Below are 54,100 nucleotides of genomic sequence, written 5' to 3' on the forward strand. Positions count from 1 at the left end.
CATCCAAATCCGCGCTGGAAGCGAGGCACCCCCACCAATCTTCTCCCCCCCCCACCCCCCCCCCCCCCCCCCCCCCCCCCCCCCCCCCCCCCCCCCCCCCCCCCCCCCCCCCCCCGGGCCCGGGGGAGCGGTGCTGTCGGCGGAGGCCCTAGCGGGCCGGCGAGGCGGCGTCCACGGCCTCGACCGCCCTGACCAGCGAGGTCAGCTCGGGGTTGCGGGCGGCCTCGTCGAGCGCCTCGCGCAGGGCGGCGTCGTTGGTCGGCCGGGCCCGCTCCAGGAGCTTCAGGCCGTCCTCGCTCACGTTGGTGTAGATGCCTCGGCGGTCGGTCGGGCACAGGTAGCGCGACAGCAGGCCACGGTCCTCCAGTCGGGTGACCAGGCGGGTGGTGGCGCTCTGGCTGAGGACGACCGCGTCGGCGACCTGCTTCATCTGCAGGTGCCCGCCCACGCCGTCGTGCTGGCGGCTGAGGACGTCGAGCAGCGAGTACTCCCGCACGCTCAGGTCGTGCTCGGCCTGCAGGGCACGTTCGATGTGCGACTCGATCCTGCCGTGCAGGAGGGACAGGGCGCCCCAGCCGTTGGCGAGGGCGGTGAGCGCGGGGTCCGTGGCGGTCATGGGGCCCGGCCTCCTTCCAGGTGTGGCTGGGTACAGGATAAGCCATGATTTGAAATATCGGCTAGAGCCTGTATAGCGCTTGTGCAAATAATTCTCGCGCCGGACCCGCGCCGCACCCGTACCGGTCCGGGCCGGGTGTCGAGTGTGGGATGCCGCTCGGCGCCCGGTATCCACGGGGCTTTGGCGCAAATGGTTCAGACCATTGACGCGCGGGGAAGGCAGCTCCTACGGTGTCGGGCAACCGGTCTGGCGCGGGCATGCCATATCTCGGCGGGCCGCCGTGCGCACCCCCACGCGCACGCGCACGCCCCGCGCCGGGCGCACACTCCATCCACCCCCACGGAGGAGCACCATGCGCAAGCGCCACCTGATCGCCGCCGCCGCGGCCGCGATCACCCTGCCGATCGCGGCGGCCCTGCCGGCCCAGTCGCACGGCTTCATCAACCTGCCGCCGAGCCGTTCCGCGCTCTGCGGCGCCAACGCCGTCCCGTGGGACTGCGGCGACATCCAGTGGGAGCCGCAGAGCGTCGAGGGCCCCAAGGGCTTCCCGAGCCGCGGCCCGGCGGACGGCACCATCTGCGCCGGCGGCGACGCCCGCTGGGCCCCGCTGGACAACCCCCGGGGCGGCGCCTGGCCGACCACCAGGGTGACGGCGGGCCAGCAGCTCACCTTCACCTGGGAGATCGAGGCCCGGCACTCCACCACGAACTTCAAGTACTACCTGACCAAGCCCGGCTACGACGCGAGCCAGCCGATCACCCGCTCCGCCCTGGACCTGACCCCGTTCCTGACCGTCCCCTACAACGGCCGCCAGCCCGCCGCCACCACCACCCACACCGCGACCCTGCCCACCGGCCGCACCGGCCACCAGGTGATCGTCGCCGTCTGGGAGATCGCCGACACCGCCAACGCCTTCTACTCCTGCACCGACGTCCAGTTCTGACGGCCCCGACCGTCGCGTCCCGTCGCGCCCCGCCGACGCCGCCGCCCGACCCCGGACGGCGCCGGCGGGCCGCCGCCCGCGGTCGCAGGCCCCGGGGCGCCCGGCCCAGGTCGTGCGCGCGCCGCAGAAGCCGTAAATGGGTACATTGACGACATTTGGCAGCAGTGCCCAGCGCCCAGTGCCCAGGCTTCGCGCGTCCACGAAAGAAGGCCGACCGCCTTCGGAAAGGGTCTCCATGCGCCCCGACCTCAGCCCCGCCGTCCTCGCCGAGCTGCGCCGGCCGCGGCCCTACCCGGCGGTGTCGATCCTGATGCCCACGCACCGCCGGGAGCCGGACAACGCCCAGGACCCGGTCCGGCTGCGCAACCTGCTGGCCGAGGCGAAGGAGCGCGTCCAGGCCGACCCGAAGGTCTCCCGCGCCGAGCGGATCGACGTGCTGGAGCAGCTCGACCGGGCCCTCGCGGAGGTCGACCTGGTGCACGCCGAGGACGGCCTGGCCATCTTCGCCGCGCCCGGCGAGCACCAGGTCTGGTCACTCGGTCGCACCGCCCCCGCCCGGGTGGTCCTGTCCGACACCTACCTCACCCGCAACCTGGTCGCCGCGCACGCCGCCGAGCGCCCGTTCTGGGTGCTCGCGGTCGCCGCCGACAAGGTGGTGCTGTGGGGCGGCACCGAGGAGCGGGTCGCCGAGCACAAGGGCAACGGCTTCCCGCTGGTGCGCGTCTTCGACAACCCCGACCCCGAACGGCAGGAGCAGATCGGCGACACCCCCAGCACCTTCCGCGACGAGGCGACCAAGACCTTCCTGCGCCAGGCCGACACCGAGGTCGGCAAGCTGCTGGCCGCCGCTCCCCGCCCGCTGTACGTGGTCGGCGAGGCCGCCGCGCTCGCCCTGCTGGACGCCGTCGGCCCGATCGCCAAGGAGTCCACCGCGCAGCTCCCGCACGGCGGCCTGGCCCAGGCCGACGCCGAGACCGTCCGCAAGGTCGTCGAGCCCGCCGTGCGCGCCCAGGCCGAGCGCGAGGTCACCGAACACTTCGCCCAGCTCGACAAGGCCCGCGGCGCCCAGCAGTTCGCGGCCGGCCTGGACGAGGTCTGGCAGACCGTCGGCGAGGGCCGGATCGCCCGCCTGGTGGTCGAGGAGAACTACCGCGCCACCGTGCGCGACGACGGCGAGCACCTGGTGCCCGCCGAGGCCGACCAGGAAGGCGCCCGCGAGGACATCGTCGACGAGGTGATCGAGCGCACCCTGGACACCGGCGGCGAGATCGGCTTCGTCCCCGACGGCACCCTCGCCGACTCCGGCCGGATCGCCGCCGTCCTGCGCTACTGACCCCGCTGACCCGCCCTCAACCCACCCGCGCCGCGGCCGCCCCTCCCCGGTGCGCAGCCGCACCGTCCCCGCCGACCGGGCCGCCCCGATCGCCACCGAGGCCCGCGCCCCGGACGCCTGACCCACCCCCAGCGGACACCCCGCGGCCCCGTACCGTCCCCGGGCGGTACGGGGCCGCGGCGCGCCGCGGGGGAGCGGAAACGGCGGGTACCCAGGATCGCGGGTACCCAGCGTTCGGTACGGGATTGGGTAGCGGTACGCATTGATCCCACCCCGGCCCGGCCGGTTTCCTGGAACCCGCCCCAGCCGACGACCCTCACCCCCCAGGAGGTCGCCATGACCCGCCGCGAGCGCCTTCGCCTCTACGCCGACGAGCACTTCACCGCCCCCGACCCCGGGCTGGTCCTGCCCGCCCGCCGCAGCAGCGGCCTGCGCCGCCCGGGCCTGGCCCGACTGGCCCGGCTCTCCCGGCTGGTCGAGCGCTCCGGGCACCACCAGCACGGCTGACCCGGACCGGGTCCCGCCCCCTTGAGGGAGCGGGGCGGGACCCATTTTCCCAGGCGGCGTCAGGCAGCGTCAGGTGGTGTCGGATGGCGTCAGGTGGCGTCGTCCTCGGCCGCCAGCGCCTCACCCAGCCCCGCCCGCCCCACCCCGAGCTTGCGCAGCGCACCGGCCACATGGTGCTCGACCGTACGGGTCGACAGGAACAGCGCCCGCGCGATGTCCTGGTTCGCCGCCCCCTGCGCGGCCAGCGCCGCCACCTGCCGCTCACGCGGCGACAGCCGCTCGCCGTAGCCGCGCCGCCCCGGCGAGGCCGCCCGGCCCAGGCCCAGCTCCCGCCGCAGCCGCTGGCAGCGGGCCGCGTCCGAGGCCGCCCCCAGCGCCAGGTACGCCCGCTCCGCGGCGGCGATCCGCTCCCCGGCCGCCGCCCGGTCCACCCCCGCCGCCACGGTCGCCGCCCGCTCCGCGGCCCGCGCCGCCTCGTACGGGCGCCCGATCTCCTGCCAGAGCCCGCCCGAGCGGACGAACTGCGCGCCCGCGCCCGCCGGATCCCCGTCCGCCAGCAGCAGGCCACGGGCGAAGGCCAGCGCCGCCAGCGCGGCCGGCGCGTCCCGCCCCTCCAGGTGCGCCGCCGCCTGCCCGGCCAACTCCCCGGCCCCCGCCCGGTCGCCGTCCGCCAGCAGTACCTCCACCGCCACCGGCAGCAACTCCGCCGCCCGCGGCCACGCCCCGGCCAGCCGCAGCGCCGCCAGCGCCGGCTCCAGCGTGGCCGCCGCCCGCGCCACGTCCCCCTCCGCCAACTGCAGCGCCGCCAGCCCCGCCGCCGCCCGCAGCGCCCCGGTCACCTGGGACTCCCGCTCCCCGTACGGGCCCGCCTCCGCGAAGTGGGCGTGCGCCACCGCGAGCCGGCCGCGCGCCGCCGCCAGCCGGCCCAGCAGCAGCGCCTGCTCGACCCCGGCCATCGCGAGGTCGGGGAACTCCGCGCCCAGCGCGGCCAGCCGCTCCTCCAGCCCCTCCCACTGCCCGGCCAGGCCGTCCAACCGCACCAGCGCGATCCGGCTGTAGCACTCCAGATACGGGATCGCCGCCTGCCGGGCCAGCCGTCGGCTCTCCTCCAACAGCCGCGCCGCCCGCCGGTCGTGGCCCAGCTCGACGGCGATCTCACCCGCGTTGTACAGCGCGCGGGTGGTCTGCCGGACGATCTCCGGCCGCCGCGAACTGCGCGGCAGCTCCTCCAGCCGTTCCCACACCGACGGGTCGCCCTCGCGCGCCAGGAACGTCAGCCGGGTCGCCCGTACGGCCGCCGCGACCTCTTCGTCCGGGTGCGCGGCCAGCGTCCGCTCGGCCCGCTCCAGCCACTGCCAGGCGCGCTCCCCGGCGCCGTCGCGCTCGTTCATGGCCAGCGCCACCATCGCCCTGGCCGCCCGGCCCGGACGCTCCTCCAACTCCTCCAGGGACTCCTCCATCCGGTCGAAACCGGCCCGGTCCCCGCCGTGCACGGCCATCAGGAAGCCCAGCGAGAGCCGGATCTCGCCGCGGTCCGGCACCGGCAGCCGCGGGTCGGCGATGATCGCCGTCAGCACCGCCGCACTGGCCACCGAGTCCACGCCGTCGGCGGCGATCCGCGCCAGCGCCAGCGCCGCCCGCCCGCGCCGGTGCGGATCGAGGTCGGGCTCGTCCAGCAGCCGGCGCAGCAGCGCCCCCGCGCTGCCGCTGTCCCCGAGCGCGACCGCCTGGTCCGCGGCCGCCTCGGCCACCTCCTGCCACGCAGCCCGGTCGCCCAGCGCCAGGGTGTGGTGGGCGATCTGTACCAGCGGCCTCGGCTCGCGCGCGCCCAGCGCCGCCACCGCCCGCCGGTGCAGCGCGGTGCGCCGCGGCCCGGGCAGCCGGCGGTACGCCACCTGCTGTGCCAGCACGTGCCGGAAGCCGTAGTGGGCCAGCGGCCGCTCGTGGAGCAGCGCCGCCCGCAGCGCCTCGGTCAGGCCGTCCGCCGCGGCCTGCGCCTCCAGGCCGGCCACCGCGGCCAGCAGGTCCTCCCCGGCCGGCACGCCGAGCACCGCGGCCGCGGAGGCGATCGCGGCGGCGTCCGGGGACAGCGCCGCCAGCCGCTCGGTGACGGCGTCGTGCAGGCCGCGCGGCACCTCGGACTGCTCCAGGTCGGCGGCCAGGTCCGCGGCGTTGGTCAGCGCCCCGGCGCCGCGCCGCTCGCACAGCGTGATCAGGTCCTCCTCGGCGACCAGCGGCAGGCCCTCGCTGCGGTCGAACAGCACCCGGGCGAGCGCCGGCGTCGCGCGCGGGCCGAGCGCCGCCCGCGCCAGCTCGTCGACCTCGGCCTCGGCGAGCGGGGCCAGGCGCACCAGCGCGCCGCCCACCCCGGCCGGACGCCGGTAGGCGGCGCCGAGCACCGGGGTGTCCGGCGGCAGGTCCTCGGCCCGGTAGGTGAGCACCAGGGCCAGCCCCGCCGGCACGTCCCGTGCCAGCAGCAGGAGCAGCTCCCGGGTGGCGTCGTCCACCCAGTGCAGGTCCTCGACGACCAGCACCGTCTCGCCGAGCGCGCCCAGCAGCGCCCGTACGGCCTGCACGAGCAGCCGCAGTCCCGGCGTCCCGTCACCGGCGGCCGCGGGCAGCGGCGGCAGCCGGTCGGCGAGGTCGGGCAGCAGCGGACGCAGCGCCCCGGCACTGGCCGGGATGCGGTCGGCGGGCGGCAGGAACGGGCCGACGCCGCGCAGCGCGTCCACCACCGGGCCGAAGGCCAGCGGCTCGCGCAGCGGGTGGCAGAAGCCGGTCAGCACCCGGCGGCCCGCCGCGGCGGCGTCGGCGGCGGCCTCGGCCACCAGCCGGGACTTGCCGAGACCGGCCTCGCCCTCGACCAGGACGACGGCGGGCGGGTGGAGCATCGCCCGGGTGAGACGCTCCAGTTCGGGGCGGCGCCCGACGAACGCGAATCCGGCACCGGGCGATCCCGGCTCGACGGGCCGGCTCACGGCCGTCCGGTCGGTCCGGGTGCGCGGCGCTCGCCGAGGAGGATTGCGAAGGCCATGGGGCCCATCATGCCGTGACGGCTCCCGGCCGTGGCTGCCGGGGCGCCGTCGCGGTACGGGCGGTGCGGGGGTGTGCGGGTGGTGTGTCCGGACGGTGTGTGCGGGGGGCGTGTTCAGGCGGTTTCGCTCAGGCGCTCTCGTTCGGGCGGTCGCGTTCGGGTGGTTTCGTCCGGGTGGTCTCGTTCGGCCGGTTTCGTTCGGGCGGCTTCGTTCGGACGGTGCGGGCGGGCCGTTCGCTCAGGCGGGCCGTCCGCTCAGGCGGTGCAGGCGGGGGCCGGCCGCCGGTGCGGCCGGGCGGCGCGGTCGGGCAGTTCGAGCACCGTGCAGCCCAGCGCCTCCAGCCGGCGCACGGTCGCCCGGGCACTGCGGTCGTCCAGGGAGAAGACGAACGGGCCGGGTACCAGCACCACGTTCACCCAGCCCTGCCCGGCCCGCTCCAGCAGCCGCTCCAGGGCGGGGCACCGGTCGCCGGAGCGCACCCCGTCGTCCAGGAACGCGGCGGGCACCGGCAGGCCGCGCTGGCGGGCCAGGCGCTCCAACGCGGCGCGCTGGTACTCCAGGCCCGCCGCGTCGGCGGGGTAGCAGCGCAGGTACAGCGCGGGGCGGGACGGGCGGACGGAGTGGTCGAGCATGTCGTTCACCTGACCTGTTCGGTGAGGAGTGCGACGGGCCTGGGGGAGCCCGTCCACTCCAGCAGGCCTCGGTGAACGGTGCGGAATCAATGGCGGTCGCCACCCAATCGTGCGAGCGCCGGGCAGGCTGCGGCGCGCCCCACCGGCCCCGGGCGCCCCTGTGTTCCCGGCCGCCCCGAGTTCCTCGGGTGCCCCGGGCGCCCCCTGCGGCACGTGTCGGCGGCGCGGGACGTTGACGCGGTGTCAACCCACCGGCCCGAACGGCACATTCGCACGACGGAGGAAACGGCATGATCGACAGGCGCACCTTCACCAGGGCCGTCGGACTCGGCGCGGGCACCACCGCGCTGTCCCTGGCCGCGCTGCCCCAGGCCGCCGGGGCGGCACCGGCCGGTACCCCCGCGCCGGCCGGTGCCCCCTCCGGTGCCCCCGTCCCCGCGGCCCGGACGGGCTTCGCCCGCCTGGCCCAGGTCCGCGCCGGCCTCCTCGACGTCGGCTACGCCGAGGACGGACCGGCCGACGGCCCCGCCGTCATCTGCCTGCACGGCTGGCCGTACGACATCCACAGCTACGTCGACGCCGCCCCGCTGCTCGCCGCCCAGGGCTACCGCGTGATCGTCCCGTACCTGCGCGGCCACGGCAGCACCCGCTTCCTGTCGGACCGTACGATGCGCAACGCCCAGCAGTCCGCCGTCGCCCTGGACGTGCTCGCCCTGATGGACGCGCTGGGCATCAGGCGGGCCGTGCTGGCCGGCTTCGACTGGGGCTCGCGCACCGCCGACATCATCGCCGCGCTGTGGCCGGAGCGGGTCAAAGCCCTGGTCTCGGTCAGCGGCTACCTCATCACCGACGTCGAGATGCAGAAGCAGCCGCTGGCCCCGGCCGCCGAGCACACCTGGTGGTACCAGTTCTACTTCGCCACCGAGCGCGGGCGCGCGGCCATGGAGAACCGGGACAAGCGCCGCGAGCTGTGCCGCCTGGTGTGGCAGCAGGTCTCACCGACCTGGGCCTTCGACGACGCGCTCTTCGACCGGAGCGCCGCCGCCTTCGACAACCCGGACTACGCGGCGATCGTCATCCACAACTACCGCTGGCGCCTCGGCCTGGCCGACGGCGAGCGCCGCTACGACCGGCTGGAGCGCAGGCTCGCCGCCCGCCCGAAGATCGCCGTTCCCACCGTCACCCTCGACCCCGGCCGCGACCCCTTCACCGCGCCCGGCGACGGTTCCACCTACCGCGACTTCTTCACCGGCCCGTACCTCCACCGCGCCCTGCCCGAGGTCGGCCACAACGTCCCCCAGGAGGCCCCGGAGGCCTTCGTCCGGGCCGTCCTGGACGCCGACCGCCTCTGACGGGCGGTGGTGCGGCGGTGGTGCGGCGGTGGTGCGGGGGCGAGTCCCGCGGCTTCGTGGGGGTCCGTGGGGGAGAAGCCGCGAGACTCGGTCACCGGGAGCCGGTCACCTGGCGCCGCCGGCCGGCCGTCCGGCGAGCACGCGTCCGGCGGTCACGCGTCCGGCGGTCACGCGTCCGGCGGTCACCCGGAGGCCGTCCACCGCTGCTCGGAACCGCCCGTGCAGGGCCACTGGATGACCGGGGCGCCCGGCGTCGTGCTCGAACCGCCGACCGCGGCGCACAGGTTGCTCGCCCGGTTCCTGATCTGCGCGAAGCCCGTGTCCGGGTTCGAGCCGAAGTACCAGGTCTGCTCCGGCCCCTTGTCGCAGCCGTACTGGATCAGCTGGACGCCCGCGTTCGGCGAACTCGCCGGATCGGCCAGGCACTTGCCGCTGTTCTTGTTCACGATCTCGTAGCCGCCGCCGGAGTTCGGCATCGGGTAGAGGCCCCAGTACTGCTCGGCGCCGCCGTAGCAGGACCACTGGATGATCCCCGCCCCGCCCGCCGTGCTCCCGGCCCCGACCGACAGGCAGTGCTGGCTGTTGAGGTTCCAGAGCTCCACGATCTCCCCGTCCCTGACCGAGGGGGAGGAGGTTCCGCTGCCCTGCTGCGCCGCGCTCGGCGTCACGTTCGACGCCGACGCCGACGCCGACGCCGAGGCCGGCGTCATCCCTGCGGCGAACGCGAGCGCGGCGGCGAGCCCGACGGCCGCCGTGCCGAGCCTCGTCCGGGTGCGTGCCGCCGTGCCGTGGTGGGCGATTCCCATCGGGTGTTCCCTCCGTGTCGAGACGTCATGGCCACCGGTGTCGGCGTGGACGGCGTGGTCACCGGCCGTCCGCGCCGGGGGCGTCACGCGGTGCGGATGTCCCACCACTGCTGGGACTGGAAGTTCTTGCCCCACAGCTGGGTGCGGGCGCCGTCGCCGGCCACGTTGATGTCGCGGTCCAGCACGGTGTTGTTGCCGTTGTTGTAGCGGTAGTTGTAGATGGCCAGGTCCCCGGAGGGGTGGTACCACTTCTGCTGGGTGGTGCCGTTGCACTGCCACAGCTGCACCCGGGTGCCGTTGGCGCCGCCGCCGTTGGTGTCGGCGTCCAGGCACATGCCCGGGAACCGCACGTTCTGCAGGCTACCGTCGGTGGACAGGTACCACTCCTGCTGGGTGGTGCCGTTGCACCCCCACACCTGGACCCGGGTGCCGTTGCCGCCGGCGGTGGCGTCGGCGTCCAGGCACTGGCCCGGGGTCCCCTGGTACAGGCTGTAGATCCGGACGTAGAGGCCCGCGGTGAGGGCGCCCGCCCGGGTGCCGGGCGTCTGGCCCTGGCTCCAGGCCACGTGGCCGGCCTGGCCGGCCTGGCCGGCGGCCTCGGCGGTCTGGGTGGTCTGGGTGATCTGGGCGGACTGCGCGGCCTGGGCGGAAGCCGCGCCGGTGGCGCCGACGATGAGGGCTGCCGCGGCGGCCACGACGGCGGCCGGCTTCTTGTGAGCGATCACGGGTCCCGGATTCCTCTCGGGGCTGGGCGGTTCGGTGAATCCAGCAAACGCCACGCCGATCGACCGGTCGAATGATTCGATGGTTTTCGAAGAGGCTGGCGAAGGGGGAGCGTCTGTGATCCGCATCCGCCTGGGGGCTCGGGGGCTGGGGGGCGTCAGGTTCGCGGTCTCACCGGTGGGCGCGGCCAAGGACCTGCTCCGCCTCGTCGGCTTCAGCCCCGGCACCCTGACCCCGCAGTGGCGGACCAGGGCCACGGACGCGCTGGCCCGCCACCGGCTCGGGCTGCTCGCCGTCGTCGGCGCAGGCGGCCCCCTCGGGTACGCCCCGGACTTCATCCGGCCGGAGCCGCGAGCCACGTAGCAGACGTCCCATCCTGGACGGCCACGGCCGATCTCCTTGACGAAGCGTCATGACACCGATGTGGAGGGCTTCTTCGGCGCGCCCACTTTCGCTGGATCGGCAACAGATCTCTGGACGCAATCAGTTTGTCATGCAAACCTTGTGGGCGTGACGACTCACCCCGCCCCCTCCTCGAACCACCCCCGCGACCTCCTGACGATGAAGCGGGCCCTGGCCCGGCACATCCACCGTGAGCAGCGCGGCGCCTGGTTCGCCCTCCTCGTCTTCGCCGCCGTGCGCCTCGGCGCCGCACCGGTGGTCCGCTACGGCCAAGGCGACCACAACGGCGGCCTGCCGCCGGCCATGTGGTACTGGCCGGTGGCGTTACTCCTCGCCTACGCCGCGATCAGCTGGTTCTACGTGCGGCGCTCCGCCAGGCTCGGCCTGGGCACCCGGGTCGGACCGTACCTGGCGCTGGGCATCACCCTGGTCGTGCTCATCACCGGCTACGTGGCGTGGACGGCACTGGACCCGGGGTTCCTCGCCGACCTCCGCGGGCCGTCGCCCTTCGCCCCGATCCTCGACAACCCGGTGGTGAGCCCGGCCGGCACGATCGGCCTGGCGCTGCTGCTGCTCGCCCGGATCGAGCGCAGCTGGCTGCTCCTCGCCATCGCCTGCGGGTACCTTGGCTCCATGATCAGCACCGGCGACCTTCCCGACCCCTCGCCGTGGGGCGGCCTCCCGCACATCCTGCTGGAGGGGGGAGTGCTGCTGCTCGGCGGCGTCGGCCTCGCCCTGCTGCAGGCGGGCAGGGGGCGGTCGGCCGCATGAGCGAACACCCCACCAACGGCCTCGACGACATCGTGCACCAGCGCGTCCGCCTGGGCATCCTCGCGGTGACCAAGGAGGCCCGGCAGGTGGAGTTCACGTTCCTCCGCAGCACGCTCGGGCTCACCGCCGGGAACCTTTCCCAGCACCTCGGGGTCCTGGAGAAGGCGGGACTGGTCACGATCGACAAGGGCTACGAAGGCAAGCGGGCCCGCACCTGGATCCAGCTCACCAAGGCGGGCAAGAAGGCCCTGAGCGAGGAGATCGCGGCGCTCAAGGCCCTGATCCAGCAGCTCGAAGGCACGGGCGGCGCCGCCCCCGGCCCCGCGGCCGCCCCCGCCCCGGGCTGAGCCCCCGACCGCACGAGCCGCCGTACGCGACTGCGACTGCGCCCCGCCGGGCAGCGACTCGGCGGGGCGCAGCGATCAGGAAGTCGGCCCGGCCGACTTCCCACTCCGATCAGTGCGGCGCCGGCACGGGGTTGTCCGGGCTGTCCAGCCACACCGTCTGCCCGTCGGGCGTGACGGTGAGCCCGAACCGGAGGCCTCAGAAGCGCTGAGCGGCGTGACCAGCCTCACCGAACGCCGCCGTCACGGGAGTTGAGGAACTCCCGTGACGGATCGCGCTGGACGGGGAGCCGGTCATCCGGGACGCGGAAGCGGTCGCGAAACACCTGGCGCCCGGGCGCGGCCCGTGCCGATTCTGGTGGCAGTGGTTACTGCACTTCGCTGCCGCACTCAGCCGCGACCGATCGCCTACCAGGGTTCGTGCTCGTCGTGGTGACAGTGCCTCTCGTGTTTGATGGTGGTGGGGTCGGTGGCGGTGTGGATGGCAGTGTCGCCGCCTCCTGTGACGGTGACTCTGTTGGTGACCTCGCGGGCTGTGTCGCGGTCGCAGGAGACCCTGACCTTGAGGGTGATGGGCGGGTAGCTGCTGCCTGCTGTCAGGACGTCGCTGCGCGTGCACGTGAGGGTGGCTAGGGTGCAGTTCCATCCGGCGCCAGCGATGCGGCCAGCGGTGAGTCCTGGCGGGAGGGTGTCGGTCACGGTGACCGTGCTGCCATCGGTGGCGCCAGGCCCGGTGTTGCCGACCTCGATGGTGTAGGTCCCCCGCTTGCCCTGGACGAATTCCCCGGTGTGGGTTTTGGCGATGGTCAAGGAAGGGGTGACCACCGTGTAGGAGATGATCACCTGACCGTTCTTGTTCGCCGTCCCGATGCTCGAGTCCGCATAGGCCGTCCCGGTGCCCGTCGGAGTGGCGAAGCTGCTGCCTCCGCCACCACCGCCACCACCCGCGCGGCCGAAACCGCTGTTGCCGGGGGCGGAGGCGCCGCCCCCGCCGCCGCCGAAGTAGCCTCCGCCTCCGCCTCCCCCCGCCCCGGCGGCTACGCAGTTGCCGCCGGTGTTGTGACCGCCGGTGCCGCCGGTGCCGACCGTGGTGCCGGTGAAGCCGCTTCCTGGGTCACCTGCGGTCGGCGTGCAGCCTCCACTGGGGGTGCCCGCCGCACCGCCGGCGCCGCCGGTCGCGGTGCCGGTGCTGCCGCCCAGCCCGCCGGATCCCGGCGAACCATCGCCATCGAATGCTCCGGTGGTGCCGGCGGTGGCGTCCAGTGGGCCGCCGTTGCCCCCGTTTCCCCCCGCAACTGTGCCGGAGAAGGGGGCGCCGCCGGCTGCGCCACCGCCGCCGGCGACGACAAGGAGGCTGGTGCCGGTGCTGACGCTGGACGCCCCGCCCCCTCCGGAACCTCTCCGGAACTGGCCCGTGGGTTGGCTCGAGGTGCCGCCCGCGCCGCCGCCGTTGTATCCGGCAGCGCCGGTTCCGTTGCAGCCGGCGGTGCCGGTGCCGCCGACGTTGACGGTGAAGGTCGTCGGGGCACTGGTTGGCGGCAGTGTGGTGACGACGCGTCCCCCCGTCCCCCCGGTCCCGGTGAATCCGCAGACGGTGCCGGTGTTGTCGGCGCCGCCGGCGCCGTCCGCGGTGATGGTGACGATCGCGTTCGCGGGGACGGTGAGGGGCTGCGGGGTCCCGGTGAAGCCGAAGGTGACCGATGGATCAGTTCCTCGTACCCCGGTGGCCGGCTTGGTCCCCGCTGGTGCGGAGGTCGCGGGTGTCAGTGCGGTGCCGGACAACGCCACGCACAGTCCCGCCACGACCCCTGCCCGCCGCCACTGTTCACGAGTGCCGACGCCTGTGCGGGCTCGGCTTCGTCCTGCCCTCACCCCGGTGGGAGGGTGTTGTGGGGCGTGATGTCTGACCACTGATGTCTCCTGACGTCCTGGATTGAGGTGAGGCCGCTCTCCATCGTGCGGCAGCGCGGCAGGTCACACCCCAGCTGATCACCTATTGTGATTAGATATGTACGACAAGTGATGGAAGTGGGAGGGGCTCGGACCTGGTGACGTGTCATCCAGGTCGGGGGTCCGAGCTGGTCTCGGGCTCCACCGAATGGCTGACGTCAGGTCAGGGCGTTCCGTCCGGTGCGACTGTGCTTCTGAGGCTTCCGGTTCGGGGTGACGTTTGGACCGCGTCGACTACGAGATGCCCGACGGCAGGAAGGAGGAGTTCTGCCTCAAGCGCGAGCGCCCGGCCGGCGCCGTGCTCGCCCTCACCTCCGACCAGCACGTCATCCTCGCCCGCCAGTACCGCCCGGGCCCCGACCGCGTGCTGCACGAACTCCCGGGCGGCTACGTCGAACCCGGGGAGTCCGCGGCGGACGCCATCGCCCGTGAGCTGCTGGAGGAGACCGGCTACCAGGGAGACGTGCGCGAGGTCGGGTCGTACTGGCTCGACGCGTACGCCGACACTTGCCGCTACGCCTTCGTCGCCACCGACTGCGTCAAGGTCAGCGAACCGCGGCCGGAGCGCACCGAGTTCATCGACGTGGTCACACTCGACCTGGCGGAGTTCCGCACCCGGGTGCTCCGCGCGGGGGAGATGACCGACACCGCCGCGGCCTACCTCGCCCTCGACCACCTGCGGCTCCTGTAGCCGGGGAGCAGCGGGCGAGCCAGCCAAAGCAGTAAGGCGCTTGGTGCGGAGTGGGAAGTCGGTCCGGCCGACTTCCCACTCCGATCAGTGCGGCGCCGGTACGGGCTCGTCCGGGCTGTCCAGCCACACCGTCTGCCCGTCGGGCGTGACGGTGAGCCCGAACCGGTCGAAGCCGGGGCGCCCCCGGCGGCGCCACCAGCGCCAGGCCGCCTCCACCTCGTCCCAGAGCCTTCGGGGGCCGGACTGCACCACCTCGTAGGCGCGCCGGTCGGGCTCCCAGTCGGCGCTGGCCCAGGACGTGACGGCCGTGTCGTGGAGCCACAGCGTGTACGTGCCGTCGGCGTACCGCTCGGTCAGCGGGAACGCGTCGGGCACCTGCACGCCGATGGCGAACATGGCCAGCCACCCGCCGATCTCGTCCGGCGACAGCGGCGTCGACGACTTCGTGCCGTCGGCCGGCCACGGCCCGGACAGATACTCCGGACTGCCGGGCCGTACGGTCCGCTGCTGGCGCAACCGCATGAACGCGGACGACCCGACGAACCGGCCGCTCGCCGTGCCGTCGGCGCCGACCGTGAGCCGGACGACGGCCTCCCCGCCGTACTCGGGCGCCCACGGGGCGACGATCACGGCGCCGGGCCGGGACTGCTCGATCCAGGCGTACGGAATCCGGCGGACCGAACAGGTGGCGATCACCCGGTCGAACGGCGGGCCGCCGGCGACGCCCTTCGACCCGTCGCCCACCACGAGCCGGGGCTCGTACCCGGCCCGCGCGAGCCGGAACCGCGCGGCGGCCGCGCTGTCCCCGTCCACCTCGACCGAGACCACGTTCCCGGCCCCGACACGATGGGAGAGGAGAGCGGCGTTCCACCCGGTGCCGGTGCCGATCTCCAGCACCCGGTCCCCGTCCGCCACGCCCAGCGCGGCGAGCATGGAGAACACCATGGTCGGCATGGAGTTGGACGAGGTGGGCACGGTGCCACGGCCGTCCCCGCCGTGCACGCCGTCGTCCCACTGCGTGGTGAGCGGCACGTCGGAATAGACGGCGTTCAACCACCCGTCCGGATCGGCGAAGCGGTGCACGGACTCGCCCTGCCGCACCCCGTCCGCCCGGCCCGGCCAGACCAGGTCAGGGACGAACCAGTGGCGCGGAACGGCGTGGTAGGAGGGCAGCCAGCCCGGGGCGAGGGCCCCGTTCGCGATGAGCGCGGAGGCCAACCGGGCCCGGCCGGCCTCCACTTCGTGCCGGTCGCTCATCCGTCAGCGCCCGGACGCCGGGCCGGCGCCGTCCGAGGTGTTCCCGCCCTCGTCGCTGCCGCCGCCACCGTGCTTGTTGCCGCTGTTGGAGTCGTCCTGCTGGCCGCCGCCCTGGCCGTTGCCCTGGCCGCCACCGTGCTTGCCACCGTCGAACATCGGCATGTGCTTCCCCTTCGCTGTCGTTCAACTCCCGTGGTTGTCACGGGCGCTGGTGAGGACGTTAGGGGCTTTCGCGTCGAGGTCGGGCGCGTGATTCGCGGGTATTCGAGCTGCCGGGCTTGAGGCTCGCGGGGATTCCTCACACGTCCCCGAGAGCCCTGCGGCACCGCGTGATGACCCGGTGGGCGTCGGCGCCGTAGACGGCGGAGTCGGCCAGCGTGTCCCAGATTCTTTGGTACAGCGCCACGTTGTCGGGTTGGTCGAGCCAGAGTTCGGCGTGCCAGTCCTCGACGATGACGAGCCGGTCGTCGTGGATCCAGAAGCCGTTGGCCGGCGGCAACCTGAGCGACGCCTCGAACGGGACGATGCCCAGGGAGACGGTGTCCAGGCCGATGACGCCGCTGAGCCGGTCGAGTTGGGCGGCCATCACGGTTGGGGGGCAGATCAGACTGCGCAGGGCCGATTCCCACATGACGATGTGGTACTTCCGGCCCGGTCGGTACAGGCTCTCCTGTCGTTGGACGCGGGCTCGTACGGCGTCTTCGATGTCGCGTGGTGACCGGTGGAGGTCGACGTATGCGCTGAAGACGTGCCGGGCGTAGTCGGGTGTCTGGAGTATGCCGACGATCATGGCGCCTTCCCACGCGCGCATGACCGTCGAGCGGTTGTGTTCGGCGGTCAGCGTGTCCTGTACCGGCTTGTGCCCGGCGGCCAACTGCCGCCGCCAGGAGCGGGTCCCTGATTCGAAGGCGCGCAGTCTGGCCGACAGCTCGGCTGCTGCCTGGGGCTGCCCGGCGCCTTCGGCCCAGGCTTTGAGGTCGTCGTGGGTAGCCGTCTGCCGGCCGGTCTCCAGCTTGCTGACCTTGGATTGCGTCCAGCCCAGCCGGTCGGCCAGTTGCCGACCCGTGAGACCGCCCCCGGCGCGCAGCTCACGGAGCCGCAGACCGAGGGCGATCCTGGCTTGCTGGAAGTCGGTGCTCACGTGTCGGACGGTACCCCAGCGGCGAACTCGCGGTGCGGGGTGGCGTAGTGCCAGGCGGCGTCCCGTTCCTGGCAGGCGCGGGCCACCTTCACTGGGTCGGTGATCACCTCGATCTCGGTGATGTCGTCGTCGGCGTCGAAGTGCAGCAGGGCGAGGTAGCGCGAGTCGAACAGCCAGGCGTCCTCCGCCGGGAGGCCGAGCCGGTCGGCGTCGGCACGCCAGAGGTACCGGATGTCCTCGCCGACCAGGCCGTTCCGCTCGGAGTTGTTGAGCAGGTACCGCTGCCCGACGGTGGGCGGGTTGTCCATGATGCGCACTCGCTCGAACCGCTTGCCCAGGGCCGCCTGTTCGCGACGTGAGCGGCACCAGGGGTGGTCCAGGTCCCAATCGGGGGCCAGGCCGGTGACGAACTGCCGGTAGGTCTCGGACTCCTCGTCCGAGCGGTAGCGGCGGCGGGTCTCCAATCGGAAGGCCGTGTGCTGGAAGGTCGTGAACATCTCCTCGAACTCGTCGTAGCTGACCAGCACGCGCTCTCGGTTCACGTCACGCGGCGCGAAGTCGGCGAGCAGCGTGCGCGGCACGGTCACGAATCCTTCGCTGGGCTTGACGTTGCGGAGTTGGGCGATCTCGCCGGGATCGGTCAACAGGTCTCCCTGCACGATCACCTCCCCGGTCTCCGCGTCCTCGTAGAGCGTCGGGCATCCGTTCTGCCCCGAGTTGCTTCCGATGTACCGCAGTCGTCGGCTCATGGGCACTCCCCTCGAAGTCGATCATGCTGACTCAGGATGCCCGGAGGGTCACATGGAGTGAGCGAAGATTCTCGAATATTCTCCTGAGGCGGCCGATGGATTCGCCCAACCCGGAGACCGAGGCGCAGATCTGGTGAGACATGGAACTGGTCACCGACCCGTTGGAGGTCCTTCGCGCCTGCCAGGCCGGCGACGCGGTCTGGCACCACGCGGTGCGCTACACGGAGTTCCGGGCTCAGGTGGCTTCCGCCATGTGAGCGCTGACTTTCAGCAGGCACGGATTGCTCTCGGTGTCCGGATGCGCGAACTCCGCACTGAGGCGGTTCGTTCGGCCGCTTTCTGGCTGCGTTGTTGGGTTGGCCGCAGTTCAAGGCCGCCGCAAGTCGGCATGGTCTTCCTGTCGGCGGGCCCTTGCGGAGTGCAAGGGCCCGCCGGGCGACGGGCCATGCTCCGCTCCCTGGCGCCGGGGGCGGCGCCAGGCGTGACGGGGTTGGAGCGGTTCGGTGAGGTGTCTGCGCAGGAAGTCGGGCGGGCCGACTTCCTGCGCGAAGGGGGCCGGGAGGGTTCAGGCGTGGTGGTCGAATTCGCCGGCCTTGATGCCGTGGAGACCAGTGACAGGGGCAAACCGGTGCGTTGGCGCTTCACGATCGTCACACCAGCAGCCTGCACAGCTGCCCACATGAGATGTCTTCCACGACGCTTCCGCCCCATTGTGGCGGGACGGAATTGTTGTCTCACGGGCGAACCCGAGGCCGGAGTCCGACGACCGGTCCTGCTCATGGTTCCGGTTGCGGGCCCGATAGCCGCAATCGATAGTGGACACGGTGGCCATATGGCGCGCGCCGGATTGTGGGCCACGCCACCGGCCGGCCTTGTGCCATTGGTCGTCCTGGTCTGGCGACAATGGCGGGGCCCTTGGCAGGGAGCCACTTCGCCCCGAAACCGAGGCGGCGAACACGGCCAGCTGATCCGCTCCGATCGCGGTAGTGTCCGCCCCCCTGAGCCAGCAAGCCTTCGTGGTCGACACCGGCAGCGTGGGGCCGCACATGAGACCGTCTCCACCCTCCCGGAATCACGAGAGGAGCACCCTTATGACCAAGAATACTCTGGCACGTCTTCTGGCGGCGTCGGCTCTTGTGGCCGGGGGCTCGATGCTGATCCCCAACCCCGCGGTTGCACAGACAGGCTTCCACGTCGTCAACATGGCAACGGGCAAGTGCGCGACCGTCGCCGGAGGGGTCTCCACTGACAACAACGTCCCCCTCGTTCAGTACAACTGCGACAACGACTCCTCGCGGCACTGGTATCTCAGCAACTGGAGCAACAACACCTTCCAGCTCGTCAACGCGAAGACGGGCAAGTGCGCGACCGTCGCCGGAGGGGTCTCCACTGACAACAACGTCGCCCTCGTTCAGTACAACTGCGACAACGACTCCTCGCGACGCTGGCGCCTCAGCAACGGGAACGGCAGCTCCTACCAGTTCGTCAACGTGAAGACGGGCAAGTGCGCGACCGTCGCCGGAGGGGTCTCCGCCGACAACAACGTCCCCCTCGTTCAGTACAACTGCGACAACGACCGTTCGCGCCGCTGGGAGCGGGTGTAAGAAGCCGAAAGACAGGGCCTCTGGTTTTGGAGCCACCAGTAGGCCCTGTTTCGCTGTCCTACGCCCGTGCACCGGTTGATCACGCGTCACCCTCGTAGGACAACGGCTTATGCCTCCCGGGGGAGTCGGCCCCCTCGCGCAAGCATGCGCGAGGGGGCCGGGAGGGTTCAGGCGTGGTGGTCGAACTCGCAGGCTTTGATGCCGTGGAGGAGGGCGGCGAGGGTGGTGGGGGTGGTGCGGAGGGTGAGGTGGCCCTCGTCGGACTCGCGGAGTTCGACTGCGCCGCTGACCGTGCGGACCTCCAGGCACTCGTTGTTTGCGGCACTGTAGCTGGACTTCTGCCACGCGGTGTCGGTCATCTGTGCCTCCGGGGGAGTTGGCCCCTCGCGCTGAGTCAGGCGCGAGGGGCGGTGGAGACGAGGTGGTTGCGCAGGAAGTCGGGCAGGCCGACTTCCTGCGCAAAGGGGGGAGGCTGCAAGGGTTCAGGTGTGGTGGTCGAATTCGCAGGCTTTGATGCCGTGGAGGAGGGCGGCGAGGGTGGTGGGGGTGGTGCGGAGGGTGAGGTGGCCTTCGTCGGACTCGCGGAGTTCGATCCTCCCGGCGGCCGAACGGACCTCCACGCAGTTCTCGACGTTGCCGCTGAAGGAGGACTTCTGCCAATCGGCGTCGGTCATGTCGGGCCTTTCATAGGTTCTGTGCGATCTTGTGGATCAAGTCACGAGAGTTGGTCTCGCGGGGGAGTCGGCCCCTCGTGCTGAGTCAGGCGTGAGGGGCGGTGGATGCGAGGCGGTGAGGCGGGTGGTTGCGCAGGAAGTCGGGCGGGCCGACTTCCTGCGCAAGGGGGGCTGCAAGGGTTCAGGCATGGTGGTCGAATCGCCGGCTTTGACGCCGTGGAGGAGGGCGGCGAGGGTGGTGGGGGTGGTGCGGAGGATGGTGTGGCCTTCGTCGGACTCGCGGAGTTCGACCGCCCCGTTGATGGCGCGAACCTCCACACACTCGCTCGAAGCCCCGCTGTAGCTGGACTTCTGCCACTTGGTGTCGGTCATCTGTACCTCCGGAGGAGTCGGCCCCTCGCGCAGCATGCGCGAGGGGCCGGGAGGGTTCAGGCGTGGTGGTCGAACTCGTCGGCCTTAACACCGATGAGGAGGGCGGCGAGGGCGGTGGGGGTGGTGCGGAGGATGAGGTGGCCTTCGTCGGACTCGCGGAGTTCGACAACCCCGTCAATCGCTCGGACTTCCACGCACTCGTTGCTTGAGGCGCTGTAGCTGGACTTCTGCCATGCCGACTTAGGCATACGTTTCTTCCAGTTCCTTCTTGATGGATCGGATGAAGTTTCGAGACCCATCTTCAGGGAGAGCTGTGGTGTCAAGGCGCGCGAAGATCACTCGGTACCTGGCAAGGTCAGCTGGAGAGTCGAAGAACAGGGCGCCCTGCGAGACGTCCAACTGGATGGTGTCGAGTTCGGGGACCGGCCCTTCCGCGAACGTCAGGTTCTCTCCGGCGCCGGGGAACGTGTCGACCGCGAAGGGAACGACTCGAACGGAGATGCCGGGCTGCTGGGAGTCTTCGAGTAGTGCGTCAAGCTGGTCCACGAGCACCTTCGGTCCGCCGAACTGCATCCTGAGCGCAGCTTCGTGGATGAATGCTCGAAACGGTGTCCGGCCGGAACGGATGATCTGCTGCCTCTGGATGCGGAACGCAGTTCGGATGTCGACATCCTTGCGGGGCAGCGGTGGGTAGATCCTCTTGAAGACGGCCGAGGCGTAGCTGGCGGTTTGGAGAGGCCCGGGGATGTACGTGGTGGTGCACATGGAGAGCTTCTTCGCGTGGCCTTCGATCTCGGCGACCTCAAGGTAGTCCGACGTCAGGACCTCGCTGTACTCCTCCCACCAGCCCTTTCCCCTCTCCGTGATTATGGCGGCGAGCGCGTCGATCAAGGGTCGATTGGCGCAGTTGCATGCGGCGGCGATGGTGTGGAGCCGTTCGACACTGATGCCGATCCGGCCTGACTCCATCTGTGTCACCTGGGCTGGACTCATGCCGACGGAGCGGCCGAGCTGCGAGCCACCGAACCCGGCCTGTTCGCGAATTCTTCGCAGCTCAGTTCCGAGCCTGCGTTGACGGAGCGTTGGGTTCGATCGGGGCGGCATGACTTCCTTCCGGGCGTGCGTGTGGCCAGTGTGCCGCGCGTGTCGAGCGGCGGTCCACCAGTTACCACCGTAGAGGGAAGAATCCAGGGAGAGTGGAAATTTGGATACTCATGTGCGCTATGGTCGATCTCACACTGATCCGACGGATCGTCAGTAACGCCTGCTAGCAAGCACCGCAGAGCAGCCACGCCCATCTCGGCCGGCCTGGCTCACGGCGACACATGTTCCGTCGGTTCCCCCTCACTCACGCCTCGGGAGAACTCCCATGCGTCACATCAACACGCCCACCATCGCCATCGCCCGCCACACCCTCCACAACACCATGACCCGCGTCGGCTGGTCCCCCTCTCTCATCTCCGACGCGCAGCTCGCCCTCTGCGAGCTCCTCGTCAATGCCTGGCGCCACACCGACACCCCCGCGCCGCTGGTCGAGATCATCTCCGTCGGCGACTCCCTCCGCGTCTCCGTCACGGACGAGAGCCCGGTCCTGCCCTCGGCTCCGCCGCTGTCCCTGCTCGCCGAGTCGGGGCGCGGCCTCCAGCTGGTCGAGGCCCTCACCCACCGCTGGGGCGTCGACCCCCACGAGCGTGCCAAATCCGTCTGGTTCGAGCTGCTGAAGGACGCGGCCTGATGATCTACCGCCCCGGCCGTCGCCCGATGCTGCCGACCGACCCCCGGATCCGGTACTACACCGAGGAGCACATCCACGCCCTGCTGGACGAAGTCCGGGAGCGGGGGCGCGAGTTCGGCCTCATCTTCCCCTCGATCGACACCGACAGGACCATGGACGGCCGCGTCCTGGTCCGCTTCAACACCGCGCCGGCCTCGCAATGCCGCGGAGTTAGGGTTCGCGCAGGTCCGTCAAGAGAGTGATACCGGCCTGGACTGCATACATGAGGACGGGACCTCCCGTATAGCAAGTGATCGACCAAGATCTGTTTGCTGAAGAGGTCCCGTTGGCTCACCAGTCTGCCATCGCCCGGCCGGATTGCCTTGCAAGAGACGGAGATTCCGTTCTTGCGCCAGGTCATCTGGGCGAGCTCACCCGCTACCTTCCCGTCGAACTCGTTGACGCGGTGCTCGAAGAGAACCGCGCGGTGGAGCATCGCCGACGACTTCTGCCTTCTCGTGTCGGGGTGTACTTCGTGCTGGCCATGTCGCTGTTCCCCGCTCTGGGTTATCTGCGGGTCTGGGACAAGCTGACGGCCGGACCCGCTGGGCTGGGCGTCGCCCGCCCCAGCGAAAAGGCCTTGAGATGCCTGCGGCGGCGCATGGGCCCCGCCTCGTTCAAGGCATTGTTCGAGGTGGTTGCCGGACCGCTCGCCCAACCCACCACGCCCGGCGTGTGCTACCGGCGTTGGCGGACCGTGGCCTTCGCCGGATGCGCCTCGGTGAAGGTGCCCGACTCTGAGCGCAATCGGACCTGGCTCGGCAGGATCCAGACACAGTGGGGCTTGGCCGGATACCCGGTCCTGCGGCTGATGACGCTCTGCGAGACCGGTACCCGTGGCCTGCTCGGGGCGGTGTTCGGGCCAACGGCGGAGTATGAAACCGCCTACGCGCGGCGCCTCCTGCCGCTGGTGAACGCTGACATGCTCGTGCTTGCCGACCGGGGCTTCGACGGGGACGCCTTCCTGTCGGATATCGCAGCCACCGGGGCCCAGTTCGTCATCCGCGTCGGCGCCCACCGTCGCCCGGCCGTCCTCGCCCTGCTTGCGGACGGCTCGTATCTCACCCGACTGGGCGGACTCAAGGTACGCGTCATCGACGCGATGATCACGATGACCGCCGACAACGGACAGGTGCTCCGCGAGCGCTACCGCATCGCGACCACCTTGCTCGATCCTCGCAGTGATCCCGCCGAAACGCTGGTCCGCCTCTACCACGAGCGCTGGGAGATCGAGTCCGCCTACTACGCACTACGACACACACTTCAGAACGGCCGCGTGCTCAGGTCACAGGACCGGACGGGCCTGGAACAGGAACTGTGGGCACAGTTGATCGTCTATCAACTTCTGCGGACCGCGATGGTCGACGCCGTGGAGTCGCGTCCGGGCACCGACCCGGACCGCGCCAGCTTCACCATTGCCCTGGAAACCGCACGCGACCAGATCGTCCTCGTCGGCACGACCACAGGAGAGGGCGCTCACGACGCACTGGTCGCCACCATCGGCCTGGCGGTGCTGGGCGGCCTCCTGCCGGCGAGACGGCCGCGCACCAGCGCCCGCTCGGCCAAGATCGGACGGACCCGATACGCACACGGCTCGGCAGACCCCCGCCCGCGGCAACCCAAGACGATCACCAGCCTCGCCGTGACGCTCCGCCCGGCTCCGCGGACCCCGCCCCTGCCATCAGACGGCCACGAGAACCAGCGCAAGGCCGTCGCCGGGAGCGGGTCCACGCGCACCGGCCTGCGAAACCGAGTCCTCCAACTCATGGCAGCCGAGCCCGAACGATCCTGGCGGCCCCGCGAAGCGTCCACCGCTCTGGGCATCCAAAATCACGCGAGCTTCGCGAGCCAAATGACCATGTGGGCCAACGAAGGCCTCCTCAAGAAGATTGCCTACGGGACCTACACGCTCGCTGACGCATGGAAACAGACCACGTTGACAAGCATGGACAGCGCCTAACTCCGCGGCATTGGCCGGCCTCGACGCTGTTGAACCTCCTCACCCTGCTCCTCGACGCCGAACGCAGGACCTCGTGCGATACCTGATCGGGACGGCCTTCGCCGTCCTCCTCACCCTCGCCTTCGCGACCGTCGCCCTGGGCGTCGTCACCGCCCTCCGCGCGGCCCCGACGCCCGACGAGGACGCCTGACACCCCCGCCGCCCCCGCCGCCCGCGCGCCGGGGGCTGCGGCACTGCTCCACTCGCGCCCTTGACGGCCTTTCACAGGTGGGTCCAAGGTCGTGGAACTGTATGGAATCCACTCGGTACGGGAGGTAGTCATGACGCTAAAGTTTCTGGGGATCTACCCGAACACCCCCGATGACGGCTCGCCGACCATCTGGCTGGACGAGGCGACCGGTGACCTGGTGATCCAGTCCTGGAAAGCCGACGAGGCCACCATCAGGGAAGCCCAGGAGGTCGGTTCCATCCCGGGCCACTCCACGGACATCCCGGATCACGAGGGCGTGTTCCGGCTGCCCGCCAACATGATCCAGTTCATCCCCCGGCCGGACAGTGAGGTCAACGACGGTGGCAACAGCGGTTCGTGAGCAGCTGGCCAAGGCGCAGCGCTCGGCGGTGCATTTGGAGATGCGGGACAGCTACATGCTGGACGACCCCGAGTTCATCGCCTGGCAGCAGGGCAAGCGGCTTGATCCGATGGACCGCGAGTCGTGGTGGCGGTCGTGGCTGGACGTGGTGGCCGAGGCGACCGGCCGTGGAGTCGCCATGCGCCGTCTACGGGTTGTCTCCGAGCCGGTGACCGACTACATCCGGTACGAGTACGACGTGACGTTTCCGAACATTGCGGCGGGAGAGGACGTGCGGTGGTTGCCGCGCTCCCGCGCCGGTGATCTGTTCCTGCCCGGCCTGGACGGCTGGGTGATGGACGACGAGGTGGTGATCCTGCACCACTTCACCGGGGACGGGCAGTGGGCCGAGGCCGGCATGGAGGTCCGGAACGATCCGGAGTTGGCCAAGCGGTACCTGGCGGCCTATGAGGTCGCATGGAAGCGGGCGACGCCGCACGCGGAGTACCGTCTCGCCTGATCGATAACCGTCCATGGCTGTCCCGGCATCTTCAAGTGTCCAGCGCGCCCGCCAGAATCTCGCCGACCGGCTCGGCGAGATCCAGCGGGATGCCGGGCTGTCAGGGCGTGACCTGGCCGCGGCATGCGGCTGGTACCCCTCCAAGGTCTCGCGTCTGCTGAACGCCCACACACCGCCGTCCGAGGACGACATCCGGAAGTGGTGTCGGGCCTGCGGGGCCGAGGACCGCGCGCCGGACCTGATCGCCTCTCTGCGAGCCGTCGAAGGCATGTTCATCGAGTGGCGGCGCATGGAGCGCGCCGGCCTCAAGGCGGCTCAGGAAGCCCGACTTCCGCTGTACGAGCGGACACATCGATTCCGTTCCTATTCATCATGGTTGGTGCCCGGCCTGATTCAGACGCCTGGGTACACGACTGCCGCTCTCCAGGCCATCCAGCAGCGCCGAGGGCTCATTGACGACGTTCCGGCTGCGGTAGCTGCCCGTATGCAGCGCCAACGGGTGCTATATGCGGGCGACCGGCGGTTCGCCTTCCTGATTGAGGAGTCCGTGCTGCGCTGCGGGATCGGCGGCGTCGGCGTCATGCGCGACCAGCTGCGCCACCTGACGACAGTCGGATCGCTTCCCAACGTGAGCTTGGGAGTCGTTCCGATGCGTCCTGATCGGACGCGCTGGCCGGTTGAAGGCTTCTGGATCTTCGACAGCGCGCAGGTGAACGTGGAACTGATCTCTGGATATCTGACCATCACCCAACCGAGCGAGATCACGATGTACGCCGAAACGTTCGGTGAGCTGGCCCAGTTGGCCGTCTACGGGTCGGCCGCTCGTGAACTGATCACGTCTGCCGCTGCGCTGCTCGGGTGATCCCAGCAGTCGGTGTGGAATCGTGTAGAACTTCATGGCGGCGCTCGCCGCCCACTTCGTACCTTCCTGCCAAGAGCATCGATGCCGGAGCGCGGAACGGGATCGCACAACCCGGCCATCCAGCCGAGCTGTTGATCCCGCCAGCACCGCCACGAAATGGAGGCGCAGGACAGATGGCAACCGCACCCTGGGGTACCAGCCGCATGCAGCCGTTCACGGCTACCGTCCCGGTCCCGCAGTACACGCCCGTCATCGACCCGGAGACGCAGGTCGCGGTGTTCGTGGACGAGCACGGCCGAACGGTCGAGATGGGCGGTCACGGCACCAGCACCAGTGGCTTGACGCCCACGCAGACCACGCCCGACGGGAACCCGGGCAGCCCGACCGACGCCGACACCACCGAGTCCTACGACCAGGACCAGAGCAACGGCTGATGGACGGCCGAAGCGGGTCGGTGCTGGTACTGACCAATCCCCTTGACGTGACCGCGGATGCGGTACTGCGGGTGCTCGCCGAGCGCCGGGTACCGGTGGTCCGTCTCGACCCCGGCACCGACCTGCACACGGGTGCCTCCCTGACCGCCACGTACCGCACGGGCGATCAGCGGGGCACCCTGCGCACGGCCGGCCGGAACGTCGAGCTCTCCGCGGTCCGGTCCGTCTGGGTGCGCCGGGCCTCGCCCTACGAGGGCCCGTCCGAACTGGACGGACAGGACCGTCGGTTCGCCGCCTTGCAAGCCCTGTGGGGTGCGGGAGGCATCCTCGCGTCGCTTCCCGCCGCGCACTACGTGAACCATCCCTGGGCCAACCGCGCTGCCGAGCACAAGCCGGCACAGCTGGCGTCCGCGCAGCGCTTCGGTTTCATGGTTCCCGACACGGTGATCACGAACAGCGCAGAGCAGGCCCGGTCGTTCGTGGCGGCCCAAGCCGACGGCGCGGTGTACAAGCCGCTGTGGAACACCCCCTACACGGTCGACGGGCAGCCTCACGCCGTGTGGGTGCGCGAAGTCGATCCAGCCGACATCACCGATGCCGTGTCCGCCTGCCCGCACCTCTTCCAGGCGAAGGTGCCGAAGGTGTTCGACGTACGGGTGACGGCCGTCGGTGACCGCCTGTTCGGCGTCCGGATCGACAGCCCCGACCTCGACTGGCGCCGCCGCCAGGACCGGATGGCGTGCACGCCGATCGACGTACCCGAGCCGGTCGCTCGTGCGGTCGCCGCCTACCTCGGACAGCTTCGTCTGGTCTACGGCGCCTTCGACTTCGCGGTGACCGCCTCGGGCGCCTGGTACTTCCTTGAATGCAACCCGAACGGCCAGTGGGCATGGCAGCCGTCCGAGACCACCGACGCCATTGCCCGCGCCCTCGCCGATCAGCTTCAGAAAGGTTCCATCGCACATGAGCACACCGGCTGAACTCCGCACCGCTCTGGCCGACAGGCTCACCGACAACGGCGTGCTGACCGAACACGGGTGGGAGAGCGCCGCGCGGGCCGTTCCGCGGGAGCTCTTCGTCGGAAGCTACTTCGCCCCGGTCCCCGGCAGCGTTCCGACCGGCTACCGGACAGTCCGCGAGGGCGAGCCCGGATGGCTGGAGGGGATCTACGACGACCGGACGCTGGTCACCCGACTCGACGGCCGCACCGGCCACGTCGGGCCCGAGGACACGGCCGGGGAAACCGTGACGGGCATCCCGTCCTCGTCCTCCACCCTCCCCTCCGTGGTGCTGCGCATGTGGCAGCAGCTCGACACCAGGGCCGGACACCGCGTGCTGGAGATCGGCACCGGGACCGGGTACTCGACCGCCCTCGGCGCCCACCGCCTCGGGGACGCCAACCTCACCAGCGTCGAGTACGACCCCGCCGTCGGCGCGGCGGCCGCGGCGGCGCTCAAGGCGGCCGGGTTCGCCCCCAGGCTGATCGTCGGTGACGGGCTGCGCGGCGATCCGGACGGTGGCCGGTACGACCGGCTCATCGCCACCTGCTCGGTCCGGTACGTCCCGCTCCCGTGGCTCCACCAGGTCAAGCCCGGCGGCCGGATCCTGGTCACCCTCTCCGGGTGGGGCTACGCGAACGCCCTCGCCCTGCTCGACGTGACCGGCCCCGGCGAGGCCACCGGACGGTTCCTGGCCGACCAGACCAGCTTCATGATCGCCCGCCCGCACGACCGGCCGCCCCGCCCGACGCTGGACCTGCTGCCCGGCGACGAGTCACCGACCCACATCGACCCGGCGACACTCGACAGCTGGACGGGCAGCTGGGTGGCCCAACTCGCCGCGCCCGCAGCCATCCGCACGGGATTCGGGGCCCAGCAGATCCTCTGGGACCTGTCCACCGGATCGCAGGCCCGGACGGCACCCGGCCCCGGCGGCGGATGGACCGTGACGCAGCGCGGGCCCGTCCGCCTGTGGGACCGGGTCGAGCACGCGGTGCGGAGCTGGCAGACGGCCGGTGCGCCGCACCAGGACGCCTTCGGGATCACCGTGTCGGCGGCCGGACAGCGTGTCTGGCTCGGCACCGAGGACGGACCGGGCTGGAACCTGCCCATCTGATGAGCCGGGCCGCCCCTGCCGCCCGGGCAACGACTCGCACTTACCGGTTGATCGTGGTGGTCCCGGCCCGCTCGGCCGACACGCTGATTCTCCGGGCCTATCGGCGGCCATGAGGCGCGCCTTCACGGCACCGGCTGCGTAGGAAGTCGGCCGGGCCGACTTCCTACGCGTGGTTACGCGCTGCCGCCCCTGCGGCGCAGGAGCTCCGCGATGCGCGCGTCGACCTGCTCGCGGTCGTAGCCCCGCCACATGATCCGGAACGCCGGCACGGGAGGCGGCGCACCGGCTCCGGACAGGGCCCCGAGGTAGTCGTCGACTTCGGGGCGGTCGTAGCCGCGCCGCACCAGGTCGAAGCCGCGGAACTCCGGTGATGTCGACATGTCTTGGGTCCTCCGGCTATTCGCGTGGACGGCATCAGGCCTCTCGATCCTGTCATACGGATCTCGGCAGGAGCGTCCGACTCCGGCCGTCAGTCGACGGCGAGGTGGGCGGTGTAGAACTCGGTGAGCTTGTCGACGGCCGGGGCGACGTACTCCTCCCTGTCGTACAGGTCGACGTGGCCGGCGCCCTCGATCCAGTGGATCTCCTTGGGGCCCGTGGCGCGCTGGTGGGCCTCGACGGCCATCCAGGCGGTGACGGCGTGTTCGCCGATGATCTGGAGGACGGGGCGGGGGCCGATCAGCGGGACGGCGAGGAAGGCGTCGTGAAGCGCCATCCGGTCGACGCTCTCCCAGGCGAGGGTCTTCGCGGAGCGCTCGTGCCCGCCGCGCGGGGTGCAGTAGTACGCGAAGCCCTCGGCGCCGTGCCGGCCGCCCAGCGCGTGGGCCTGCTCGGCGGTCTCCGGGAACACGGGCAGCGCCCCGGGGTCCTCGCCGCGCGCGGCGGCGCCGCGGGCCGCCGCGGCCGCGTCCAGCAGGGCCTCGAAGACGGCCGGGTCCTGGGTGCCGTCGGCGCCGAGGCGGAACTGGCGGGCGGGTTCGGCGGTGGACACGGCGGCCACCGCCCTGACCCGCCGGTCCGTGCCGGTCGCGGCCAGCGCGTAGCTGCCCGAGGCGCAGATGCCCAGCAGGCCGATCCGCCCGGCGTCGACCTCGTCGAGGGCCGAGAGGTAGGACACCGCGGCCTTGAAGTCTTCCACCCGCTGGGCGGGGTCCTCCAGGCCCCGCGGCAGACCGCCCGACTCGCCCTGGTGGGCGGCGTCGAAGGCGAGGGTGACGAAGCCGCGTTCGGCCATCAGCCGCGCGTAGGTGCCGGAGGCCTGCTCCTTCACGCCGGTGCCCGGGTGGCCGACCACGAGGGCCGGCCGCGGACCGGGCGCCGGCGCCTGGGTGTGGAGGTGGCCGACGAGCGTGATGCCGGCGCTGTCGAAACGCACGGTACGGACGTCATGGGCGGTACGGGCGGTACGGGCGGCGGTGCGGGCCATGAGGGCCATGAGGCGATCTCCACTGGGACGGTGACGGGACGTGACGCACCGGCACCGGGGCGCGGGGCCCCGCCCTGCCGGGCACGCCTCCACGTTCCGTCACCCGCCGCCCGTGCGGGAGAGTCAGGCCCGTGCCCGGGAAAGAACCTGCCCCCTCGGAACACGTGCCCCACCCGCTCCGGCACACCGACACTGGAGGCATGACCGCAGACTCCGACTCCCGGGCGCTGGGCGCCTTCCTCAAGGCCCGCCGGGCCCAGCTGTCCCCGCAGGAGTGCGGCCTCCCAGAGACGGACACCGCCCGCAGGGTCGCCGGGCTGCGCCGCGAGGAGGTCGCCCGGCTCGCCGCCATCAGCGTGGACTACTACACCCGGCTGGAACAGGGCCGGGTCCGGGCGTCCGCACCCGTGCTCACCACCCTGGCCCGCGCCCTGCGCCTCGACGACGACCAGCAGACGTACCTCTACGGACTCGCCGGCCGGACCGACGCCCGCCCCCGCCCCCGCCGCCCCGACCGACGCCTGCGCCCCGCCATGGGGCGGCTGCTCGACCAGCTCACCGACACCCCCGCGCTCGTCCTCGGCAAACGCCTGGACGTCCTGGCCTGGAACCCCGCCGCCACCGCCCTCTACACCGACTTCGCGACCGTCGCGCCCCACCACCGCAACTACCTGCGGCTGCTGTTCACCGACCCGGTCGTCCGGCACCTGCACCGGAACTGGTCCCACGACGCCCGGGAGGCCGTCGCCGCGCTGCGCATGGAAGCCGCGGCCGACTCCGACGACCCCGACCTCGCCCGACTCGTCGGCGAACTGTCCATCCAGGACGCCGACTTCCGCACCTGGTGGGCCGAACACCGCGTCAACAGCGCCGGTTACGGCACCAAGCACTACCGCCACCACCTGGTGGGGGACCTCACCCTCGACTGCGACACCTGGACCAGCCCCGACGGCTCCGGACAGCGCCTCATGGTCCTGACCGCCGAACCGGGCAGCCCCTCCCACGACGCCCTGCGCATCCTCACCTCGTGGACCACCGGCCGGCAGCCGGACGCCGATCGGGCACAGGACCCCACGCGATGAGAGCCGCGCCACCGCGCCACCGCGCCGACGGCGCTGATCGTGGCAGGGCTGTTGCACGCCGAGTGGCGCAGCTCACAGCCGTCCGGCGCGCGGCGTGATCGACTCGCTCGATGCACCAGTCCTCCACGCCTCGCCGCCAGCTGACGATCCATCAATTCAGCGCTGTCGCTGCTGCGTTGCTGCTCGCCGGCTGCGGCACCGCGACGACCGCCGGCTCCGGTGGCGGCCCGGAGGCCTCCGGCAGTCCCGCGCCGTGCGGCACCCCGCCGCCGAGCGCGCCCGGCGTGCCGCAGCCCACCAAGGTCGCCCAGGGCGGGGCGCGGATCACCGCCGCTGGGCCCACCTGCTTCGAGTACGAGGTGACCAACCCGAACAGCGAACCGTACGACGTCACCGTGGTGTTCAACGGCCCCGATCCGGGCCAGGGGACGGCGGTGTTCGGCGGCCCCGGGGGAAGGGCGGGGAACCTGACCCGGACCGTCACCGGGCTCGCCCCAGGCGCCACCGAGAAGGGGCGGATCGACCTGACCACGCCCGGCCGGGCCCCGCGGACAGGCCCGCCGCCCACCCTGACACCGTCCGAGGCCCGTGCGCCGAAGCCCGAACTCCTCAAGGTCCGCAGCGTGCCCACCGCCGAGGCGTCCAGTGCCGGCGGTCCCTGCCCGCCCTCCGGCCTGCGGCTGTACGCCGACGAGGGCGACGCCGCGATGGGCCTGCGCGTGGTCGGCCTGCACCTGCGCAACTGCGGCACCGCCACCGTCACCCTCGACGGCTACCCGCAGGTGCAGCCGCTCGACCTCGACCACAAGCCCCTCGACGGGGTGCGCGTCCTGCGCGGCGGCGCCGAGATCGCCACCGGCACCGGCGCCGACGACCCGCCCCGGCGGATCGACCTGCGCCCGGGGGAGGGCGCCCGCACCACCCTGGTGTGGCGCAACACCACCGAGGCCGGCGCCGGCGAACCGCTCAACGCCCCCTATGTCCGGGTGCGCGCCACCCCCGACGCGGCCCCCGTCATGGTCACCCCGGAACTCGACCTCGGCACCACCGGACGCCTCGGCGCCGGAGCCTGGGTCAGAGAGGACGCCGACGACAAGCCCGCCCCGACCCCGTGAGGACCGCGGGATGACCCCGGGACGACCGCGGGACGGCCCGCCGCGCGGCTCAGTCGAGCCAGCCCGGATGCGAGTCGGTGACCTCCGCGACCAGCAGGTGCCGGACCGCGTCGAGCGACGCGGTGGCGAGCACCGCCGCGACCAGCTCCGCCGACCCGAAGACCTCGGTGGCGGACAGGTCGTTGTCCGAGTACACGAACCACGACCGGTCGACCGGCCACCAGTTGACCGGGAACGCGTGCGGGAAGCCGGGGGAGCCGAGCCCGTCCCACAGCGCGAGCGCCTCGTGGAGCCGGCCGCGCCGCAGCTTCACCGGTTCGCCGATGTTCTCCAGCGGGGGCTGCGCCCAGTAGCACTCGGTGTCCGGCCCGTCGGGGCTGAACCGGGCGAGCACCTCCACCAGGGCGCGCAGACTGCCGCGGTCCGGCGCTCCTGAGCCGGGCAGGGTGAGTCCCCCCATCGGGATGCCGTCGAAGACCCGGGTGGAGAGGGTGGAGCCCCAGCTCCCCAGGTACCGCCCCGCGCCCGCCAGCGGTTGCGCCCAGCGCGTGCGGCGGATCTCGCGGCCCGCGTCGTCGAGCTCCCGGAGCGCGTGGAGGACCCAGCAGTGGTCGGCGAATCCGACGGGTTCGTACCCGGTGACGGATTCGGTCACCAGGTCCCGGATGTGCGCCGTCTCCGGATCGGTCTCCGGGTCGGCTTCGGTCAGTTCCACGAGGGCTCCAGAATCCGTTGCTGCGGGCCGCTGTCCACGTCCGGTGGGCGCGTACGAGTCCGCCCCATGACAGGCCGCGCCGGAATCCGGCACGGGCCGCGCCGGATTCCGGCGGCCCGGCACGGGCCGCGCCGGATTCCGGCGGCCCGGCACGCTCCCCCGTGGCGTGCCGGGCCGCCGGCATGGAAACGGAATTTGAGATTCCGCTGCGCGGTGTTCCTGGATGAGCATGCCAGGCAGGTACCTCCGCCGTGTTGGCACCGAGTGGACTGTTCTTGGCATTGCGTGCACTGATCCGCGATTCCCGTCCGCTCGTGCGCACCGGGTGCTCACGGTGCGGGGTTTTCGCGTTCACGGTCGTGGTGCCGGCCGTGGCATCAGTCGAGGGAGAGGCGCTTGTTGAGGGCCTCGCCCGAGGGGAGGGGGTCGATGAACCGGTGCAGGAACGCGAGCATCGCGTCGGTGTCCAGGCCCTCGCAGGCGGCGTCCATCGCGCCGTAGAGGAACTCCTCGATCCCGGCGACCTCGGTGGCCAGGCGCTCGCCCTCGGGCGTGAGGCTGAGCTGGAGGTAGCGGCGGTCCGCGTCATCGGTGCGGCGCTCGACCAGCCCGGCCGCGACGACGCGTTCGACCAGCCGGCTGGGGTTGGTGCCGCTCTCGCACACCAGGAGCTGTCCGAGCCCGCTCAGGCTCAGGGTGCCGTGCTGCTGGAGCAGGCGCAGCACCTCGGCCTGGGACGGGGTGATGCCGTGGGGTTTGAGGGCCTGGATCAGCAGCCGGTTGCCCTCGCGCTGGGCTGCCAGGATCGCGAACCGCAGGTGTTCGGCCTTACGCATCGATGTCCTTCCGGGGGGTCGGCTGGGAGGCGAGGAAGTCCTCGACCGCGGCGGCGTAGGTTACCGGGTGGGAGAAGCGGAACATGTGGCCGGTGCGCGGCAGCACGACCTCCCGGGCGTCGGGGATGCCCGCGAGCATGATCTTGGAGGCGTCCTCGCCGATCAGCACGTCGTGCGAGGGGGTCAGGAGCAGGGTCGGGACCTCGACCCGGCCCAGCGCGTCGACGTAGTCGGCGGTGAGACTGGCCCGCACGCGCGCGCCGAAGGACGCGGCCGGGGTGTTGGCGAGGAACAGCTCCCGGCTGCGCGCCTCGCTCCAGGGCACCTGTCCCTCGCCGTCGAACGGGGAGGCGAGGCGGTGGGCGTGGGCCCGCAGCGTCAGCTGGGTGTAGAGCGGGCCGCGGGCCCTGCCGATCACCCGCATCAGGGCCTTCCACGGCTTGGAGTCGACCGGGTTGGCCGCGAATCCGCCGGACAGGACCAGGGCGCGCAGGCCCTCGGGGCGGCGGGTGGCGAGCGCCAGCGCGATGTTCGCGCCGAACGAGTCGCCCACCAGCACGTACTCGTCCAGGTCCGCGACCGCCTCCTCGACGTGGTCGGCGTAGCGCTCGATGTCGTCGACGCCCTCGGGCAGGCGCAGCGTCCGCTTGGGCGCGTCGCCGTAGGGGGCGAGCTGCTCGGCGCTCCACGGGGCGCCGGAGAAGCAGGGGACGAAGACGAGGGCCGGAATCTTCTCTGTCGTACTCATAACGGACAGGTTACACGACATGTGTGTCGTGACATATGTTGGCTCGGGTCGGGGTCGGGGTCGGGATCGGGGCCGGGGCGGGGCTGCCCCGCGCCGCCCGTGCGGCTACGTGCCGGCGGTCCCGGTCAGGGCGTGGAGGCGGTGATCGCGGGGGGAGAGGCCGTACGCGGCCTTGAAGGCGCGGCTGAACTCGGCGGCGCGGGGCAGGCCGCAGCGGGCGGCGACGGCGTGGACGGGCAGGTCGCGCAGCGCGGGGTCGGCCAGGTCGCGGCGGGCCCGCTCCAGCCGGCGGCGGCGGATGAAGGCGGCGACGGTCTCGCCGCCGGAGTGCCGGGTGAACAGGCGGTGCAGGTAGCTGACGGAGATGTGGTGGGCGGCCGCGATCGCGGTGGGCGTCAGCCCGGGGTCGTGCAGGTTGCGTCCGACGAAGGCCCGGACGTTCTCGACCAGGGCCCGCTGCCGGGTGTCGTCCGGTACGGCGGCCTCGGCGTCCAGCTCCCGGGCGAGCCAGGCGGTCACCAGGTCGACCACGATGCCGCCCAGGCGGGGGCTCTCGGCCGGGCCCAGGGCGGCGGCCTGCCGGTCGAGGCTCAGGAGGAAGTCCGAGACCAGCGCGCCGGATCCCTCCCGGGAGGAGAAGCCGCGGCCCAGCAGGTCCTCCAGCCGGTGCGGCGCCAGCGGCAGCAGGGCGAGGGGGAAGTCGACACCGACGGCCTCGATGCGCGGGCCCCCGGGGGCCTTGGCGGCGCGGGTGCCGAAGGACTGCAGGTCGAAGGGGTGGGAGCTGTCGAGCATGTGCAGGTTGCCCGGCCCGAAGGTCTCGGTGCGCCCGGTGTCGCGGGTCAGGGCGAAGCCGCCGTCGAGCAGCAGGGTGATGTGGAAGGCTCCCGGGTCCGAGTGCCGCACCCGGCGCGCGGTGCGGTGGAAGCGGGTCGGCGGGAAGGAAGTGCGCAGCAGGGTCACCGGGCCCAGCTCCAGGCGCCGCATCTCCGCCCGGAAGTCGTCGCAGTGGTCGCTGGTCACCTCGCTGTCCCGGGTGCGGCTGACCAGCTCCCGCCAGCAGTCGAACCGGTCCTTCACGGGTACGCCCTCGCTGCGGAACATGCTCTCCGTGTTCGTGGCCACCGTCCGCCCTTCCCTTCCGGGGGCCCGTCCCCCTGCCCGGCCGGGGCCCTCCCTCCCCACCCGGTGTCACCGGCACCTCGCAGCAGGTGACACCGAAACCTACAAGGTCGGGCCAGGGAAGGTCAGTCCGGGTCCGGGTACGGCCGCGCCCCCCGGGTCCGGCCGCGCTCCGGTCGGTCCGGGGCTGTCCGCGACTGGTCGGTCCGGGTCTGTCCGCGCCTGGTCGGTCCGGGTACGGCCGCGCCCCCGTCAGTCGGCCTCCGGCGCGCCGAGGGCGAGGGTGAAGCTGAACCGGTCGCCGCGGTAGAGGGTGCGCACCTGCTCCAGCGGGCGCCCCGCGGCGTCCAGGCTGCGGCGGTGCAGCAGCAGCATCGGCAGCGCCGACGGGGTGCCGATCAGCAGCGCCTCGCGCGGGGTGGCCAGCACCGTCTCGATCCGCTCGTCGGCGGCGCCGATCCGCACCCCCTGCCCGCGCAGGTAGCCGTAGAAGGACCCCTCCGGGTCGAAGTCCCGCGCCAGCGCGGGCACCCGGGCGACCGGCACGTACGTGGACTCCAGCCCGACCCGCTCCTCGTCCGCGCGCAGCACCCGCTCCAGGTGCCACAGCGGCTCGCCCTCGGGGACCTCCAGACACCGGGCCGTCGCCGCGTCGGCGGGCAGCCGGTCCAGGGCGATCAGGGTACGGCCCGGGCGCAGGCCCTGGCGCGAGACGCCCTCGGTGTAGCTGCTCAGGGACAGCGGCTGCTCGATCTTCGGCCCGGCCACCACCGTGCCCCGGCCCTGCCGGCGCAGCCGCCCCTCCAGCAGCAGCTCGCGCAGCGCCTGGCGCACGGTGGCCCGGGCGACGCCGTGACGCTGCGCCAGATCGGCCTCGGTGGGCAGCCGCCCGCCCGGGCCCAGCTCGGCGATCAGCTCCTCCAGGCGGGCCTTGACCAGGTAGTACTTGGGCACCCGGCCGTGCTCGGGGACGCCGGCGCGGGCGGGCTCGGGGGCGGCCCGGGGGGTGGGGTGGTTCACCGCGCAAGCCTACCGAGCGCCCCGTGGGCCGTACGGGCGTCGCCCCGTTGGCCGTACGGGCGCCCCGAGGGCCTTTGGTCACGGAGACATAACGGGTCTGGACTGAATTTCGGCGGTTGTTCATACAACCGTGGACTCGGCGAGGGGTCTGCCTCGCCCACCCGACCCATCCTCACTCCCGGTGTGAATGCACCGCACTGACGACCAGTTGGGAGCCCCTCCGTTGCGCATCTCCCGCCCCATCTCCCGCACCGCCGCCCGCCCCACCTCCCGCTCCGCCCGCACCGCCGCCCTCGCCGCCGTCACGGTCGCCGCCACCGTCGCCGCGCTGATCCCGCTGTCCGCCGCCGCCTCCGCCGCGACCGCCGCCGGCCCGTACCAGGGCCTGCCGAACGGCACCAAGCAGGCCAAGACCCTGGTCATCGGCGTCGACGGCACCCGCTACGACAAGCTGCTCACCGCCGACGCCCCCAACCTCAAGGCCCTGATGAACGGCGGCATGACCGCCACCAGCAACCTCTACGCCAACCCGCTGGCGCCCACCCTCTCCGGCCCCGGCTGGTCGACCATCGCCACCGGCGTGTGGCCCGACAAGCACCAGGTGAAGGACAACGCCTTCACCGGCTCCCGCTTCGACCTCTACCCCGACTTCGCCACCCGCCTGGAGAACGCCGACCCCGGCAACTCCACCCTGGTGATCGGCTCCTGGAACCCCATCGCCGGCAACGTCTTCAACGGCCGCGCCGACCTGCGCCTGCAGGAGAGCGAGAACGACACCAAGACCGCCGCCGACGCCGTCGACCACCTCTCCCACGGCAACCCCGACACCACCTTCCTGCACTTCGACCAGGTCGACGAGGCCGGCCACAACCACGGCGGCACCAGCCCCGAGTACGCGGCCGCCCTCCACTCCGCCGACACCCTGGTCGGCCAGGTCCTCCAGGCCGTCAAGTCCCGCCCCACGTACGCCTCCGAGGACTGGCTGATCATCGTCACCACCGACCACGGCCACACCGACGCCGGCGGCCACGGCGGCAACAGCGCCAACGAGCGCCAGACCTTCCTGATCGCCAACGGCACCGGCTACACCCCCGGCTCGCGCCGCTACGACGTCAAGCCCGTCGACATCGCCCCCACCGTCCTCAAGCACGAGGGCGCCCCCATCGACCCCGCCTGGAAGCTCGACGGCCGCCCGATCGACGAGATCGCCCCCGACGACTTCGACGCGCTGCGCCCGAGCCTGCAGGCCCGCGCCGACGAGAGCGGCATCCCGGCCACGGTGAAGGGCTGGACCCACACCCCGCCGGCCGGCTGGAGCATCGACAACTCCCGCATGCCCAGCGGCGGCGTCACCGAGTGGCGCGGCTGGACCTTCGCCACCGACGAGTTCTGGACCGCCGCCCAGCTCGCCCAGTCCCGCGAGACCAACGTGCGCGCCCGCAACGTGTTCGCCGTCGCCGACTCCGACGAGTGGGACGACAAGGCGCACGGCGCCGGCCAGTTCGACTCCACCCTGGTCAGCCCGGCCTACCCGGTCTCCGGCGCGAGCCGCGGCGTGCTGTCCTTCGCGACGAACTACAAGATCGACGGGCCGCAGACCGGCGACGTCTACGTGGTCTTCGACAACGGCGCTCCGCAGCCGGTGAAGTCCTACCGCAGCGACCTCAACACCGTCGAGAACCTGCCCGTCACCGTCCCCGCCGGCGCCACCACCGCCCGCTTCCAGTTCCGCTACACCGGCACCAACAGTGCCTTCTGGACCGTCGACCAGGTCGCCTTCACGGCCTCCTGAGCCGGACGGCGCGAGGGCGGGGGAGGGGCGGCCGGGCCCCTTCCCCGCCCGCTGCCGTCCCGCCGCCGGTTCGCCCTCCCTCCCCACCTCCGTCCGGGCGGCCCATCCTTGCATTGGCCCGCGTATGCAACTATTGTTTCTGCATATAAGGCGCGTCTGCACTGATTGCTCGGCACGGGCGCGACACCTGGCGGGCACCCCTCCCCGCGGGCGCCCGCCCGCTCCAATGAGGAAACGACATGTCCCTGAAGAAGATCCTTCCCGGCAAGCTCGGCTTCGGCACCGCCCCGCTCGGCAACATGTTCCGCGCGATCCCCGACGTCGAGGCCCTGGCCACCGTCGAGGCGGCCTGGGAGCAGGGCATCCGCTACTACGACACCGCCCCGTTCTACGGCGCGGGCCTGTCCGAGCAGCGCCTGGGCGAGGTGCTCTCCACCAAGCCGCGCGACGAGTACGTGCTCTCCACCAAGGTCGGCCGCGTCATCCTCGACGAGCTGGAGGAGGGCGACCGCGACCTCGGCGAGAAGGGCGGCCTGTTCGAACACGGCAACCCGAACAAGATGCTCCACGTGTGGACCGCCGAGGCCACCGAGCGCTCCATCGAGGACAGCCTCAAGCGCCTGGGCACCGACCGCCTGGACATCGTCTGGGTCCACGACATCGCCCAGGACTTCCACGGCGACCAGTGGCTGGCCAAGTTCGAGGAGGCCCGCACCGGCGCCTTCCGCGTCCTGTCCCGCCTGCGCGACGAGGGCGTCATCAAGGCCTGGGGCCTGGGCGTCAACAAGACCGAGCCCATCGAGCTCACCCTCGCCCTCGACGAGCCGCGCCCCGACGGCTTCCTCCTCGCCGGCCGCTACACCCTCCTCGACCACGACCACGCCCTCCAGCGCCTGCTCCCCATGGCCCAGGAGCAGGGCGTCGACATGGTCGTCGGCGGCCCCTACAGCTCCGGCATCCTCGCCGGCGGCACCCACTTCGAGTACCAGGCCGCCCCGCCGGCGATCATCGAGAAGGTCGCCCGCCTGAAGGCCCTCGCCGCGAAGCACGGCGTGTCCATCAAGGCCGCCGCCCTCCAGTTCTCCCTCGCCCACCCCGTCACCGCGGCCGTCATCCCCGGCGCCACCAAGCCCAGTCGCATCGCCGAGGACCTCGCCGCCCTCAACGAGACCGTCCCCACCGCGTTCTGGACCGACCTGCGCGCCGCCGGCCTCGTCAGCCCGGCCGCCCCGCTGCCCAACGGCGCCTGACCACCCCCGCCTCCACACCCCCCACCACCCTCATCGCAGCACAGGAGAAACGATCATGGCCTCCACCTCCGTCAGCCGCATCGTCCCCGCCACCCCCGAGAAGGTCTGGGCCCTTATCGGCGGCTTCGACGCCCTGCCCGACTGGCTGCCCTACATCCCCGAGAGCGTCGCCTCCGAGGGCGGCCGCGTCCGCAGCCTGAAGAACCCCGAGGGCGAGGTCATCGTCGAGCGCCTCGTCGACTTCAACGAGACCGAGCGGCACTACAGCTACGCCATCCTCCAGGCCCCCTTCCCGGTCGACGGCTACGTCTCCACCCTCCGCGTCCACGCCGTCCCCGGCCGCGACGACGTCGCCGAGGTCCAGTGGTCCGGACGCTTCAACCCCAAGGGCGCCACCGAGCAGGAGGTCGTCGACCTCTTCCACGGCATCTACGCCGACGGCCTCGACGCCCTGAACAAGACCCTCGCGGGCTGAACCCCGCAGGGCCCCACCCCGCCGGCGACGCGGCGGTCCGGACACCCGGGGGATCGGCTGTCCGGACCGCCGCGTCCGCTACGCACCCGCGCTGCGGGCGGCCGTCCCGCCGTCCCGCTCGACGTGCTGCCTGAAGTCCTCCAGGTCGTCGATCACCCGGCGGTCGACGAAGCCCAGCGCCTCGGCGAGGTGCTCCCAGAGCCCGTGCGGCTCGATCTCCAGCTGGAGCATCACCCGGGTGGTCCGCTCGTCCACGGGGTGGAAGGTGACCACGCCCCGGTGCCGCACCGGCCCGGGGCCGCTGGTCCACGCCACCCGCTCCCGCTCCACCAGCTCGGTGGTCACGGCCTCGAACTCCCTCGGCCCGGCGGCGGTCCGCACCACCCAGCTGGATCCGCCGTCCGACCGGTCGACGCTGACCACCCCCCGCATGAACCGCGGGAACTCCTCGCACCTCACCCAGCTTCCGTAGACCGTGCCGAGCGGCGCCGCAACCTCGACGGACTCCTCGATCCGATGCATCGCTCCTCCTGACCTCTCGTCACCATCCGTCCCGGCGAGCCGCAGTGGCCCACGGAACGTCCTCCGGGGCGCGGCTTCCCCCTGCGCGGACCGGTATGCACCGCACGGCCGATCACGCCGCCGCGCACGACGGGAACCATGCCGCTTCCGCCCCGCGGCCCCGCGGCGAGGGCGCCGGTGTCGGTGCTGGTCAGGGCTCCGCGGCGCTGTATAGCCTGACGGGGCGCCGGGGCCGGACCACCTCCTCGACCTCCGGTACCACCGGGACGCCGGGCACCTGCGCGACGGCGAGCTGATCGCCCTGGCCGACATGGGGCGCGGCATGCACCGGGCCTGCACCCTCCTGGAGTGCTGACCGGCCACCCGCCCGGGAGCCCGCCGCCCCGGGAGCGCCTCCCGTACCGGCCTTCGTGAACTGACGTGAACAATCAGAGGGTTGGCCTTGCACACAGGCTGTTGCCGGCGGCCGGTGTGTCCCTATACTGCCGTTGCCCGACAGCCGGAACCGGCCACGGGCATCCGCTGCCGCGCCCGGCCGGGCCGCCCGGCCGGCCCGTACGAGGGAGAACCGATCATGGTCAAGCACTACCTCAAGTACGCCTTCAGCACCCTCACCGCCGCGATGTTCCTCCACATGGTCTGACCCGACCGAGGATCCGACCGACGACCCGACCGACGACCCGACCGATGGCCTGATCCGATCGCGGGTCCGGCCCGGTCGACCCCGGCCGGGGCCGGGTGGCCACACCGTCCGACCCTGGCCCGGGGAGCCCGCATGTTCGCGACCGCGCTGAGCCAACTGCGCTACGGCGCAGCCATCCTGACGAACCGCCGGATACGGCCGAAGGACCTGGAACGCCTCGCCCGCGACCTCGTCGCCACCATCGCCGAGTTCGGCGAACCCGGCGAGGACTCCGCCCTGCTGCCCGGCCGGACCGGCCCCGTCGACCCGAAGGTACGGCACGAGGTCGCCCGGCGCAGCCTGCGCGCCACCGCCCGCACCGCCGCCCGCCACACCGCCCACTACCGCCGACAGTTCGCCGAACTCGACCTCGACCCGGCCACGTTGGAGCCCGAGGACTGGTCACGCGTCCCCGTCACCCCCAAGCAGGCGCTACGCGCCCTGCCCGCCGCCTTCGTCTCCGACGCCGCCACCCCCGTCCTGATGGCACTCACCACCGGCACCAGCGGCACCCCCACCGCCGTCTGGTTCTCCCGCGCCGAACTCGAGTGCGCCGTCGCCTTCAGCACCATCTCCGCCGTCCTCGGCCTCGGCCTGCGCCCCCGCCACACCGTCGCCTACGCCGGCTGCTCCCGCGCCACCATGCCACTGGTCAACGCCGAGGAGTCGGCCACCCGCGCCGGCGCCGGCTTCGTCCAGTTCGGCACCGTCGGCCCCGCCGTCGCCCTCGACCGCCTCGCCGCCCCGCTCGGCCTGCCCGGCAAGGACCCCCGGATCACCCACCTGACCACCTCCGCCTCCTACCTGGCAGCCCTGGTCCAGGAAGCCGAACACCACAAGCGGCAGAGCAGCGACTTCGGCCTCCGGTCGATCAGCGTCGGCGGCGAGGTGCTCTCCGCACCACTGCGCCGCCGCGCCGAGGCGGCCTTCGGCGCCACCATCACCTCCGCCTACCTGATGACCGAGATCCTCCCCTCCGGCGCCACCCCCTGCACCCAGGGCCACCTCCACCACACCACCGAGTTCGGACACCTCGAAGTCCTCGACCCGCTCACCTGGCAACCCACCGCCCCCGGCGCCACCGGCACCGTCGTCCACACCCCCTACGTGCCCTACCGCGACTGCACCCTGCTGCTGCGCTACGCCACCGGCGACCTCGTGCGCCTCCCCGCCGAGCCGCCCACCTGCGAACTCGCCCACCTGCCCGCCACCTCCGAGATCCTCGGGCGCTGGAACGGCCCGCTCAGCCGCACCGTCACCACCCGCGACGTCCTCGACCTCGTCGAGGCCGAACCCGAGGTCCCGCTGCCCGCCCGCCACGCCCTCACCGAAGGCCCCGACGGACCCGGCGGACCCGCCCGCCTGCACCTGCTCGTCGACCGCCTGCCCGCCACCGCCCTGCACGGCCGCCTGGAAGACCGCGCCCGCGCCGCCGGACTGCGCCTGTGCGACATCGTGCTCCACGACGACCGCACCGCCATGCCGCCCACCGCACCCGTCCGCGCCGACCTGCGCGAGCACACCTTCGACACCCTCGACAGCCACGGAAACCCCAACAATCCCAGTAGGCGGAGGAACTGAATGAACGTCAGCCCTGTCGCCCTGGCCGCCCTCAGCGCCGCCGTCGCCGCCGAGATCACCCTGGCCGCCCGCTACCTCGCCCGCATCCGGATGCCCCGCCCCCCGGTCGGCGTCTTCACCGGCGCCGACGTCGCCGTCCTGTGCGCCGGCGTCGTCCTCGCCCCGCTGCTCTACACCGCCCTGCCCGGCACCGCCGTCTCCGCCCTATTCGGCCTCGTCGGCTGCCTCGCCGTCCAGTTCACCCTCGCCCCGCTGCTCGCCACCACCCGGCTGCGCGCCACCCCCTGGTCCTGGGCCGCCGCCCTGGCCGCCACCGCCGCCACCGCACTCGCCGCCCTCACCGGCCACCCCGGCGCCGCCCGGGCCGGCAGCGACCTGATCATCGCCACCGCCGTCATCGGCGTCGCCAACCTCTGGACCCAGAGCGGCATGCGCTCCACCCACACCGCAGCCCTCGCCGCCGTCCTCACCGGCTACGACCTGGCCGCCACCACCCTCACCGACACCACCACCCGCTTCTTCGCACAGGTCCAGGACCGCCCCTTCGCCCCGATGCTCGCCCTCACCGGCGGCCCGGCCCCCGTCGCCGTCGGCCTCGGCGACCTCCTGCTGCTCGTCCTGTACCCGCTGGTCGCCGCCAAGGCCCACGGCCGCACCGCCGCCCTGGCCGCCGCCCTCACCGGCCTGCTCACCACCAGCGCCGTCAGCGCCTGCTTCGCCGCCGGCTGGCTCACCACCGGCTTCCCGCTGCTCACCGCTCTGGGCCCGCTGATCGTCGCCCAACACCTGTACTGGCGGCGCCGCTTCGGCGGCGAGCGGACCACCGCCCAGTGGCGCGAGGGCCACCGGCTTCCGCTCCCGGCCGTCACCCACGCCGAACCCGCTGCAGCCCCGCTCCAAAGGACCACCTGAGATCGAGGCGGCAGGCTTTTCGAATACGAGGAATCACCAGAAGTGACAACCTTCCAGGGCGGGCTCGTGTGCGAGCACACGAGCCCGCCCGAAAAAGAGCTTCGGCGGCCCCGGCCACTCATGGCCGGGGCCGCCGAGCACAGACCCAACCGTCTGCTGCGCAGGAAGTCGGCGGGGCCGACTTCCTGCGCTCATGGGCGGGTTGTGCGGGTGCGGCAGTGGGTGAGGGCGTAGGTGATGCGGCGATCGGAGGGGACGGTGGTGGCGAGGAGTTCGCCGGCGGTGACGAGGGTGGCCCAGTAGAGGGCGGGGTCACCGGTGCGGGGCAGGGGGCGGGCGGCGGCGAGGGAGAGGTAGGCGGTGGTGAGATTGCCGGTGGTGAACCAGCGCTGGAGGCCGTGGCGGTGGCCGGGGCGGATGCCGCCCATGGCGTCCATGGCGACCAGGAAGTGTTCGACGACGGCGAGTTCGGTGTCGGTGAGGGACTTGGGGACGTCGAAGACGCCTAGAGCTTCGAGGAGTTCGCCGATGTCGTTCTCGGAGTTGGGGCGAGGGTCGGCGAGGAGGGCGTCGTGGCAGTCGGCCAGGCGGCGGGTGGTCTCAGCGCGGGGGATGTCGAGGGCGAGGCAGACGGCTCGGGCGACGGGCAGGGGGCGGTGGCCGAGTCGGGCGAGGAGGGCGTAGGTGGCGGCGGGGGTGGCGCCGCGGGAGAGGGTGTGGCGGGCGAGGGTGGCGAGGTTCACGGCGATGGCCCTTCAGGCGACGGGGGCGATGAGGGCCCAGACGAACTTGCCGATGCCACAGGGGCGGGAGGCGCAGCCCCAGCGTTCGGCGAGTTCGTTGACGAGGAACAGTCCGCGCCCGTGCTCGTCATCGGGGGCGGCGGCGCGGACGGAGGGGAGAGCGGTGCTGGCGTCGTGAACCTCAAGCCGGAGGCGGGAGCTGACGAGGGCGAAGCGGACTTCGATGTGCCGGTCGTCGGGCGCGTCGGAGTGCTGCACCGCGTTGGCGAAGAGTTCGCCGAGGAGGAGTTCGGCAGTGTCGCGATAACGATCCCCGGAGGGCAGCCCGGAGAGGTAGGCCCGGAGCAAGTAGCGTGCCAGGGGTGTTGATTCGGTCCGCGAGTCGAGGCGCGCGACGAACATGCGGGGATGGCGGGACGTGAGCATGAGGGAGCACCTCGATGGGGAACGAAGAGGGGCCAGTCGCCACTGCTGGCGATTGGCCAATGGCGGGCAGTCAGCTGCACTCGGGGTTGGCAGGTTCGAACGAATCAGCGCGCCGCACGGGCACTTGTCGGGCCGCGTCTCCGGCCCTTGAGCCGGTTCGTGCTTCGCCATCGCCACTCCTCTGCGTCCCCGGAGGGCTTGATGGTGCCCTGGAGGACCAGTCCATTGCGACGCCGCCTGGGCGCCTCTCTGGCGTCCTGGCAAGACGTCATTTCGGTGTCGTTCAGAGAGGTCGACCCTTATGGTGGGGTTCATGACGACGCCGAACGAGACCCTGAGGGCCGTGCGCCTCGGACTTCGCCTCAGCCAAGACGAGTTCGCGAAACGCCTGAGGGCAGTTGGGGCGACCCAGGGAGAGCCCAATGACGCCAGCAAGCGCCTGGTACAGCGCTGGGAGTCAGGGGAGGTCCGATTTCCCCGCCCGGTGTACGTTCGAGCCCTTGAGGCTGTCACCAAACTTTCCGTGGACCGCCTCGGCTTCACAACACCACAGCTGCCACCGAGGGTCAGCGTGGACAGCGCAGGAGGCCATGACATGACCAGCGACGATCCGGGCGTTCCCGTCCAGGCCGCGCCCGCCCCTACCGGCGAGGACTACTCGGGAGTCTGGATCAGCCACTACGAGTTCTTCAGCAGCAGCCGGGAGAACACGTTCACCGGCCTGCACCACGTCGTACTGTCCCAGTGCGGGAACCGGATCACCGGCCGGTCCCTCCCCGGCGCGTCGTCCAATCCCGATTCACCGCTGTCGTTCGACCTCACTGTCGATCGGAACGTCGTGACGGGCTCGTGGGTGGAACAGACCGCGCAGGACGGCTACTACCAGGGGGCCAGGTACCACGGCGCCATTCAGCTGCTGGTCGATCCGACCGGGCGCCGAATGGCCGGCAAGTGGGTCGGCTTCGGCAAGGAGTTCGACGTCAACTCCGGGCCCTGGGAGCTGCGCCTGCTGGACAGGTCCACGGCTGACGACGTCCTGGGCCGCTACAGCGTGCCGCCGGAGGCGTAGCACCCCAGGAGGAACCGGCATGGCGATCGAGGCGGAGCTCAAGGCTGTCGTACGCGACCCCGAACTCGTCCTCGCACGATTGGAGAAGTCGTACGGCGCCGGGCGCGCCGAGGTGTACCGCGACACGTACTACGACGCCCCGGACGGCAGCCTGATGGGAGCCGATCGCGAGCTGCGGATCCGCACCGTTCACGGGCCCGACGACACTCGCACCGTGCTCACGTACAAGGGCGCGCGGGTGGACGAGGCGTCCGGGTCGAAATGGGAGGCCGAGACCCGCGTGGAGGACGCCGAGGCGGCCGACGAGATCATCCGGGGCCTCGGCTTCACCCCACGCATCCGGTTCGAGAAGCGGTGCCGCAACTACGACTTCGAACGCAGCGGTCGGCGCTTCCTCGCGACGCTCGTCCGCGTGCCGGAGCTCGACGCGACGTTCATCGAGGTCGAGACCGCTGCGGCCGCCCAGGACGGCCTCGAAGCAGCGCTGGACGCCGTGCGGGCCGTGCTGGCGGAGCTCGGGATCAGCGAGGACGACCTGACAACGGAGCTGTACACGGACGCGGTGGCCGCCGCCCGTACCTGATCTCGGGGGAGCGTGGGCGGCCAGTGTGTGTCACGCCTGCGGGCTCTCCTTGATGGTGACGGCCTTTCACAGCAGTCCCGTCGAGAGCTGGAGTCTGTGCACAATGGTCTTCGGGTAGGCGGCTACAGCAACCGATCCAGCAGCGGAGGACAGCCATGACGGACGACAAGCAGGTGAGGGGTACCGCGAGCTACCTGTTCGAGGCGGGCGTGCTCAAGCGGGCGAAGCGCCAGGGCTGGTGGATCGCCGGCGTCAAGGACACCCCGAGTCGGTCGCGGAGCACTCGTTCCGGACGGGCATCATCGGCGCGGTGCTCGCGATGATGGAGGGCGCCGACCCGGCCAAGGTCGCCCTGCTGTGCCTCTTCCACGACACCCAGGAGACCCGGGTCAGCGACATCCCGCACGTCAGTCGGCGCTACCTAACCGCCGCGTCGAACGAGCGGGTGACCGCCGACCAGGTCAGCGCCGCTCACCCGGCCGTCGTTGCGGGACTCCAGGCCCTCGTGGAGGAGTACGAGAACGCCGAGAACTTGGAAGTCACCGTCGCCCACGACGCGGACAAGCTGGAGTGCCTGATCCAGGCCGTGGAGTACCGCGAGCAGGGATACCAGAACGTCCAGCCGTGGATTGACAGCAGCCTCGGCAGCCTCAAGACCGAGTCGGCCCACGCCCTCGCCGAGGCCGCGCTGACCATGACGTCCCTGGAGTGGCAGAAGGTCTACCTCACGTGATGCTGCCGGCACTCGCCGGTGTGTCGAAGCACTACCCGGGCGAGCCGAAGCCGGGCTATGTCGCCGACTGGGCCGATCTGCCGTCGTGGCGGCAGGAGACCGATGCATCATGCTTCCCGCTCCCGCCCAGCCAGGGATGGGGGCGCACTTGATGCGGGGGTTGCGGCTTCGCACGGGAAAGGTTCGCGCTCTGTGTAGTCGGTGTGCTACTTTCCGCATCATCAACAGAACATAGGAGACCCCGGCGGTGCGCTAACACCCCGGGGTCTGGCACCAGGAGATGTGAGCTCCAGATGCGGATTCATCGTAACGCGCACACGCGCGCGTTCACTATTCTTCCGAACGGCCTGTTGCAGGACCGTCGGCTCAGTTACACCGCCCGCGGCCTCCTCGCCGACCTGCTCTCCCGGCCCGACGGCTGGCGCGAGGACGGGCGGCAGATGGCCGACAGCAGTCCGCAGGGGCGGGGCGCCATCCGGCGGGCGCTCAAAGAACTGAAGGACGCCGGGTACTACCGGGTCGACAAGGTCCGGAGGGCCGACGGCACCGTCCGCTCCGAGGCCCACGTCTTCGACACCCCGCACCCCGCACCGGCTGCCACCCGCCCGGCTTCCGGTGGGCCAGGGACCGGCGGCACTGTCGCCCCTCCCGTAAAGGACCCGGGACAAGAACCCACCCTCCCGGATGAACGGACGCGGGCAGCCGTGGCCATCTTGTTCCGGGTGATCAGGCCCGAACCGCGCCTGCGCCTCGGCGAGGCCGAGGCGCAGGCGCTGGCACCGCTCGTCGCGCAGTGGCTGGAACGAGGCTGCGACGAGGCCGAGTTGGCCCAGGCCCTGATCCCCGGGCTGCCGCAGCCGATGCACTGCCCGGCGGCGATCCTCCGGGACCGGCTGCGGCGCAAGCTGCCGCCGGAACGCCCCGAAGCCCCGCCCGCCTCCTACGCCGAATGCGGCCGCTGCCACGATCCGGTGCCCCGGCCGGGCATCTGCCGCGCCTGCGCGGGCCTCGGCACGAGGGACATCGCGGTCGGCAGCGGGGCGCGGGCCACCCCCGGGGGCGTCGCCCGTGCCCGAGCGGCCCTGCGTGGGCGGCTTCAGCCGGCCTGAGGCCGTTACGGGCGGGTGCCCGGTGCGTCGCCGAGGGCTCGGCGGAGGACGGCCGTCTGGCCGGTGACGTCGCCCTTCCTGACGGTCGCGCCGTCGGTGAGAGCCACGGTGCGCTCGCCGAGGAAGGTGTAGTCGACGCGGTCGAAGATCCACTGGGACTCGACCTTCCCGCCGCCGTCCCGTCGGGCGACCGCGACGCCGGGGATCTTCGCCACCGCCCGGCAGGTCTGACCCCGCCCCCGTGTCGTTGTCAGTGCCGACCGCCATGATTCCCCCATGACCGAGACCGCCGCCCCGCTCACCTCGCCGTCCGCGTACGCCGACGCCGTCACCGCCGCCGTGCAGGCCGCCGCCGCGTACTACGCCGACGGCTCCACCCCGCTCGGGGACGACGAGTACGACGCCCTGCTGCGCGACATCGCCGCGTACGAGAGCGCCCACCCCGGCGAGGTGCTGCCCGAGTCGCCGACCGGCAAGGTGGCCGGCGGCGCCGCCACCGGCGACGTCCCGCACAGCGTGCCGATGCTCTCCCTGGACAACGTGTTCTCCGCCGAGGAGCTGGAGTCCTGGGCCGCCGGCCTGGAGCGGCGCCTGGGCCGGCCCGTCGCCGCCTGGTGCGTGGAGCCCAAGCTCGACGGCCTCGCCGTCGCCGCCCGCTACCGCGCCGGGCGTCTGCAGCAGGTGATCACCCGCGGCGACGGCCTGGCCGGCGAGGACGTCACCCACGCCGCCGACGCCATCCTCGGCCTGCCCGCCGAACTGACCGAGCCCGCCGAAATCGAACTGCGCGGCGAAGTCCTGCTCACCCAGAGCCAGTTCGAGCACGCCAACCGGGTGCGCGCCGACCACGGCGCCACCCCCTTCGCCCACCCCCGCAGTGGCGCCGCCGGCACCCTGCGCGCCAAGGACCGCCCCTACCGGATCGAGCTGACCTTCTTCGCCTACGACGCCGTCGGCCCCGGCGACCTCGCCCACAGCGCCCTGCTGGAGCACCTCGCCGCCCTCGGCGCCCACACCGCCGCCGCCACCGCGGCCGCGCCGCGGCACTGCGCGGACATCGCCGACGTCCAGCGGCGGATCGACGAGATCGCCGCCCTGCGCGCCGAACTGCCCTTCGGGATCGACGGCGTCGTCGTCAAGGCCGACCTGGCCGCCGACCGCGCCGAGGCCGGCTCCGGCTCGCGCGCGCCACGCTGGGCGGTGGCCCGCAAACTGGCCGCCCAGCACAAGGTCACCCGGCTGCTCGAGGTCGAGTGGAACGTCGGCCGCACCGGCATCATCGCCCCGCGCGCCGTCCTCGAACCGGTCGTCATCGACGGCGTCACCGTCACCTTCGCCACCCTGCACAACCCCGCCGACATCGAACGGCGCGGGCTGATGATCGGCGACCAGGTCTTCGTCTACCGCGCCGGCGACGTCATCCCCCGGGTCGAGGCCCCCGTCCTCGACGCCCGCACCGGCGACGAGCAGCCCATCGCCTTCCCCGAGGCGTGCCCGCGCTGCGGCGACGCCATCGACACCACCGAACAGCGCTGGCGCTGCATACGCGGCCGCAACTGCCAGGCCGTCGCCTCCGTCCTCTACGCGGCCGGCCGCGACCAGCTCGACATCGAGGGCCTCGGCGGCACCCGCGCCGTCCAACTCGTCGAAGCCGGACTCGTCGCCGACCTCGCCGACCTGTTCACCCTCACCCGCGAGCAGCTGCTCACCCTGGACCGGATGGGGGAGACCAGCGCCGACAACCTGCTCGCCGCGATCGCCACCGCCCGCACCCAGCCGCTCAACCGGGTCTTCTGCGCCCTCGGCATCCGCGGCACCGGACGGACCATGTCCCGCCGGATCGCCGCGCACTTCGGCAGCATGACGGCGATCCGGACCGCCGACGCCGAAACCCTGGCCGGCGTCGACGGCATCGGCACCGAGAAGGCCCGCGTCGTCGCCGCCGAACTCACCGACCTCGCCCCGCTGCTGGACCGCCTCGCCGCCCTCGGCGTGGGCACCGCCGTCACCACCCCGGCGGCCCCCGCGGCGGTGGGGGAGAGCGGCACCACCGAGGCGGGTCCGCTGGCCGGCGAGGCCGTCGTCCTCACCGGCAGCATGACCGGCGCCCTCGCCGACCTCTCCCGCAACCAGATGAACGAACTGATCGAACGCGCCGGCGGCAAGGCCTCCTCGTCCGTCTCCAAGCGCACCACCCTCCTGGTCGCCGGCGAGAAGGCCGGCTCCAAGCGCGCCAAGGCCGAGGAACTCGGCATCCGCATCCTCACCCCCGAGGAGTTCGCCACCCTGGTGGCCTCCCACCTCCCCGCCTGACGCCCCGGCCGGCGCTTCCCGCCCCACCCGGGGGTCCGGCCCCGCGGGGCCGGACCCCCGGGCTCACTCCGCGGACTCTGAGGACTCTGAGGACTTCGCGGACTCGGCCGACTCGGCGGACTCCACGAGGCGGAACACCCCGACCTCCCAGCCGAACCCGACCACCAGCCGGTCCGCCGAGGCCGTGGCCAGCGCGCCGACCGGCAGCGGCAGCACCAGGTCGGTGCCGACCGGGGCGAGGGTGGCCAGGTCCCAGGTCCGGACGGTGCCGTCGTCGCCGCCGGTGACGAGGACCGGGCGGCCCGCGACCCGGGCGGTGGTCAGTGCGGGGGTGTCGTCCTCGGAGGCGCGCAGGGGCGGGCCGAGCAGGGCGCGGGTGGCCAGGTCCCAGACGTGCACCAGGCCGTCGTCGCAGGCCGCCGCCACGACCGGGCGGCCGTCGACCACCGCCGTGGCCAGCGCCTCGACGACCGATCCGTCGCCCTCGTCGTCGTCCTCTTCCTCGTCGTCCTCGTCGTCGTCCCAGTCCTCCTCGCCGTCCGCCTCATCCGCCTCGTCCGGGGCCGACGCCTCGTCCCAGTCCTCCTCGTCGTCCTCGTCCTCCGCCTCGTCCCCGCCGCGCGGCGAGGCACCCGGGAGGTCGATCGGCTCGCCGAGCGCGGCGCCGGTGGCGAGCTCCCACACCCGCAGCGTCACCTCGTCCGCGGTGACGGCGACCGGCCGGCCGTCCAGCACCGCCGTGGCCACCGCGGTCACCTCGGACTCGTGCCCGGCCAGCGGCCCGTGGAGGACCTCCCCGGCGGTGAGGTCCCAGACCCGGACGAGGCCGTCGGCGCTCCCGGTGACGGCGAGCGGCCGGCCGTCCAGCACCGTCGTCGCCACGGCGCCCACGGTGTCGTCATGGGCCAGCGGCGAGCCCGCCGACTCTCCGGTGGCCGGATCCCACCGCCGGACCGCCTTGTCGTACGGCTCGACGGTGAGCACCACGGGCCGGCCCCCGACCACCGCCGTCGCCACCGCCTCCACCGGCTCCCCGGACTCGGCGAAGGGCGTGTCCGCCTCGGCGCCGGTGGCCAGGTCCCACAGGCGCACCGAGCCGTCCCGGGCGGTGCTGACCACCAGCGCCCTGCCGTCGACTTCGACCGTCGCCGCGGCGGTCACCTCGTCGCCGTGCCCGGGCCGCGGGTCGCCCACGGAGCCGCTGTCGACGGCCGGGTCCCAGCGGTGCACCCGGCCGTCGTCGGTACCGACGAGCACCACCGGCCGCCCGTCCGGCGCCACGGCCGAGGCCAGCGCCCGGGTCCGGCCGCGGGGACCGGCGAAGGCCTGGGCGAACTGCCGCCCGCCGACCGGGTCCCACAGCCGCACCATGCCGGAGTCGTCGCTGACGGCGACCGCCGCCCCGGCCCCGGTGGCCACCGCCGCGACCTCCTGCGGCCACTCGTGCGCGGCGACGAGGCGCTCGCCCACCGGGCGGGCCGTCGCCAGGTCCCACAGGCTGGTCGTGCCGTCCCAGGCGCCGACGGCCACGGCCGGGCGGCCGTTGACGTCCACCACGGCCAGCGCCTGCACCGCGCCGCCCCCGGTCTTCACCGGCGGCAGGAACTGACGCCCCTTCGCGAGGTCCCACACCCGGACGACCCCCTGGAAGTCGCCGGTCACCGCCACCGGCCGGCGCAGCACCACCGTCGTCACCAGCGCCGTCGGCCGGCCCGTCCGGCGGTCGGCGGGGCCGGAAGGGTCGCGCATCGGCTTGCCGACCGGCTGGCCGGTGGCCAGGTCCCAGACCCGCACGCTCAGGTCGTCGCCGCAGGTGACGGCCACCGGGCGGCCACGCACCACCGCCGTGTCCACGCCGGTCACCCAGTCGAAGTGCCCGGCCAGCGGAAAGTACAGCAGCCGGCGCGTCGTCAGGTCCCAGACCCGTACGACCTCGTCGGTCCCGACCGACACCGCCACCGCCCGGCCGTCCAGCTCGGCCGCGGCCACGGCGCGCACCTGCCCGGTGTGGTCGGCCATCGGCTCGCCGACCGCCTCGCCGGTGGCCAGGTCCCACAGACGCACGGTGCCGTCGTCCCCGCCGGTGACCACGACCTCGCGGCCGTCCACCGGCACCGGGACCGCGGCGAGCGCCGACACCCCGTCCCGGTGGCCGGCCACGCTCCAGCGGCAGCCGCCCAGTTGGGCGCCGCTGGCCCACTCGGCGCGCCGGCGCGGGAAACGCTCGTCGGCCACCGGGACGGCCTCGATCCGCGCGGCCAGCTTGCCGTCCCCGTACCGGAGGGCGTCGAGTGCCAGCAGCTGGCGGCGCACCGCGGGGCCGGCCTCCCGGTGGCGGTGGGAGGAGGCCTCGTACACCGCGGCGCCCACCCGCCCGAAGCCCCACGCCTCGGGGAGCAGGGCCAGCACGGTCGCCGGATCGGCGTTCACCAGGAACGCGCCGTCGGCGAACGGGATGGAGCCCAGGTAGACCGCGACGGAACGGCGCAGCTCGGGATCCGGGCCCCGGGCGGCGCGCAGCCACAGCTCCACGGCCTCCTGGACGTCGCCGTCCTCGCTCACCATCACCCCGAGCCGTTCCTCGGCGAGTTGGCGGTAGGGCTCGATCTCCGTGGTGACGGCGCCGCGCAGCAGCCGGTGGGCCTCGGCCCGGTCGCCGTCGAAGCGCGCCTGGTCGGCCGCGTCGATCGCCGCCGCGACCTCGACCAGGGCCTCGGCCACCCGCGGGGGCAGGGAGGACAGGTCCATCAGCTCCCCGGGGCGCGCCCACGCCCTGGGGTCCTGGTCGACGGGCCGCACGGGCGGCGCGTCCTGCCCGGCGCGCGCACGGCGGCCGCCGAGCAACCGGCCTATCCAGCCGCGGTGTTCCCTCGAGTCGGTCATCACTCTCCCCACTCCCGTACCGAATCCGACCTACCCTACCGACCGCCCACGGGCCTTACTGCGGAGTGCCGTTGGCGGCGAGGCGGGCGCTCATCTCCGCGTGGGCGCGCCGGGAGTGGTCGTTGGCCGGGTCGTGGACGAGGCGCAGGTAGTCGTAGAGGATCCGCACGCACTCGTCCCGGCCGGCGCAGGGCGCGTCGGGGGCCAGGCCGAGGCGCCCGGTGATCTCCATCAGGCTCCCGTCGTCCGTGGCGTACACCGGATGCCAGACGAGCCGCACCGCGGGGTCGAGCGCCATGACCACGCGCAGCTGCGGCACCTCCTGCGCGATCAGGACGCTCTCCGGGTCGTACGCCCGCAGGAAGATGTGGACGGGGCCGCGGGCGCGGCTCACGAAGGCCTTGGACAGGACGTTCCACATCGGCGTCTTGAGCATCCAGTCCGGGGTCAGGGTCAGCCTGTCGACCACCGCGCCGAAGGCGGTGGCCTCCAGCGGGGTGTGGCCCTTGCCGCGGGCGTAGTCGCTGAGTTCCCGGCCGCCCGACCACAGGGCCAGCGTCGGCGTGTCGATCTCCAGGTAGTCGCCGACGACCTTCACCAGCTCCTGGTACCAGCTGTTCGACGCGCGGTGGTCGCGCTGGGCCTGGCGCTCGCTGAACCGCGCCATGGCCTCGTCGTTGAGTTGCCCCTGTTCGGCGATGCCGCCGAGGACGAGCTGCCAGGCGATCTCCGTGACATCCCGGGAGAAGCCCGCCCGGGTCATGTCCTCGCGGAACGTGCCCCACTCGCCGTGCGAGACGGGGTCGGCGGCGTCGCGCCGCGCCTGC

General features: G+C 72.5%; 58 protein-coding genes and 1 pseudogene (1 of these 59 cut by a window edge). 31 read left to right on the forward strand and 28 right to left on the reverse strand.

The window, feature by feature from the left end:
• Positions 1-148 precede the first annotated feature (148 nt).
• Positions 149-616, reverse strand: coding sequence for a MarR family winged helix-turn-helix transcriptional regulator (locus ACZ5OX_RS28290; protein ID WP_449790262.1), 468 nt, complete (start codon positions 614-616; stop codon positions 149-151).
• Positions 617-968: 352 nt separating this feature from the next.
• Between ACZ5OX_RS28290 and ACZ5OX_RS28295 the strand changes: the two genes are divergently transcribed.
• From ACZ5OX_RS28295 to ACZ5OX_RS28305, 3 genes are all read left to right on the forward strand, one after another.
• Positions 969-1,559, forward strand: a complete 591-nt coding sequence (locus ACZ5OX_RS28295) for a lytic polysaccharide monooxygenase auxiliary activity family 9 protein (RefSeq protein ID WP_449790263.1) — start codon at positions 969-971, stop codon at positions 1,557-1,559.
• A 235-nt stretch (positions 1,560-1,794) separates the two neighbouring features.
• On the forward strand, positions 1,795-2,892 hold the full coding sequence (locus tag ACZ5OX_RS28300) for a baeRF3 domain-containing protein (RefSeq protein ID WP_465633982.1): 1,098 nt from the start codon (positions 1,795-1,797) through the stop codon (positions 2,890-2,892).
• A 336-nt stretch (positions 2,893-3,228) separates the two neighbouring features.
• A complete protein-coding gene (locus ACZ5OX_RS28305; protein WP_392883381.1) occupies positions 3,229-3,399 on the forward strand; it encodes a hypothetical protein in 171 nt (56 codons plus the stop codon).
• An 89-nt stretch (positions 3,400-3,488) separates the two neighbouring features.
• Here ACZ5OX_RS28305 and ACZ5OX_RS28310 read toward each other — a convergent pair whose 3' ends face one another.
• Together ACZ5OX_RS28310 and ACZ5OX_RS28315 are read right to left on the reverse strand one after the other, a co-directional pair.
• On the reverse strand, positions 3,489-6,377 hold the full coding sequence (locus ACZ5OX_RS28310) for an ATP-binding protein (RefSeq protein WP_465633984.1): 2,889 nt from the start codon (positions 6,375-6,377) through the stop codon (positions 3,489-3,491).
• 311 nt (positions 6,378-6,688) lie between these two features.
• The gene (locus tag ACZ5OX_RS28315) at positions 6,689-7,066 is read right to left on the reverse strand and encodes a recombinase family protein (protein ID WP_465633986.1); all 378 of its coding nucleotides are present in this window, start codon (positions 7,064-7,066) and stop codon (positions 6,689-6,691) included.
• 290 nt (positions 7,067-7,356) lie between these two features.
• On the opposite strand from ACZ5OX_RS28315, the gene ACZ5OX_RS28320 reads away from it, so the two are divergent.
• On the forward strand, positions 7,357-8,418 hold the full coding sequence (locus ACZ5OX_RS28320) for an alpha/beta fold hydrolase (protein WP_465633988.1): 1,062 nt from the start codon (positions 7,357-7,359) through the stop codon (positions 8,416-8,418).
• 182 nt (positions 8,419-8,600) lie between these two features.
• On the opposite strand, the gene ACZ5OX_RS28325 is transcribed toward ACZ5OX_RS28320, so the two are convergent.
• Both ACZ5OX_RS28325 and ACZ5OX_RS28330 read right to left on the reverse strand, forming a co-directional pair.
• A complete protein-coding gene (locus ACZ5OX_RS28325; protein WP_465633990.1) occupies positions 8,601-9,224 on the reverse strand; it encodes an RICIN domain-containing protein in 624 nt (207 codons plus the stop codon).
• A gap of 83 nt (positions 9,225-9,307) precedes the next feature.
• Positions 9,308-9,949 (reverse strand): ricin-type beta-trefoil lectin domain protein, encoded by a 642-nt coding sequence (locus ACZ5OX_RS28330; RefSeq protein ID WP_465633992.1) that lies wholly within the window; start codon positions 9,947-9,949, stop codon positions 9,308-9,310.
• A 115-nt stretch (positions 9,950-10,064) separates the two neighbouring features.
• Between ACZ5OX_RS28330 and ACZ5OX_RS28335 the strand changes: the two genes are divergently transcribed.
• The 3 genes from ACZ5OX_RS28335 to ACZ5OX_RS28345 all read left to right on the forward strand — a co-directional run bounded on the left by ACZ5OX_RS28335 (position 10,065) and on the right by ACZ5OX_RS28345 (position 11,467).
• Complete coding sequence (locus tag ACZ5OX_RS28335) at positions 10,065-10,310, forward strand: hypothetical protein (RefSeq protein ID WP_465633994.1); 246 nt, start codon at positions 10,065-10,067, stop codon at positions 10,308-10,310.
• Between the two features lie 147 nt (positions 10,311-10,457).
• Positions 10,458-11,120, forward strand: a complete 663-nt coding sequence (locus ACZ5OX_RS28340; protein ID WP_465633996.1) for a hypothetical protein — start codon at positions 10,458-10,460, stop codon at positions 11,118-11,120.
• Positions 11,117-11,467: a winged helix-turn-helix domain-containing protein gene (locus ACZ5OX_RS28345; RefSeq protein WP_465633998.1), complete on the forward strand. Its 351-nt coding sequence runs from the start codon at positions 11,117-11,119 to the stop codon at positions 11,465-11,467. Before ACZ5OX_RS28340 ends, ACZ5OX_RS28345 begins: the two co-directional genes overlap by 4 nt.
• 405 nt (positions 11,468-11,872) lie before the next feature.
• On the opposite strand, the gene ACZ5OX_RS28350 is transcribed toward ACZ5OX_RS28345, so the two are convergent.
• On the reverse strand, positions 11,873-13,252 hold the full coding sequence (locus ACZ5OX_RS28350) for a hypothetical protein (RefSeq protein ID WP_465634000.1): 1,380 nt from the start codon (positions 13,250-13,252) through the stop codon (positions 11,873-11,875).
• Positions 13,253-13,634: 382 nt separating this feature from the next.
• On the opposite strand from ACZ5OX_RS28350, the gene ACZ5OX_RS28355 reads away from it, so the two are divergent.
• Complete coding sequence (locus ACZ5OX_RS28355) at positions 13,635-14,105, forward strand: NUDIX hydrolase (protein WP_465634001.1); 471 nt, start codon at positions 13,635-13,637, stop codon at positions 14,103-14,105.
• Between the two features lie 84 nt (positions 14,106-14,189).
• Here the strand turns inward: ACZ5OX_RS28355 and ACZ5OX_RS28360 are convergent, their stop codons facing one another.
• The 4 genes from ACZ5OX_RS28360 to ACZ5OX_RS28375 form a co-directional block, all read right to left on the reverse strand.
• Complete coding sequence (locus tag ACZ5OX_RS28360) at positions 14,190-15,362, reverse strand: methyltransferase domain-containing protein (RefSeq protein WP_465634003.1); 1,173 nt, start codon at positions 15,360-15,362, stop codon at positions 14,190-14,192.
• Between the two features lie 3 nt (positions 15,363-15,365).
• The gene (locus ACZ5OX_RS28365) at positions 15,366-15,524 is read right to left on the reverse strand and encodes a hypothetical protein (protein ID WP_402404013.1); all 159 of its coding nucleotides are present in this window, start codon (positions 15,522-15,524) and stop codon (positions 15,366-15,368) included.
• A gap of 136 nt (positions 15,525-15,660) precedes the next feature.
• Positions 15,661-16,503, reverse strand: coding sequence for a helix-turn-helix domain-containing protein (locus ACZ5OX_RS28370; protein ID WP_465634004.1), 843 nt, complete (start codon positions 16,501-16,503; stop codon positions 15,661-15,663).
• A complete protein-coding gene (locus tag ACZ5OX_RS28375; protein WP_465634006.1) occupies positions 16,500-17,252 on the reverse strand; it encodes a DUF6879 family protein in 753 nt (250 codons plus the stop codon). The genes ACZ5OX_RS28370 and ACZ5OX_RS28375 overlap by 4 nt, the downstream gene beginning before the upstream one ends.
• 1,151 nt (positions 17,253-18,403) lie before the next feature.
• Here ACZ5OX_RS28375 and ACZ5OX_RS28380 point away from each other — a divergent pair.
• Complete coding sequence (locus ACZ5OX_RS28380; protein WP_465634189.1) at positions 18,404-18,856, forward strand: RICIN domain-containing protein; 453 nt, start codon at positions 18,404-18,406, stop codon at positions 18,854-18,856.
• Positions 18,857-19,023: 167 nt separating this feature from the next.
• Here ACZ5OX_RS28380 and ACZ5OX_RS28385 read toward each other — a convergent pair whose 3' ends face one another.
• The 5 genes from ACZ5OX_RS28385 to ACZ5OX_RS28405 all read right to left on the reverse strand — a co-directional run bounded on the left by ACZ5OX_RS28385 (position 19,024) and on the right by ACZ5OX_RS28405 (position 21,006).
• Complete coding sequence (locus ACZ5OX_RS28385) at positions 19,024-19,215, reverse strand: DUF397 domain-containing protein (RefSeq protein WP_465634008.1); 192 nt, start codon at positions 19,213-19,215, stop codon at positions 19,024-19,026.
• 123 nt (positions 19,216-19,338) lie between these two features.
• On the reverse strand, positions 19,339-19,530 hold the full coding sequence (locus tag ACZ5OX_RS28390; RefSeq protein ID WP_465634010.1) for a DUF397 domain-containing protein: 192 nt from the start codon (positions 19,528-19,530) through the stop codon (positions 19,339-19,341).
• Positions 19,531-19,566: 36 nt separating this feature from the next.
• Entirely contained in the window at positions 19,567-19,938 is a 372-nt protein-coding gene (locus ACZ5OX_RS28395; protein ID WP_465634011.1) for a DUF397 domain-containing protein, read from the reverse strand.
• A gap of 20 nt (positions 19,939-19,958) precedes the next feature.
• A complete protein-coding gene (locus ACZ5OX_RS28400; protein WP_465634012.1) occupies positions 19,959-20,201 on the reverse strand; it encodes a DUF397 domain-containing protein in 243 nt (80 codons plus the stop codon).
• On the reverse strand, positions 20,143-21,006 hold the full coding sequence (locus ACZ5OX_RS28405) for a helix-turn-helix domain-containing protein (RefSeq protein WP_465634013.1): 864 nt from the start codon (positions 21,004-21,006) through the stop codon (positions 20,143-20,145). The genes ACZ5OX_RS28400 and ACZ5OX_RS28405 overlap by 59 nt, the downstream gene beginning before the upstream one ends.
• A 265-nt stretch (positions 21,007-21,271) precedes the next feature.
• Here ACZ5OX_RS28405 and ACZ5OX_RS28410 point away from each other — a divergent pair, with 265 nt between their 5' ends.
• From ACZ5OX_RS28410 to tgmC, 9 genes are all read left to right on the forward strand, one after another.
• Positions 21,272-21,637, forward strand: coding sequence for an ATP-binding protein (locus tag ACZ5OX_RS28410; RefSeq protein WP_449790286.1), 366 nt, complete (start codon positions 21,272-21,274; stop codon positions 21,635-21,637).
• On the forward strand, positions 21,637-21,879 hold the full coding sequence (locus ACZ5OX_RS28415) for a hypothetical protein (protein ID WP_465634015.1): 243 nt from the start codon (positions 21,637-21,639) through the stop codon (positions 21,877-21,879). Before ACZ5OX_RS28410 ends, ACZ5OX_RS28415 begins: the two co-directional genes overlap by 1 nt.
• Before the next feature lie 47 nt (positions 21,880-21,926).
• Positions 21,927-23,636, forward strand: coding sequence for an IS4 family transposase (locus ACZ5OX_RS28420; RefSeq protein WP_465634017.1), 1,710 nt, complete (start codon positions 21,927-21,929; stop codon positions 23,634-23,636).
• 320 nt (positions 23,637-23,956) lie between these two features.
• Positions 23,957-24,226: a hypothetical protein gene (locus ACZ5OX_RS28425; protein ID WP_465634019.1), complete on the forward strand. Its 270-nt coding sequence runs from the start codon at positions 23,957-23,959 to the stop codon at positions 24,224-24,226.
• Positions 24,207-24,725, forward strand: a complete 519-nt coding sequence (locus ACZ5OX_RS28430) for a DUF6879 family protein (RefSeq protein ID WP_465634021.1) — start codon at positions 24,207-24,209, stop codon at positions 24,723-24,725. Before ACZ5OX_RS28425 ends, ACZ5OX_RS28430 begins: the two co-directional genes overlap by 20 nt.
• A 13-nt stretch (positions 24,726-24,738) precedes the next feature.
• Complete coding sequence (locus ACZ5OX_RS28435) at positions 24,739-25,587, forward strand: helix-turn-helix domain-containing protein (protein WP_465634023.1); 849 nt, start codon at positions 24,739-24,741, stop codon at positions 25,585-25,587.
• Positions 25,588-25,760: 173 nt separating this feature from the next.
• Complete coding sequence (gene tgmA / locus ACZ5OX_RS28440) at positions 25,761-26,021, forward strand: putative ATP-grasp-modified RiPP (RefSeq protein ID WP_465634025.1); 261 nt, start codon at positions 25,761-25,763, stop codon at positions 26,019-26,021.
• Positions 26,021-27,001 (forward strand): ATP-grasp ribosomal peptide maturase, encoded by a 981-nt coding sequence (gene tgmB / locus ACZ5OX_RS28445; RefSeq protein ID WP_465634026.1) that lies wholly within the window; start codon positions 26,021-26,023, stop codon positions 26,999-27,001. Before tgmA ends, tgmB begins: the two co-directional genes overlap by 1 nt.
• A complete protein-coding gene (tgmC, locus tag ACZ5OX_RS28450; protein ID WP_465634028.1) occupies positions 26,985-28,136 on the forward strand; it encodes an ATP-grasp peptide maturase system methyltransferase in 1,152 nt (383 codons plus the stop codon). Before tgmB ends, tgmC begins: the two co-directional genes overlap by 17 nt.
• Before the next feature lie 173 nt (positions 28,137-28,309).
• Here tgmC and ACZ5OX_RS28455 read toward each other — a convergent pair whose 3' ends face one another.
• Positions 28,310-28,516, reverse strand: coding sequence for a DivIVA domain-containing protein (locus ACZ5OX_RS28455; protein WP_465634030.1), 207 nt, complete (start codon positions 28,514-28,516; stop codon positions 28,310-28,312).
• An 89-nt stretch (positions 28,517-28,605) separates the two neighbouring features.
• Positions 28,606-29,571 carry an alpha/beta hydrolase gene (locus tag ACZ5OX_RS28460; protein WP_465634031.1) on the reverse strand — a complete coding sequence of 322 codons (966 nt, stop codon included), beginning with the start codon at positions 29,569-29,571 and terminating at the stop codon, positions 28,606-28,608.
• Positions 29,572-29,762: 191 nt separating this feature from the next.
• Here ACZ5OX_RS28460 and ACZ5OX_RS28465 point away from each other — a divergent pair, with 191 nt between their 5' ends.
• Both ACZ5OX_RS28465 and ACZ5OX_RS28470 read left to right on the forward strand, forming a co-directional pair.
• On the forward strand, positions 29,763-30,644 hold the full coding sequence (locus ACZ5OX_RS28465; protein WP_465634032.1) for a helix-turn-helix domain-containing protein: 882 nt from the start codon (positions 29,763-29,765) through the stop codon (positions 30,642-30,644).
• A gap of 110 nt (positions 30,645-30,754) precedes the next feature.
• Complete coding sequence (locus ACZ5OX_RS28470) at positions 30,755-31,759, forward strand: DUF4232 domain-containing protein (RefSeq protein WP_465634033.1); 1,005 nt, start codon at positions 30,755-30,757, stop codon at positions 31,757-31,759.
• A 49-nt stretch (positions 31,760-31,808) separates the two neighbouring features.
• Here the strand turns inward: ACZ5OX_RS28470 and ACZ5OX_RS28475 are convergent, their stop codons facing one another.
• From ACZ5OX_RS28475 to ACZ5OX_RS28495, 5 genes are all read right to left on the reverse strand, one after another.
• Positions 31,809-32,474 (reverse strand): hypothetical protein, encoded by a 666-nt coding sequence (locus tag ACZ5OX_RS28475; protein ID WP_465634035.1) that lies wholly within the window; start codon positions 32,472-32,474, stop codon positions 31,809-31,811.
• Positions 32,475-32,851: 377 nt separating this feature from the next.
• Positions 32,852-33,310 (reverse strand): MarR family winged helix-turn-helix transcriptional regulator, encoded by a 459-nt coding sequence (locus tag ACZ5OX_RS28480; protein ID WP_449790297.1) that lies wholly within the window; start codon positions 33,308-33,310, stop codon positions 32,852-32,854.
• Complete coding sequence (locus tag ACZ5OX_RS28485; protein ID WP_465634037.1) at positions 33,303-34,058, reverse strand: alpha/beta fold hydrolase; 756 nt, start codon at positions 34,056-34,058, stop codon at positions 33,303-33,305. The genes ACZ5OX_RS28480 and ACZ5OX_RS28485 overlap by 8 nt, the downstream gene beginning before the upstream one ends.
• Positions 34,059-34,163: 105 nt before the next feature.
• A complete protein-coding gene (locus tag ACZ5OX_RS28490) occupies positions 34,164-35,162 on the reverse strand; it encodes an AraC-like ligand-binding domain-containing protein (protein WP_465634191.1) in 999 nt (332 codons plus the stop codon).
• A 270-nt stretch (positions 35,163-35,432) separates the two neighbouring features.
• The gene (locus tag ACZ5OX_RS28495; RefSeq protein ID WP_465634039.1) at positions 35,433-36,200 is read right to left on the reverse strand and encodes a GntR family transcriptional regulator; all 768 of its coding nucleotides are present in this window, start codon (positions 36,198-36,200) and stop codon (positions 35,433-35,435) included.
• A gap of 223 nt (positions 36,201-36,423) precedes the next feature.
• Between ACZ5OX_RS28495 and ACZ5OX_RS28500 the strand changes: the two genes are divergently transcribed.
• The 3 genes from ACZ5OX_RS28500 (at position 36,424) to ACZ5OX_RS28510 (ending at position 39,717) form a co-directional block, all read left to right on the forward strand.
• A complete protein-coding gene (locus ACZ5OX_RS28500) occupies positions 36,424-37,992 on the forward strand; it encodes an alkaline phosphatase family protein (protein WP_465634041.1) in 1,569 nt (522 codons plus the stop codon).
• Positions 37,993-38,231: 239 nt separating this feature from the next.
• Positions 38,232-39,242 (forward strand): aldo/keto reductase, encoded by a 1,011-nt coding sequence (locus ACZ5OX_RS28505; protein ID WP_465634043.1) that lies wholly within the window; start codon positions 38,232-38,234, stop codon positions 39,240-39,242.
• 55 nt (positions 39,243-39,297) lie between these two features.
• On the forward strand, positions 39,298-39,717 hold the full coding sequence (locus ACZ5OX_RS28510; protein ID WP_449790302.1) for an SRPBCC family protein: 420 nt from the start codon (positions 39,298-39,300) through the stop codon (positions 39,715-39,717).
• Positions 39,718-39,795: 78 nt separating this feature from the next.
• Here the strand turns inward: ACZ5OX_RS28510 and ACZ5OX_RS28515 are convergent, their stop codons facing one another.
• Entirely contained in the window at positions 39,796-40,239 is a 444-nt protein-coding gene (locus ACZ5OX_RS28515) for an SRPBCC family protein (protein WP_465634045.1), read from the reverse strand.
• A gap of 469 nt (positions 40,240-40,708) precedes the next feature.
• On the opposite strand from ACZ5OX_RS28515, the gene ACZ5OX_RS28520 reads away from it, so the two are divergent.
• The 3 genes from ACZ5OX_RS28520 (at position 40,709) to ACZ5OX_RS28530 (ending at position 43,414) form a co-directional block, all read left to right on the forward strand.
• Positions 40,709-40,882, forward strand: coding sequence for a hypothetical protein (locus tag ACZ5OX_RS28520; RefSeq protein WP_465634047.1), 174 nt, complete (start codon positions 40,709-40,711; stop codon positions 40,880-40,882).
• 132 nt (positions 40,883-41,014) lie between these two features.
• Entirely contained in the window at positions 41,015-42,502 is a 1,488-nt protein-coding gene (locus ACZ5OX_RS28525; protein WP_465634048.1) for a phenylacetate--CoA ligase family protein, read from the forward strand.
• Positions 42,503-43,414 (forward strand): hypothetical protein, encoded by a 912-nt coding sequence (locus ACZ5OX_RS28530; RefSeq protein WP_465634049.1) that lies wholly within the window; start codon positions 42,503-42,505, stop codon positions 43,412-43,414.
• Between the two features lie 191 nt (positions 43,415-43,605).
• Here ACZ5OX_RS28530 and ACZ5OX_RS28535 read toward each other — a convergent pair whose 3' ends face one another.
• Together ACZ5OX_RS28535 and ACZ5OX_RS28540 are read right to left on the reverse strand one after the other, a co-directional pair.
• Positions 43,606-44,157: a hypothetical protein gene (locus ACZ5OX_RS28535; RefSeq protein ID WP_465634051.1), complete on the reverse strand. Its 552-nt coding sequence runs from the start codon at positions 44,155-44,157 to the stop codon at positions 43,606-43,608.
• Between the two features lie 12 nt (positions 44,158-44,169).
• Complete coding sequence (locus tag ACZ5OX_RS28540; RefSeq protein WP_465634052.1) at positions 44,170-44,583, reverse strand: ATP-binding protein; 414 nt, start codon at positions 44,581-44,583, stop codon at positions 44,170-44,172.
• 313 nt (positions 44,584-44,896) lie between these two features.
• Here ACZ5OX_RS28540 and ACZ5OX_RS28545 point away from each other — a divergent pair, with 313 nt between their 5' ends.
• The 4 genes and pseudogenes from ACZ5OX_RS28545 to ACZ5OX_RS28560 all read left to right on the forward strand — a co-directional run bounded on the left by ACZ5OX_RS28545 (position 44,897) and on the right by ACZ5OX_RS28560 (position 48,077).
• Positions 44,897-45,652, forward strand: a complete 756-nt coding sequence (locus tag ACZ5OX_RS28545) for a helix-turn-helix domain-containing protein (protein ID WP_465634054.1) — start codon at positions 44,897-44,899, stop codon at positions 45,650-45,652.
• A 19-nt stretch (positions 45,653-45,671) separates the two neighbouring features.
• Positions 45,672-46,235, forward strand: a complete 564-nt coding sequence (gene cyaB / locus ACZ5OX_RS28550) for a class IV adenylate cyclase (protein WP_465634055.1) — start codon at positions 45,672-45,674, stop codon at positions 46,233-46,235.
• Positions 46,236-46,390: 155 nt separating this feature from the next.
• A pseudogene (locus ACZ5OX_RS28555) lies at positions 46,391-46,968 on the forward strand (HD domain-containing protein).
• A 293-nt stretch (positions 46,969-47,261) separates the two neighbouring features.
• Positions 47,262-48,077, forward strand: coding sequence for a hypothetical protein (locus tag ACZ5OX_RS28560; protein ID WP_465634057.1), 816 nt, complete (start codon positions 47,262-47,264; stop codon positions 48,075-48,077).
• A 5-nt stretch (positions 48,078-48,082) separates the two neighbouring features.
• On the opposite strand, the gene ACZ5OX_RS28565 is transcribed toward ACZ5OX_RS28560, so the two are convergent.
• On the reverse strand, positions 48,083-48,292 hold the full coding sequence (locus ACZ5OX_RS28565; protein ID WP_465634059.1) for a hypothetical protein: 210 nt from the start codon (positions 48,290-48,292) through the stop codon (positions 48,083-48,085).
• Between the two features lie 61 nt (positions 48,293-48,353).
• Between ACZ5OX_RS28565 and ligA the strand changes: the two genes are divergently transcribed.
• Positions 48,354-50,390 carry an NAD-dependent DNA ligase LigA gene (ligA, locus tag ACZ5OX_RS28570; protein ID WP_465634061.1) on the forward strand — a complete coding sequence of 679 codons (2,037 nt, stop codon included), beginning with the start codon at positions 48,354-48,356 and terminating at the stop codon, positions 50,388-50,390.
• A 63-nt stretch (positions 50,391-50,453) separates the two neighbouring features.
• Here ligA and ACZ5OX_RS28575 read toward each other — a convergent pair whose 3' ends face one another.
• Together ACZ5OX_RS28575 and ACZ5OX_RS28580 are read right to left on the reverse strand one after the other, a co-directional pair.
• Complete coding sequence (locus ACZ5OX_RS28575) at positions 50,454-53,273, reverse strand: hypothetical protein (RefSeq protein ID WP_465634063.1); 2,820 nt, start codon at positions 53,271-53,273, stop codon at positions 50,454-50,456.
• A gap of 55 nt (positions 53,274-53,328) precedes the next feature.
• Positions 53,329-54,100 carry the 3' portion of a hypothetical protein gene (locus ACZ5OX_RS28580; protein WP_465634065.1) on the reverse strand. 200 nt of this gene lie beyond the right edge of the window, so the window shows 772 of its 972 coding nt (coding positions 201-972); the start codon falls outside the window, past its right edge; it ends in the stop codon at positions 53,329-53,331.

Source organism: Kitasatospora sp. NPDC032121 (genome assembly GCF_055580145.1).

Excerpts from the sequence above, each read along its gene's own strand:
- ACZ5OX_RS28320 (WP_465633988.1), top strand. The coding sequence starts at position 7,357 with ATGATCGACAGGCGCACCTTCACCAGGGCCGTCGGACTCGGCGCGGGC.
- ACZ5OX_RS28425 (WP_465634019.1), top strand. The coding sequence starts at position 23,957 with ATGACGCTAAAGTTTCTGGGGATCTACCCGAACACCCCCGATGACGGC.
- tgmC (WP_465634028.1), top strand. The coding sequence starts at position 26,985 with ATGAGCACACCGGCTGAACTCCGCACCGCTCTGGCCGACAGGCTCACC.
- tgmA (WP_465634025.1), top strand. The coding sequence starts at position 25,761 with ATGGCAACCGCACCCTGGGGTACCAGCCGCATGCAGCCGTTCACGGCT.
- ACZ5OX_RS28400 (WP_465634012.1), bottom strand. The coding sequence starts at position 20,201 with ATGGGTCTCGAAACTTCATCCGATCCATCAAGAAGGAACTGGAAGAAA.
- ACZ5OX_RS28480 (WP_449790297.1), bottom strand. The coding sequence starts at position 33,310 with ATGCGTAAGGCCGAACACCTGCGGTTCGCGATCCTGGCAGCCCAGCGC.
- ACZ5OX_RS28390 (WP_465634010.1), bottom strand. The coding sequence starts at position 19,530 with ATGACCGACGCCGATTGGCAGAAGTCCTCCTTCAGCGGCAACGTCGAG.
- ACZ5OX_RS28345 (WP_465633998.1), top strand. The coding sequence starts at position 11,117 with ATGAGCGAACACCCCACCAACGGCCTCGACGACATCGTGCACCAGCGC.
- ACZ5OX_RS28315 (WP_465633986.1), bottom strand. The coding sequence starts at position 7,066 with ATGCTCGACCACTCCGTCCGCCCGTCCCGCCCCGCGCTGTACCTGCGC.
- ACZ5OX_RS28410 (WP_449790286.1), top strand. The coding sequence starts at position 21,272 with ATGCGTCACATCAACACGCCCACCATCGCCATCGCCCGCCACACCCTC.
- ACZ5OX_RS28455 (WP_465634030.1), bottom strand. The coding sequence starts at position 28,516 with ATGTCGACATCACCGGAGTTCCGCGGCTTCGACCTGGTGCGGCGCGGC.
- ACZ5OX_RS28305 (WP_392883381.1), top strand. The coding sequence starts at position 3,229 with ATGACCCGCCGCGAGCGCCTTCGCCTCTACGCCGACGAGCACTTCACC.
- ACZ5OX_RS28490 (WP_465634191.1), bottom strand. The coding sequence starts at position 35,162 with ATGTTCCGCAGCGAGGGCGTACCCGTGAAGGACCGGTTCGACTGCTGG.
- ACZ5OX_RS28460 (WP_465634031.1), bottom strand. The coding sequence starts at position 29,571 with ATGGCCCTCATGGCCCGCACCGCCGCCCGTACCGCCCGTACCGCCCAT.
- ACZ5OX_RS28530 (WP_465634049.1), top strand. The coding sequence starts at position 42,503 with ATGAACGTCAGCCCTGTCGCCCTGGCCGCCCTCAGCGCCGCCGTCGCC.
- ACZ5OX_RS28485 (WP_465634037.1), bottom strand. The coding sequence starts at position 34,058 with ATGAGTACGACAGAGAAGATTCCGGCCCTCGTCTTCGTCCCCTGCTTC.
- ACZ5OX_RS28465 (WP_465634032.1), top strand. The coding sequence starts at position 29,763 with ATGACCGCAGACTCCGACTCCCGGGCGCTGGGCGCCTTCCTCAAGGCC.
- ACZ5OX_RS28575 (WP_465634063.1), bottom strand. The coding sequence starts at position 53,273 with ATGACCGACTCGAGGGAACACCGCGGCTGGATAGGCCGGTTGCTCGGC.
- ACZ5OX_RS28525 (WP_465634048.1), top strand. The coding sequence starts at position 41,015 with ATGTTCGCGACCGCGCTGAGCCAACTGCGCTACGGCGCAGCCATCCTG.
- ACZ5OX_RS28560 (WP_465634057.1), top strand. The coding sequence starts at position 47,262 with ATGCGGATTCATCGTAACGCGCACACGCGCGCGTTCACTATTCTTCCG.
- ACZ5OX_RS28385 (WP_465634008.1), bottom strand. The coding sequence starts at position 19,215 with ATGACCGACACCGCGTGGCAGAAGTCCAGCTACAGTGCCGCAAACAAC.
- ACZ5OX_RS28505 (WP_465634043.1), top strand. The coding sequence starts at position 38,232 with ATGTCCCTGAAGAAGATCCTTCCCGGCAAGCTCGGCTTCGGCACCGCC.
- ligA (WP_465634061.1), top strand. The coding sequence starts at position 48,354 with ATGACCGAGACCGCCGCCCCGCTCACCTCGCCGTCCGCGTACGCCGAC.
- ACZ5OX_RS28435 (WP_465634023.1), top strand. The coding sequence starts at position 24,739 with ATGGCTGTCCCGGCATCTTCAAGTGTCCAGCGCGCCCGCCAGAATCTC.
- ACZ5OX_RS28515 (WP_465634045.1), bottom strand. The coding sequence starts at position 40,239 with ATGCATCGGATCGAGGAGTCCGTCGAGGTTGCGGCGCCGCTCGGCACG.
- ACZ5OX_RS28380 (WP_465634189.1), top strand. The coding sequence starts at position 18,404 with ATGCTGATCCCCAACCCCGCGGTTGCACAGACAGGCTTCCACGTCGTC.
- ACZ5OX_RS28540 (WP_465634052.1), bottom strand. The coding sequence starts at position 44,583 with ATGCTCACGTCCCGCCATCCCCGCATGTTCGTCGCGCGCCTCGACTCG.
- tgmB (WP_465634026.1), top strand. The coding sequence starts at position 26,021 with ATGGACGGCCGAAGCGGGTCGGTGCTGGTACTGACCAATCCCCTTGAC.
- ACZ5OX_RS28510 (WP_449790302.1), top strand. The coding sequence starts at position 39,298 with ATGGCCTCCACCTCCGTCAGCCGCATCGTCCCCGCCACCCCCGAGAAG.
- ACZ5OX_RS28470 (WP_465634033.1), top strand. The coding sequence starts at position 30,755 with ATGCACCAGTCCTCCACGCCTCGCCGCCAGCTGACGATCCATCAATTC.
- ACZ5OX_RS28375 (WP_465634006.1), bottom strand. The coding sequence starts at position 17,252 with ATGAGCCGACGACTGCGGTACATCGGAAGCAACTCGGGGCAGAACGGA.
- ACZ5OX_RS28360 (WP_465634003.1), bottom strand. The coding sequence starts at position 15,362 with ATGAGCGACCGGCACGAAGTGGAGGCCGGCCGGGCCCGGTTGGCCTCC.
- cyaB (WP_465634055.1), top strand. The coding sequence starts at position 45,672 with ATGGCGATCGAGGCGGAGCTCAAGGCTGTCGTACGCGACCCCGAACTC.
- ACZ5OX_RS28415 (WP_465634015.1), top strand. The coding sequence starts at position 21,637 with ATGATCTACCGCCCCGGCCGTCGCCCGATGCTGCCGACCGACCCCCGG.
- ACZ5OX_RS28300 (WP_465633982.1), top strand. The coding sequence starts at position 1,795 with ATGCGCCCCGACCTCAGCCCCGCCGTCCTCGCCGAGCTGCGCCGGCCG.
- ACZ5OX_RS28395 (WP_465634011.1), bottom strand. The coding sequence starts at position 19,938 with ATGCTGCGCGAGGGGCCGACTCCTCCGGAGGTACAGATGACCGACACC.
- ACZ5OX_RS28545 (WP_465634054.1), top strand. The coding sequence starts at position 44,897 with ATGACGACGCCGAACGAGACCCTGAGGGCCGTGCGCCTCGGACTTCGC.
- ACZ5OX_RS28290 (WP_449790262.1), bottom strand. The coding sequence starts at position 616 with ATGACCGCCACGGACCCCGCGCTCACCGCCCTCGCCAACGGCTGGGGC.
- ACZ5OX_RS28405 (WP_465634013.1), bottom strand. The coding sequence starts at position 21,006 with ATGCCGCCCCGATCGAACCCAACGCTCCGTCAACGCAGGCTCGGAACT.
- ACZ5OX_RS28325 (WP_465633990.1), bottom strand. The coding sequence starts at position 9,224 with ATGGGAATCGCCCACCACGGCACGGCGGCACGCACCCGGACGAGGCTC.
- ACZ5OX_RS28295 (WP_449790263.1), top strand. The coding sequence starts at position 969 with ATGCGCAAGCGCCACCTGATCGCCGCCGCCGCGGCCGCGATCACCCTG.
- ACZ5OX_RS28365 (WP_402404013.1), bottom strand. The coding sequence starts at position 15,524 with ATGCCGATGTTCGACGGTGGCAAGCACGGTGGCGGCCAGGGCAACGGC.